The 57,010-nt window shown below is 64.5% G+C and carries 52 protein-coding genes and 3 pseudogenes (2 of these 55 running past the window's edge); 39 read left to right on the top strand and 16 right to left on the bottom strand.

Annotated features, from left to right (window positions below):
* Positions 1-276: the 5' end (the start) of a class I SAM-dependent methyltransferase gene (locus MSIMFI_RS06750; RefSeq protein ID WP_191496629.1), read on the bottom strand. 300 nt of this gene lie to the left of the window's left edge; the window shows 276 of its 576 coding nt (coding positions 1-276); its start codon is at positions 274-276; the stop codon falls past the left edge of the window.
* A 55-nt stretch (positions 277-331) separates the two neighbouring features.
* Here MSIMFI_RS06750 and MSIMFI_RS06745 point away from each other — a divergent pair, with 55 nt between their 5' ends.
* Positions 332-1,129, top strand: coding sequence for an AraC family transcriptional regulator (locus tag MSIMFI_RS06745; RefSeq protein WP_191496628.1), 798 nt, complete (start codon positions 332-334; stop codon positions 1,127-1,129).
* On the opposite strand, the gene serS is transcribed toward MSIMFI_RS06745, so the two are convergent.
* Positions 1,068-2,327 carry a serine--tRNA ligase gene (gene serS, locus MSIMFI_RS06740; RefSeq protein ID WP_191496627.1) on the bottom strand — a complete coding sequence of 420 codons (1,260 nt, stop codon included), beginning with the start codon at positions 2,325-2,327 and terminating at the stop codon, positions 1,068-1,070. The two genes, MSIMFI_RS06745 and serS, sit on opposite strands and share 62 nt — an antisense overlap.
* A 108-nt stretch (positions 2,328-2,435) precedes the next feature.
* On the opposite strand from serS, the gene MSIMFI_RS06735 reads away from it, so the two are divergent.
* The 3 genes and pseudogenes from MSIMFI_RS06735 to MSIMFI_RS27875 all read left to right on the top strand — a co-directional run bounded on the left by MSIMFI_RS06735 (position 2,436) and on the right by MSIMFI_RS27875 (position 4,425).
* Positions 2,436-3,788: a septum formation family protein gene (locus MSIMFI_RS06735; protein WP_191496626.1), complete on the top strand. Its 1,353-nt coding sequence runs from the start codon at positions 2,436-2,438 to the stop codon at positions 3,786-3,788.
* A 4-nt stretch (positions 3,789-3,792) separates the two neighbouring features.
* Positions 3,793-4,213: pseudogene (locus tag MSIMFI_RS06730) on the top strand (metallopeptidase family protein).
* On the top strand, positions 4,210-4,425 hold the full coding sequence (locus tag MSIMFI_RS27875) for a hypothetical protein (RefSeq protein ID WP_224770103.1): 216 nt from the start codon (positions 4,210-4,212) through the stop codon (positions 4,423-4,425). Before MSIMFI_RS06730 ends, MSIMFI_RS27875 begins: the two are co-directional and overlap by 4 nt.
* On the opposite strand, the gene MSIMFI_RS06725 is transcribed toward MSIMFI_RS27875, so the two are convergent.
* Both MSIMFI_RS06725 and pheA read right to left on the bottom strand, forming a co-directional pair.
* Complete coding sequence (locus MSIMFI_RS06725; RefSeq protein WP_191496624.1) at positions 4,402-5,091, bottom strand: histidine phosphatase family protein; 690 nt, start codon at positions 5,089-5,091, stop codon at positions 4,402-4,404. The two genes, MSIMFI_RS27875 and MSIMFI_RS06725, sit on opposite strands and share 24 nt — an antisense overlap.
* Positions 5,088-6,044: a prephenate dehydratase gene (gene pheA, locus MSIMFI_RS06720; RefSeq protein ID WP_191496623.1), complete on the bottom strand. Its 957-nt coding sequence runs from the start codon at positions 6,042-6,044 to the stop codon at positions 5,088-5,090. The genes MSIMFI_RS06725 and pheA overlap by 4 nt, the downstream gene beginning before the upstream one ends.
* Before the next feature lie 117 nt (positions 6,045-6,161).
* Between pheA and MSIMFI_RS06715 the strand changes: the two genes are divergently transcribed.
* From MSIMFI_RS06715 to bfrB, 3 genes are all read left to right on the top strand, one after another.
* Positions 6,162-6,938: a DUF2470 domain-containing protein gene (locus MSIMFI_RS06715; protein WP_191496622.1), complete on the top strand. Its 777-nt coding sequence runs from the start codon at positions 6,162-6,164 to the stop codon at positions 6,936-6,938.
* Between the two features lie 60 nt (positions 6,939-6,998).
* Complete coding sequence (locus MSIMFI_RS06710; protein ID WP_191496621.1) at positions 6,999-8,126, top strand: LCP family protein; 1,128 nt, start codon at positions 6,999-7,001, stop codon at positions 8,124-8,126.
* Positions 8,127-8,305: 179 nt separating this feature from the next.
* On the top strand, positions 8,306-8,851 hold the full coding sequence (bfrB, locus tag MSIMFI_RS06705; RefSeq protein WP_191496620.1) for a ferritin BfrB: 546 nt from the start codon (positions 8,306-8,308) through the stop codon (positions 8,849-8,851).
* Between the two features lie 16 nt (positions 8,852-8,867).
* Here bfrB and MSIMFI_RS06700 read toward each other — a convergent pair whose 3' ends face one another.
* Both MSIMFI_RS06700 and MSIMFI_RS06695 read right to left on the bottom strand, forming a co-directional pair.
* Positions 8,868-9,686, bottom strand: coding sequence for a glycerophosphodiester phosphodiesterase (locus MSIMFI_RS06700; protein WP_191496619.1), 819 nt, complete (start codon positions 9,684-9,686; stop codon positions 8,868-8,870).
* A gap of 5 nt (positions 9,687-9,691) precedes the next feature.
* Positions 9,692-10,729, bottom strand: a complete 1,038-nt coding sequence (locus MSIMFI_RS06695; RefSeq protein ID WP_191496618.1) for a DUF4328 domain-containing protein — start codon at positions 10,727-10,729, stop codon at positions 9,692-9,694.
* Between the two features lie 600 nt (positions 10,730-11,329).
* On the opposite strand from MSIMFI_RS06695, the gene MSIMFI_RS06690 reads away from it, so the two are divergent.
* From MSIMFI_RS06690 to rraA, 10 genes are all read left to right on the top strand, one after another.
* Positions 11,330-11,485: a hypothetical protein gene (locus MSIMFI_RS06690; protein ID WP_191496617.1), complete on the top strand. Its 156-nt coding sequence runs from the start codon at positions 11,330-11,332 to the stop codon at positions 11,483-11,485.
* 157 nt (positions 11,486-11,642) lie between these two features.
* Complete coding sequence (locus MSIMFI_RS06685; protein WP_191496616.1) at positions 11,643-12,266, top strand: superoxide dismutase; 624 nt, start codon at positions 11,643-11,645, stop codon at positions 12,264-12,266.
* Between the two features lie 209 nt (positions 12,267-12,475).
* Positions 12,476-13,009 carry a peptidase gene (locus tag MSIMFI_RS06680; protein WP_191496615.1) on the top strand — a complete coding sequence of 178 codons (534 nt, stop codon included), beginning with the start codon at positions 12,476-12,478 and terminating at the stop codon, positions 13,007-13,009.
* Positions 13,010-13,238: 229 nt separating this feature from the next.
* On the top strand, positions 13,239-13,946 hold the full coding sequence (locus tag MSIMFI_RS06675) for a TMEM165/GDT1 family protein (protein ID WP_191496614.1): 708 nt from the start codon (positions 13,239-13,241) through the stop codon (positions 13,944-13,946).
* A 460-nt stretch (positions 13,947-14,406) separates the two neighbouring features.
* Positions 14,407-14,805 (top strand): transcriptional regulator, encoded by a 399-nt coding sequence (locus tag MSIMFI_RS06670; protein WP_186245361.1) that lies wholly within the window; start codon positions 14,407-14,409, stop codon positions 14,803-14,805.
* Between the two features lie 122 nt (positions 14,806-14,927).
* Complete coding sequence (locus tag MSIMFI_RS06665) at positions 14,928-15,584, top strand: DUF6474 family protein (RefSeq protein WP_191496613.1); 657 nt, start codon at positions 14,928-14,930, stop codon at positions 15,582-15,584.
* 26 nt (positions 15,585-15,610) lie between these two features.
* Positions 15,611-16,270: a YcnI family copper-binding membrane protein gene (locus tag MSIMFI_RS06660; protein WP_191498060.1), complete on the top strand. Its 660-nt coding sequence runs from the start codon at positions 15,611-15,613 to the stop codon at positions 16,268-16,270.
* Complete coding sequence (locus tag MSIMFI_RS06655) at positions 16,267-16,779, top strand: copper resistance CopC family protein (protein ID WP_191496612.1); 513 nt, start codon at positions 16,267-16,269, stop codon at positions 16,777-16,779. The genes MSIMFI_RS06660 and MSIMFI_RS06655 overlap by 4 nt, the downstream gene beginning before the upstream one ends.
* A gap of 110 nt (positions 16,780-16,889) precedes the next feature.
* Positions 16,890-17,297 carry an Rv3852 family protein gene (locus tag MSIMFI_RS28890; RefSeq protein WP_191496611.1) on the top strand — a complete coding sequence of 136 codons (408 nt, stop codon included), beginning with the start codon at positions 16,890-16,892 and terminating at the stop codon, positions 17,295-17,297.
* 16 nt (positions 17,298-17,313) lie between these two features.
* Positions 17,314-17,793, top strand: coding sequence for a ribonuclease E activity regulator RraA (gene rraA, locus MSIMFI_RS06645; RefSeq protein ID WP_191496610.1), 480 nt, complete (start codon positions 17,314-17,316; stop codon positions 17,791-17,793).
* A 5-nt stretch (positions 17,794-17,798) separates the two neighbouring features.
* On the opposite strand, the gene MSIMFI_RS06640 is transcribed toward rraA, so the two are convergent.
* Positions 17,799-19,268, bottom strand: a complete 1,470-nt coding sequence (locus MSIMFI_RS06640) for a flavin-containing monooxygenase (protein ID WP_191496609.1) — start codon at positions 19,266-19,268, stop codon at positions 17,799-17,801.
* A 155-nt stretch (positions 19,269-19,423) separates the two neighbouring features.
* On the opposite strand from MSIMFI_RS06640, the gene MSIMFI_RS06635 reads away from it, so the two are divergent.
* Both MSIMFI_RS06635 and dinB read left to right on the top strand, forming a co-directional pair.
* Positions 19,424-20,071, top strand: coding sequence for a TetR/AcrR family transcriptional regulator (locus tag MSIMFI_RS06635; protein WP_191496608.1), 648 nt, complete (start codon positions 19,424-19,426; stop codon positions 20,069-20,071).
* A gap of 23 nt (positions 20,072-20,094) precedes the next feature.
* Positions 20,095-21,297 carry a DNA polymerase IV gene (dinB, locus tag MSIMFI_RS06630; protein ID WP_191496607.1) on the top strand — a complete coding sequence of 401 codons (1,203 nt, stop codon included), beginning with the start codon at positions 20,095-20,097 and terminating at the stop codon, positions 21,295-21,297.
* Here dinB and MSIMFI_RS06625 read toward each other — a convergent pair.
* Both MSIMFI_RS06625 and MSIMFI_RS06620 read right to left on the bottom strand, forming a co-directional pair.
* Positions 21,286-22,293, bottom strand: a complete 1,008-nt coding sequence (locus tag MSIMFI_RS06625) for a PHP domain-containing protein (protein WP_191496606.1) — start codon at positions 22,291-22,293, stop codon at positions 21,286-21,288. The two genes, dinB and MSIMFI_RS06625, sit on opposite strands and share 12 nt — an antisense overlap.
* Positions 22,281-22,730 carry a hypothetical protein gene (locus MSIMFI_RS06620; protein WP_191496605.1) on the bottom strand — a complete coding sequence of 150 codons (450 nt, stop codon included), beginning with the start codon at positions 22,728-22,730 and terminating at the stop codon, positions 22,281-22,283. The genes MSIMFI_RS06625 and MSIMFI_RS06620 overlap by 13 nt, the downstream gene beginning before the upstream one ends.
* Positions 22,731-22,829: 99 nt before the next feature.
* Between MSIMFI_RS06620 and MSIMFI_RS06615 the strand changes: the two are divergent.
* A pseudogene (locus MSIMFI_RS06615) lies at positions 22,830-22,914 on the top strand (LLM class F420-dependent oxidoreductase); the annotation flags it as partial.
* Positions 22,915-23,402: 488 nt separating this feature from the next.
* Here the strand turns inward: MSIMFI_RS06615 and MSIMFI_RS06610 are convergent.
* Together MSIMFI_RS06610 and gltB are read right to left on the bottom strand one after the other, a co-directional pair.
* Positions 23,403-24,869, bottom strand: a complete 1,467-nt coding sequence (locus tag MSIMFI_RS06610; protein ID WP_191496604.1) for a glutamate synthase subunit beta — start codon at positions 24,867-24,869, stop codon at positions 23,403-23,405.
* Positions 24,862-29,466, bottom strand: coding sequence for a glutamate synthase large subunit (gltB, locus tag MSIMFI_RS06605; RefSeq protein WP_191496603.1), 4,605 nt, complete (start codon positions 29,464-29,466; stop codon positions 24,862-24,864). Before gltB ends, MSIMFI_RS06610 begins: the two co-directional genes overlap by 8 nt.
* 694 nt (positions 29,467-30,160) lie before the next feature.
* On the opposite strand from gltB, the gene MSIMFI_RS06600 reads away from it, so the two are divergent.
* On the top strand, positions 30,161-31,462 hold the full coding sequence (locus MSIMFI_RS06600) for a MinD/ParA family ATP-binding protein (RefSeq protein ID WP_191496602.1): 1,302 nt from the start codon (positions 30,161-30,163) through the stop codon (positions 31,460-31,462).
* 92 nt (positions 31,463-31,554) lie between these two features.
* Here the strand turns inward: MSIMFI_RS06600 and sigI are convergent, their stop codons facing one another.
* A complete protein-coding gene (gene sigI / locus MSIMFI_RS06595) occupies positions 31,555-32,415 on the bottom strand; it encodes an RNA polymerase sigma factor SigI (RefSeq protein WP_191496601.1) in 861 nt (286 codons plus the stop codon).
* A 112-nt stretch (positions 32,416-32,527) separates the two neighbouring features.
* Here sigI and MSIMFI_RS06590 point away from each other — a divergent pair, with 112 nt between their 5' ends.
* Together MSIMFI_RS06590 and MSIMFI_RS06585 are read left to right on the top strand one after the other, a co-directional pair.
* On the top strand, positions 32,528-33,364 hold the full coding sequence (locus MSIMFI_RS06590; protein WP_191496600.1) for an NmrA family NAD(P)-binding protein: 837 nt from the start codon (positions 32,528-32,530) through the stop codon (positions 33,362-33,364).
* 10 nt (positions 33,365-33,374) lie between these two features.
* Positions 33,375-33,824, top strand: coding sequence for a nitroreductase family deazaflavin-dependent oxidoreductase (locus MSIMFI_RS06585; RefSeq protein ID WP_191496599.1), 450 nt, complete (start codon positions 33,375-33,377; stop codon positions 33,822-33,824).
* Positions 33,825-33,945: 121 nt separating this feature from the next.
* On the opposite strand, the gene MSIMFI_RS06580 is transcribed toward MSIMFI_RS06585, so the two are convergent.
* Positions 33,946-34,233 carry a WhiB family transcriptional regulator gene (locus MSIMFI_RS06580; RefSeq protein ID WP_186246051.1) on the bottom strand — a complete coding sequence of 96 codons (288 nt, stop codon included), beginning with the start codon at positions 34,231-34,233 and terminating at the stop codon, positions 33,946-33,948.
* A 449-nt stretch (positions 34,234-34,682) separates the two neighbouring features.
* Here MSIMFI_RS06580 and espM point away from each other — a divergent pair, with 449 nt between their 5' ends.
* The 16 genes and pseudogenes from espM (at position 34,683) to MSIMFI_RS06500 (ending at position 52,938) form a co-directional block, all read left to right on the top strand.
* On the top strand, positions 34,683-35,774 hold the full coding sequence (espM, locus tag MSIMFI_RS06575) for an ESX-1 type VII secretion system transcriptional regulator EspM (protein WP_191498059.1): 1,092 nt from the start codon (positions 34,683-34,685) through the stop codon (positions 35,772-35,774).
* 235 nt (positions 35,775-36,009) lie between these two features.
* Positions 36,010-37,269 (top strand): EspA/EspE family type VII secretion system effector, encoded by a 1,260-nt coding sequence (locus MSIMFI_RS06570; protein ID WP_191496598.1) that lies wholly within the window; start codon positions 36,010-36,012, stop codon positions 37,267-37,269.
* Between the two features lie 90 nt (positions 37,270-37,359).
* A complete protein-coding gene (locus MSIMFI_RS06565) occupies positions 37,360-37,671 on the top strand; it encodes an ESX-1 secretion-associated protein (protein WP_186245376.1) in 312 nt (103 codons plus the stop codon).
* Positions 37,672-37,673: 2 nt separating this feature from the next.
* Positions 37,674-38,525 (top strand): ESX secretion-associated protein EspG, encoded by an 852-nt coding sequence (locus tag MSIMFI_RS06560; RefSeq protein ID WP_191496597.1) that lies wholly within the window; start codon positions 37,674-37,676, stop codon positions 38,523-38,525.
* Between the two features lie 41 nt (positions 38,526-38,566).
* On the top strand, positions 38,567-39,115 hold the full coding sequence (locus MSIMFI_RS06555; RefSeq protein ID WP_191496596.1) for a DUF2694 domain-containing protein: 549 nt from the start codon (positions 38,567-38,569) through the stop codon (positions 39,113-39,115).
* The gene (gene eccA / locus MSIMFI_RS06550; protein WP_191496595.1) at positions 39,112-40,833 is read left to right on the top strand and encodes a type VII secretion AAA-ATPase EccA; all 1,722 of its coding nucleotides are present in this window, start codon (positions 39,112-39,114) and stop codon (positions 40,831-40,833) included. The genes MSIMFI_RS06555 and eccA overlap by 4 nt, the downstream gene beginning before the upstream one ends.
* Before the next feature lie 3 nt (positions 40,834-40,836).
* Entirely contained in the window at positions 40,837-42,282 is a 1,446-nt protein-coding gene (eccB, locus tag MSIMFI_RS06545; protein WP_191496594.1) for a type VII secretion protein EccB, read from the top strand.
* Positions 42,279-44,507, top strand: a pseudogene (gene eccCa / locus MSIMFI_RS06540) (type VII secretion protein EccCa); the annotation flags it as partial. The gene eccB and the pseudogene eccCa, both read left to right, overlap by 4 nt.
* Positions 44,508-44,661: 154 nt before the next feature.
* Positions 44,662-46,440, top strand: coding sequence for a type VII secretion protein EccCb (gene eccCb, locus MSIMFI_RS06535; protein WP_191496593.1), 1,779 nt, complete (start codon positions 44,662-44,664; stop codon positions 46,438-46,440).
* A gap of 135 nt (positions 46,441-46,575) precedes the next feature.
* The gene (locus MSIMFI_RS06530; protein WP_191496592.1) at positions 46,576-46,872 is read left to right on the top strand and encodes a PE family protein; all 297 of its coding nucleotides are present in this window, start codon (positions 46,576-46,578) and stop codon (positions 46,870-46,872) included.
* A gap of 39 nt (positions 46,873-46,911) precedes the next feature.
* Positions 46,912-48,018, top strand: a complete 1,107-nt coding sequence (locus MSIMFI_RS06525; RefSeq protein ID WP_191496591.1) for a PPE family protein — start codon at positions 46,912-46,914, stop codon at positions 48,016-48,018.
* A gap of 88 nt (positions 48,019-48,106) precedes the next feature.
* Complete coding sequence (locus MSIMFI_RS06520) at positions 48,107-48,409, top strand: WXG100 family type VII secretion target (protein WP_085252510.1); 303 nt, start codon at positions 48,107-48,109, stop codon at positions 48,407-48,409.
* A 33-nt stretch (positions 48,410-48,442) separates the two neighbouring features.
* Positions 48,443-48,730, top strand: a complete 288-nt coding sequence (gene esxA, locus MSIMFI_RS06515) for a type VII secretion system ESX-1 WXG100 family target ESAT-6 (RefSeq protein ID WP_186245384.1) — start codon at positions 48,443-48,445, stop codon at positions 48,728-48,730.
* 114 nt (positions 48,731-48,844) lie between these two features.
* Positions 48,845-50,521: a MinD/ParA family ATP-binding protein gene (locus MSIMFI_RS06510; protein ID WP_191496590.1), complete on the top strand. Its 1,677-nt coding sequence runs from the start codon at positions 48,845-48,847 to the stop codon at positions 50,519-50,521.
* Positions 50,518-52,053, top strand: a complete 1,536-nt coding sequence (eccD, locus tag MSIMFI_RS06505; protein ID WP_191496589.1) for a type VII secretion integral membrane protein EccD — start codon at positions 50,518-50,520, stop codon at positions 52,051-52,053. The genes MSIMFI_RS06510 and eccD overlap by 4 nt, the downstream gene beginning before the upstream one ends.
* A gap of 99 nt (positions 52,054-52,152) precedes the next feature.
* A complete protein-coding gene (locus MSIMFI_RS06500) occupies positions 52,153-52,938 on the top strand; it encodes a hypothetical protein (protein WP_191496588.1) in 786 nt (261 codons plus the stop codon).
* A gap of 162 nt (positions 52,939-53,100) precedes the next feature.
* Here MSIMFI_RS06500 and MSIMFI_RS06495 read toward each other — a convergent pair whose 3' ends face one another.
* The 3 genes from MSIMFI_RS06495 to MSIMFI_RS06485 form a co-directional block, all read right to left on the bottom strand.
* Entirely contained in the window at positions 53,101-55,377 is a 2,277-nt protein-coding gene (locus tag MSIMFI_RS06495) for a DUF1542 domain-containing protein (protein ID WP_191496587.1), read from the bottom strand.
* Positions 55,378-55,679: 302 nt separating this feature from the next.
* Positions 55,680-56,015, bottom strand: coding sequence for a YbaB/EbfC family nucleoid-associated protein (locus tag MSIMFI_RS06490; protein WP_396820155.1), 336 nt, complete (start codon positions 56,013-56,015; stop codon positions 55,680-55,682).
* 11 nt (positions 56,016-56,026) lie between these two features.
* On the bottom strand, positions 56,027-57,010 hold the 3' portion of the coding sequence (locus MSIMFI_RS06485; protein WP_191496585.1) for an EspB family ESX-1 secretion system-associated protein. It continues 402 nt past the right edge of the window; 984 of the gene's 1,386 nt are visible here — the last part of the coding sequence; its start codon lies beyond the right edge, outside the window — the gene reads right to left on this strand; its stop codon occupies positions 56,027-56,029.

Below are 57,010 nucleotides of genomic sequence, written 5' to 3'. Positions count from 1 at the left end.
CAGCCCGGTCTTGGTCCCGTCACCGTGGATGATGTGTGCTCGTTCGCCGTAGCGGCGATTCAAACTCTCGGCCATCGCGCCGTCGACCTCAACGGCGGTGAGCGACGCGGTCCGGTCCAGCAGCGCCCGCAGCGTCGCACCATAGCCAGGGCCGATTTCCAGTGTCCGCGAGCCCAATTCGACGTCCTGCAACACCCACGGCAGCAGCTGGTCGGCCACTGTCGTCGCCCAGCCTGCCGAGCTGCAACGGCGTCGGTGGAGAAGATTCATTGCCATACGCAGAACACTAAGCCGCCGCCACTACGGCAGGCTTCCGATATTCTGCCGAGATATGTCGGAAATCAGCCACCCCAGGCTCGCCACGACGTCGCTGACGCTGACGCCGGGCGCGCGGATCGAACGGCACCGCCACCCGCTGCACCAAATCGTCTACCCCTCTACGGGTGCGGTCTCGGTAACCACCCCCGCGGGAACCTGGATCACGCCGGCCAACCGCGCGATCTGGATACCGGCCGGCTATTGGCACGAACACAAGTTCCACGGTCACACTCAGTTTCATGGTGTGGCACTGGATCCGCAGCGTTACCGGGCAGGGCCTGCAGCGCCGGCCGTCCTTGCAGTCACTCCATTGATGCGCGAACTGATCATCGCGTGCTCGCAGTCGAACGGAACCGACACCGATGAGCACCATCGGATGCTGGCCGTGCTGCACGATCAACTGCGAACAACGAGTATCCGCGAGCCACTGTGGATTCCCACGCCGGCCGATAGCCGGTTACGGCAAGCCTGCGCGTTGATCGCCGACAACCTGCGCGAGCCGCTGACGTTGCGACAGATCAGCGACCGGATCGGTATCAGTCAGCGCACCCTCAGCCGCCTGTTCAGCGACGAGTTGGCTATGACGTTCCCGCAATGGCGTACCCAACTGCGCCTGCAACACGCGCTGATGCTGCTCGCCGAGCGCTGTGACGTCACCTCGGTGGCCGCCGAATGCGGCTGGGCCACCCCAAGCGCCTTCATTGACGCCTACCGGCGCGCCTTCGGACATACCCCGGGTCGCAGCGTGCTCAACCGCTCGGCTCAAGCACCTCGACGCCAACGAACGGAACCAGCGCCTTCGGGACCCTGACGCTGCCGTCCGGCTGCTGGTGGTTCTCCAGGATCGCAACCAGCCACCGGGTGGTGCCCAGCGTTCCGTTGAGCGTGGCCGCGATCTGTGGCTTGCCGCTGGCATCCCGGTAACGCGTCGCCAGCCGGCGCGCCTGAAAGGTCGTGCAGTTCGACGTCGACGTCAGCTCTCGGTAGGCGCCCTGCGTCGGAACCCACGCCTCGCAATCGAACTTGCGGGCGGCCGACGAGCCGAGGTCACCCGCGGCCACGTCGATGACCCGATACGGCACCTCGATACGCGCCAGCATCTCCCGTTGCCAGCCCAGCAGCCGTTCGTGTTCGGCCTCGGCCTGGGCGGGCTCGCAATAGACGAAGCCCTCCACCTTGTCGAACTGGTGCACCCGAATGATGCCGCGGGTGTCCTTGCCGTAGCTGCCGGCCTCGCGCCGAAAACACGAGGACCAACCCGCGTAGCGCAGCGGCCCGTCGGACAGGTCCAAGATCTCGTTCCAGTGATAGCCGGCCAACGGCACTTCGGAAGTGCCCACCAGGTACAGGTCATCGGCGTCCACTCGGTACACCTCGTCGGCGTGGGCGCCCAGAAATCCGGTGCCGGCCATCACCTCCGGGCGCACCAACACCGGCGGGATCATCGGGGTGAAGCCGTTGTCGGCGGCCGCCCGCAGCGCCAGCTGCAACAGTCCGAGCTGCAGCAGCGCGCCCCGTCCGGTCAGGAAATAGAAGCGGGAGCCCGACACCTTGGCGCCGCGCTGCATGTCGATGAGGCCCAACGACTCGCCAAGCTCCACGTGATCCTTGGGAGCTTCCATGGCCGCGGGTTCACCGACGACATCGAGCACGCGGTAGTCGTCCTCACCGCCGGCGGGGACTCCGTCGAGAATGACGTTGGAAATCGCCATATGTGCCGCGGTAAACGCCGTCTCGGCGTCGACCTGGCCCGCTTCGGCGGCTTTGACTTGTTCGGCGAGTTCCTTGGCACGCCGCAACAGCGCCGGGCGCTCCTCGGCTGACGCCGCACCCACACTCTTGCTGGCGGCTTTCTGTTCAGCGCGCAGCGAATCGGCTGACGATATCGACGCCCTACGGGCGGCGTCGGCCGCCAGCAGCGCGTCCACCAGTGCCGGGTCTTCGCCGCGGCTGAGTTGGGACCGGCGTACGGCGTCTGGGTCTTCCCGGAGCAGCTTCAGGTCGATCACGGCCGCAAGACTACTTTTGACGGCGCTGTCATAGCACAGCACCCGCACCGGGTCTCACATCTGCAACTTTGGTAACGCCGCTGTAGCGGGCCTGTCAGAATGGAGCCGATGTTAGATGCGCCCGAGCAGGAACTCCCGGCCGCCGACGCCGAAACCGGTGATGCAGAACAGTCGGCGGGCAAGTTCCGGTGGCCACGCGCCCTACAGGCGTCGGCCACCAGGCGGGGGCTGTTGCTCACCGCACTGGGCGGCCTGCTGATCGCGGGCCTGGTTACCGCGATTCCCACCGTCGGCACCGGGCCGGGGCGGCTGGCCGGCTACATCGACAGCAATCCGGTGCCCAGCACCGGAGCCAAGAGCAACGCCGCGTTCAACCGAGCCAGCAGTGGAAGCTGCCTGATGTGGCCGGATGGCACACCAGAGTCGGCGACCATCGTCAGCTGCGCCGACGACCACCGATTCGAAGTCGCCGAGTCCATCGATATGCGGACGTTTCCCGGGACGGAGTACGGGCCCGGTGCTGATCCGCCATCGCCCGCCCGCATTCAGCAGATGAGCCAGGAGCAGTGTGAGCCCGCAGTGCGCCGCTACCTCGGTGCCAAGTTCGATCCCAACAGCAAGTTCACCATCAGTATGTTGTGGTCCGGCGACCGCGCATGGCGCCAGGCGGGCGAGCGCCGCATGCTATGTGGTCTGCAGTTGCCCGGTCCGAACAACCAGCAGATCGCCTTCAAGGGCAAGGTCGCCGACATCGACCAATCCAAGGTCTGGCCCGCCGGCACCTGCTTGGGCATCGATTCGACCACCAACCAACCTGTCGACGTTCCCGTCGACTGCGTCGCACCACACGCCATGGAGGTCACCGGCACGGTCAACCTGGGTGAGAAATTCCCCGATGCCCTGCCGGCCGAACCCGAACAGGACGGTTTTATCAAGGACGCGTGCACCCGCATGACCGACGCCTACCTCGCGCCCACCAAATTGCGCACCACCACGCTGACGCTGATTTACCCCACGGTGTCGCTGCCCAGCTGGTCGGCGGGTAGCCGTGAGGTTGCCTGCAGCATCGGAGCAACGTTGGGCAACGGCGGCTGGGCCACCCTGGTGAACAGCGCCAAGGGTGCGCTGCTGATCAATGGTCAGCCGCCGGTACCGCCGCCCGACATTCCCGAGGAGCGGCTCACCTTGCCGCCGATTCCGCTACAACTGCCGACCTCTGTGCCTGCCCCGGCGCAGCAGGTCCCGACCACACCGCCAGGGAATCAGCATCTGCCGAACCAGCAGCCGGTGGTGACGCCCTCCCGGGCACCGACGTCCCCGACTACCCAAGCTCCGGCGCCGCCGGCTACCCAGGCACCACCGGAGAACCAGCCACCCGCTGGGGACGGCGGACCGCCACCGCCGGCCCCGCCGCCCGAAGCCCCGGCGCCCGCACCCGCCGAGCCAGCGCCTGCGGGCTGACCCGATGGCCGTGCGGATGGACCCGCGGCGCTTCGACGAGCTTGTCGCTGACGCCCTCGACCTGATTCCGCCCAAGCTGGCAGCCGCCATGGACAACGTCGTCGTGCTCGTCGCCGACCGACACCCCCAGGACAAGGATTTGCTCGGGCTGTATGAAGGGGTGGCTTTGACCGAGCGCGACTCCGACTACGCCGGGTCGTTGCCGGATGCCATCACGATCTTTCGGGATGCCTTGCTGGACGTCTGCGAATCCGACGACGAGGTCGTCGATCAGGTGGCGATCACGGTGGTCCATGAAATCGCCCATCACTTCGGCATCGACGACGACAGGCTGGATGAGCTGGGCTGGGCCTGATCATCTCGTGGCTCGCGCTGGGCGCGGCATCCCGGATTTGTCAGCCGCTGATGCTATGAACGGCCTATGAGCATAGGCTGCCGCGACTGCCGGGCAGGCCTGGATCACTGCCACGGCACCATCATTCGTCACTCCGTTGCTAGACCGGAATGCACCGAGGCGGAGTGCACCAGCCCCGAGTTAGTGGCGCACAGTTTCGTCATCGACTGCGACGTCGTTGGCTGCAGATGCGCTGACATCGTCCCAATGGTCGACGGATCAGCCCATCGGATCGGTGCTTGACGCGACGGTGTCCGTTACCGGACTAACGTCGGGTTCGGGGTAAAAGGGCGGCGTCTGGGTTCCCCAACGTAGACAACTCCAGCGCCCATCGGGGATCGGGGTGAGCACCACCGCCTCGGCGTTGTTCAAGTGGTTGTCGAGGACAAAGGTGCCATCCACTCCGGCCAGCACCGCGGACGCCAGCCGGATCGCGGCGCCATGGCTGACGACCACGATGTCGCCGGTCCAGCGATCGTCGTCGAGGTATCGCATCCGTAGATCGGTAAGAACTGGCACATAGCGATCCAAAACGTCGTTGGCGGTCTCACCGCCAGGCAGTGGCACGTTCAGCTCGCCGCGATGCCATCGCTCGTAGATGGCGTTGAATTCGGCGACCGCCTCGTCGTCGTTGCGGTTCTCCAGCTCGCCCACCTGCACCTCATGAATGCCGGCAACCTCGTGCGCCGGCAAAGCGAGTTCCGCGGAAATGACCGCGGCCGTTTCCGACGCCCGCAGCGCCACCGAATGCGCCAGCAGGGCCGGCCGGCTGCCACCGCCGTGCGCGAAAGCCCGGGCCTGATCGCGGCCCAACGGCGTCAATGACGTTCCCGGCGGCAGCGTGTCCAGCCGCCTCTCGACGTTGCCGTAGGACTGGCCGTGCCGCACCAGCACCAAACGACCGCTCATGTCCCTGACTCCTGCGCTTGCTCGGGTTTGCCTGCTCGCAGCCGCTCCAGCCAGCTGACTGCCTCGTCGGGTGGCGGCGGCACCGACGCCCTTGGGCCGTCAGCCAGCCCGGCTGGCCAGGAGCCCAGATATCGCACATCGACACAACGACGATGCAGCGCCTTGAGCGCCTCGGCGACGGCGTGATCATCGATGTGCCCGAGGCAGTCCACGAAGAACATGTACGTGCCCAATTCAGTACGGGTAGGCCGGGATTCGATGCGTGTGAGGTCGATGCCGCGCATACCGAATTCAGTGAGGGCTTGCAACAACGCGCCTGGCACGTTGTCGATCCGCAATATCGCCGACGTGCGGTCTACTCCGGTGCGTGCCGGAGGTGGCGCCGGTGGGCCGATCAGGACGAAGCGCGTGCGTGCATTCGCCTCGTCGACAACACCGTCGGCCAACGTAGCCAGCTTCCAATGTGCGGCGGCCAGCGGTGACGTCACCGCGGCATCGACCTGGCCGTCGGCCACCTGACGGGCGGCGTCAGCGTTGGAATAGGCCGGCTGTAGTTCGACGCCGGGCAAATGGTCCGTCAGCCATTGCCGCACCTGTGCCGCCGCCACCGGAAAGGCCGCCAGCGTATGTATGTCGGCAGCGCTGCGGCCCGGCTGGACAACGATGTTGAACGACACGTCCAACGTTGTCTCGGCGAATACCTGAAGAGGCGCACCCATGGCCAGGCTGTCCAGGGTGGGCGCCAACGACCCGTCGATCGAATTCTCGATCGGTACGCACGCGTAATCCGCGGCCGCGTCACGCACAGCATCGAGCGCCGCAGGCGTGCTCTCGACCGGCAAACGCTCAAGTGTGTACGGATCGTGGTCGGGGACCAGTCCCGCGGCCGTCATATCGAGCAGCGCTGCCTCTGTGAATGTTCCTTCCGGACCGAGGTAAGCGATGCGGGCCACGCCCTCAACCCTAACGGCGCGACACGGGCCAACGACCCTTGCGGCGTCCCGCCATCTAAGTTAACTTAGGCTTACCTAATCTTAGGAGCGGAGGAGGTACCCGTGCTACCGGTCACCATGCCTACGATGCCCACGCCGACGACTGCCGAACGGATCCGCAGCGCCTGCGTAAGGGCAGGCGGCGCCCTATTGGCGGTCGAGAGCGAAGATCCGGTGGCCACACCCATACACCACTTGCTTTTCGACGGATCCTTCGCCGTGGCGGTTCCGGTCGCCCGCGGCGCCGGCCCGGTTTGCGGATCCCAGGCGTTGCTGGAGTTGACCGATTACGCGCCGCTGCCAGTGCGTGAACCGGTCCGTTCCCTGGTTTGGGTCCGTGGCCGACTCCACCGAGTGCCACCCGGGGCCGTGGCAAAGATGCTCGACCTGATCGCGACCGAGAATCCGACTCCGGCGCTGCTGCAAGTCGAGACACCGAAATCCGGACCGTCCAACGGGGACGACACCCGGTACACGCTGCTGCGTCTAGAGATCGCATCCGTGGTGGTAACCGACGCGACCGGCGCGGAACCCGTCAGCGTCCAAGACCTGCTTGCGGCTCGTCCCGACCCGTTTTGCGAGATCGAATCAACGTTGCTATGGCACCTGGCCACCGCCCATAACGATGTAGTAGCCCGGCTGGTATCCCGGCTGCCGGCGCCGCTGCGACGCGGACAGGTCCGCCCGCTTGGTCTCGACCGATACGGCGTGCGGTTTCGGGTCGAACGCAACGACGGTGACCGCGACGTCCGGCTGCCGTTCCATAAGCCGGTCGACGACATGAACGGACTCAGCCAGGCCATCAGGGTGCTGATGGGTTGCCCCTTCGTCAACGGGCTGCGTGCCCGTCAGTAACTGACGGCCCGCCATCTTGGGTCGCTGCACTGAGACCCGTCGGCCACGTACGTTGTCCAGGTGAACGGCGATCGACCCGAACCCTCACAGGTGATTCGCCGCGCAACCGCACCGCCCCGGTCCCCTGGGCCGCAACCGTTGCCGCCACGTCCCGCGCCTGCACCTCCCCGACCCCCCGTACCGCCACGTCCGGTCGCGCCGAAAGCACGCCGCAGGCGTAGCAAGCGCCGCTGGGGCCGGGTGATGGCGCTGAGTCTGCTGATCGTTGTGCTATTGGCCACCGCCGGCATCCTCGGCGAGGCGCTGTGGCTCGACACCTCACTACAACGCCGGCCGATACTCGCCGACTATCCCGATCGGCCCGGCCCGGGCCGCGGCATCAATTGGCTGCTCGTCGGCTCGGACAGTCGCCAGGGTCTCACGGTTGAGCAACAGCAGGAGCTGGCCACCGGCGGCGACGTCGGCACCGGGCGCACCGACACCATCCTGCTGGTTCACCTGCCCGGTTTCGGGTCCAGCGCCCCGGCCACGTTGGTGTCGATACCTCGCGATTCGTACGTACCGATTCCCGGCCACGGCCGGGACAAAATCAACGCCGCGTTCGCGATGGGCGGTGCGCCACTGCTGGCACAGACCGTCGAGCAGGCCACGGGTCTGCGTCTGGACCATTACGCGGAGGTCGGATTCAGCGGATTCGCCGGGTTCGTCGATGCGCTCGGCGGGGTCACCGCGTGCCCGTCCGAGCCTATTAGCGATCCGCTGGCCGGCATTGATCTGCCCGCCGGCTGCCAGGAGTTGGACGGCCGGAGTGCACTCGGTTTCGTCAGGACTCGAGCCACACCGCGGGCCGACCTGGACCGGATGATCAATCAGCGCCAGTTCATGTCGGCGCTGCTGCGGCGCGCCACCAGCCCGGGGGTGTGGCTCAATCCGTGGCGCTGGTATGGGGTGCCACGCGCGGCGGCCGGCGCCCTCACCGTTGATCAGGGTGACCACGTGTGGGATCTGGCCCGCCTCGGCTGGGCCCTCCATGGACATACCGTCCCGATGACGGTTCCGATCGGAGAATTCACCGACGGCGACGCCGGCGCGGTGGTGGTCTGGAATCACGACGCCGCTCGCGAGTTGTTCGACGCCCTGAATTCCGACGCATCGGTACCAACGGCCGCGCTAGAGGGCCAGCAATAAATTCCAATAATTACGAGCCCACAAAGGGCTATGCATTACAAACGTAGCCTTACTTTACTAAGGCAATCCTGTCCTGACCGAGAATGTCATTATCGTCGTGTTGGTACTTAGGAAATCCTTTCCTGACTAAGTAATACCTTCGTTGCAACCCCTCTTCGACCTGCGCTAACCTAGTTTTCATGACTGAATACGACGGGCCTAAGACCAAATTCCATGCGTTAATGCAGGAACAGATTTTCAACGAATTCACCGCCGCCCAACAATACGTTGCAATCGCGGTCTATTTCGACAGCGAGGACTTGCCACAGTTGGCCAAGCACTTTTATAGCCAAGCGGTGGAGGAACGAAATCACGCGATGATGCTCGTGCAGCATCTGCTCGACCGCGATCTTCGCGTCGAGATCCCCCGAGTGGACACGGTGCACAACCAGTTCGACAGACCACGCGAGGCGCTCGCACTGGCCCTGGATCAGGAACGCGCAGTCACCGACCAGGTCAGCCGGCTGACGGCCGTGGCTCGCGACGAGGGCGACTTTCTCGGCGAGCAGTTCATGCAGTGGTTCCTGCAGGAGCAGGTCGAGGAGGTGGCGCTGATGTCCACCCTGGTGCGGGTGGCGGATCGTGCTGGGGCCAACCTGTTCGAGCTCGAGAACTTCGTCGCACGCGAGGTGGATAAGGCGCCGGCCGGATCAGGCGCCCCGCACGCGGCCGGCGGTCGCCTCTAAGCTCCCTGGCGGGAGACTAACCGCCGTTCTCGCGCCCGTTTTCCAACCAGGCCTTCGTGCGGCCAGGGTGGTGAGTGGCAATCCATGCCACGCCGACGTCGCGACAAAAATCGATGTCTTCGTACTCGTCGACGTTCCAGCAATACACTGCCCGGCCTTGGGCGGCGGAGCGGTCGACGAGTTGCGGATATTCCTTCAACGCCGGCAGCCACGGCCCCACCGCGGTGGCCCCGACGGCGGTGGCCGCGGTGCTGGCCAGGTAGCGGGCGGTCTTGCCGAGCAACACGGTCGGTAGCAGCGGGGCCGCTCGCCGGATTCGCCAGACCGCGGCCGCCGAAAAGGACATCACCACCGCACGGGATAGATCGGCGGAGGCAGGCGCGGCGATGCCGAAGCGGTGCAGCAGTGCCAGCAGTTTGCTTTCCACCAGCGAGCCGTACCGGACGGGGTGCTTGGTCTCGATGAAGATCTTTACCGGCCGGTGCCAGTCCAGGACCAGGGCAACCAGCGCGTCCAGGGTGAGCAGGCTGGTGTCACCGTGCGTCCCGTCTGGACGCCAGCTGTCGTGCCACGCGCCGTATTCCAATTCGCGCAGCTCGGCCAGCGTCATCGTGCTGACCAAACCGGCTCCCGTCGAGGTCCGGTCAAGCCGGCGATCATGAACACACACCAGGTGGCCGTCACGGGTCAGCCGCACGTCACATTCCACCCCGTCGGCGCCCTCTTTGAGGGCTAGGTCATACGCGGCCAGGGTGTGTTCCGGCCGCGCGGCGGACGCGCCGCGATGGGCAACCACGAAGGGGTGCCCGGCGAGCACCTCGTCGGCCCACGGCATGCTCACTATGCTGCCGGTTCCTGCCCGTCCAACTCAACCGGTGCGGTGGATCGGGACGCTGGACGCTGGTCGTCAGGTACCACGAGCCAGCGATGCGCAGGCCGTTCGATCGGTTTGAGCTCGAAGCCCTCGAAGACCCGGGCGATCGCGGCCACTGCGGCTGCCGCGCATAGATACGCAACCACCATCATGACGGTGTTGTTGGCAATGCCCTGGGCGTCGGAGACCCAGCTAGTCGCGATGGCGAAGATAGAAATCGCATCGCTGACAACCCACACGATCCACCAGATGACGATCGGTCTTTGCAGTCGTGCGTAGTGATCCTCAATGCGCGCCAGCTCGATCACGTATACCGGTGCCCAGAACAGATTGACCAGCGGGATCAGGCAGCCGAGCCACAGCGCACGGGGGGACCGCTGCTCCGGCACGCCCGCGTGCGCGAACGCCGCGGCCCGCCGCGCGATCAGCCACAAGATCAGGAGCACCGCGGTGGTGCCCACCGCCGCGATCGCCGCCAGACTCACCAGATACCCCAGCCAGACCGACGCACCGGCCACCAGGGAGTTCAGCAATGTGTTGCGGTTGATGATCAGCAGTACGTAGCGCACCACAAACACCAGCGCCGCGATGCAGAGCACCAGGAGGGTCAGGAACAGCGCGGTCCGCACCGTTGTTGCCGTTGGCCCCGCTTTCGGTGCCTGCACCGATGCGGGGCCAACCTGGTCGACACGGTCGGCCAGCCCCCACCGCGGTATCACGGCATAACGGGGTGTGGGGCCGCGGAACCGTCGCCCGGGCCGCCGCGGCGGTGCGGCGCCGGGACGCACCGCTATCCAGCGAAAACCCGGCGGCAGCCGCGGCGCCGTCGGCCGCATGGCCGGAGCCATCGGCATCTGCGGGGCGCCCGGTGTACGCCAGCGCGGGTCGGCCGGTGGTTCATCCGCCAACGGCGCCATCAAGGCTCCACGACAACGCGGACACCACTGCCGTTGCCGTTCGCGGACGTTCCACCGAGTGCCGCACTGGGAGCACACCTGGATCACCGCACCAGCCTAATGGGAATCGATAGCCCCGCGACGATGCGCGCCACGGCACGTGGCGCGATGAGAAGCGGGGCCATCCAACCGAGCCCCGCGACGATGCGCGCCACGGCACGTGGCGCGATGAGAAGCGGGGCCATCCAACCGAGCCCCGCGACGATGCGCGCCACAGCATGTGGCGCGGCGAGAAGCGTCTGCCGGTTAAATCCGAATCGGCAAACCCACCCGGCGGGCACCACCACGCGCGCGGGGACGGAGATACAGCGAATAATCGACTATCCACAGTTTCCACAGCTTTATCCACAAGCAACGGGGTCGAGTACACATCGTCGACACCCCCTCTATCGGCCCGGTTGGTGGGCAACTGTGGATAAAGCGGTGCCGCGGAGAAGGTCCAATCGACAGGCCTTGCGGGCGCTCGAGCGAAATGGATTGCCTCGCTAAGCAACTACCCAGGCGCGCCCGTTCGTGGTCGCGGCGAGCCCCGTGTGGACCCCGCTCGGTCCAGTTTCCCTAGCAATGCACCAGGCGTTATGATCGCGACGCGAGGGCTCGTTGTGACTCACCTCACTACGAGGTGAATGTGCAGGTGAAAGGCGTGTGATGGCCACACATTCGTTTGGTCCGGGTACGGCGACGTCGTCGGGTTCGTATTCCGGCTCGCCAGCCTGGAACCACGCCTACGTCGTTGCCGCGTTGCGCGCCGGCCTGGTTGCTTTGGCGTTGCTTGCAATTCTCGCCGTTATCGCTTTGTCTTGAACCCCCCAAACGGGGTATTCGCAGCCTGTAAGCCATGGCGGCCGTCCTTGCGGCGCGCGCGGTCATGGAGCAGGGTTGAAGACGCCAGCCCGTCGCGTGGGGGAACCCACGCGAAACACGCGTCAGACGATCACTCTTCATCGAAGAAAGGAATGCCGTGGCCGAATACACATTGCCGGACTTGGACTGGGACTACGGAGCCCTGGAACCGCACATTTCGGGTCAGATCAACGAGCTGCACCACAGCAAGCACCACGCCACCTATGTCAAGGGCGCCAATGACGCTGTCGCCAAACTCGAAGAAGCACGAGCCAAGGAGGACCACTCCGCGATCTTGCTGAACGAAAAGAACCTGGCTTTCAACCTCAGCGGCCATGTCAACCACACCATCTGGTGGAAGAACCTGTCGCCTAGTGGTGGTGACAAGCCGACGGGTGAGCTCGCCGCGGCCATTGACGACGCATTCGGATCGTTCGACAAGTTTCGTGCGCAGTTCCACGCGGCCGCCACTACCGTGCAGGGGTCGGGTTGGGCGGCACTCGGATGGGACACGCTCAGCAACAAGCTGCTGATCTTCCAGGTGTACGACCATCAGTCCAACTTCCCGCTCGGCATCGTTCCGCTACTGCTACTCGACATGTGGGAACACGCCTTCTACCTGCAGTACAAGAACGTCAAGGTCGATTTCGCAAAAGCGTTCTGGAATGTTGTCAACTGGGCGGACGTGCAATCCCGCTACAGCTCCGCGACCTCGAAAACCCAGGGGCTGATTTTCGGCTGAGTCCATTACCTGAGGGCATGGGCGTCGCGCGGATCGCGCGGCGCCTATGTCTTTCGTCAGGCCTTAATATTTCGTCTTTGTGAACGCCGCGATGCGATAGCCACGCCAACTTGCAAGGCGCCAAAACACCGCGCATGCTTGATTATTCGAGCTACCATTTATTAGAGCTACCAGCGTGGTTATTCGGACGTGGCGTCGCGGAGGGCGAGATGGATGCTGGGTCAAATCGACATATTGGGGTTGCGCCTTTTCATGCTCGTGGTGCCCTTAAAGGGTTTGTGATTTCGGGGCGTTGGCCGGATTCGACGAAAGAGTGGGCTCAGCTATTGATGGTCGCGGTTCGGGTCGCATCGTTGCCTGGACTGCTTTCCACCACAACCGTGTTCGGTGCGCGCGAAGAGTTACCCGACGAACCCGAGCCGGGCACCGTCGGCCTGGTACTGGCCGAGGGCACAGTTTTCGGCGAATCAGCCATCCAGCCAGGGTATTTCGCTGATCACCAGCCTCCCGCGTTGCTTATGCTGCATCCGCCTTCGGAGACGACGCCGTCCTTGCCGGAGTGCACGGGGGCAGCCTCAGGCTGTGTGCTGCTGCCGGGACTGCCGTACCTGGGATTGGAGCACCGGGCAGCCTGGGTGGAAGCGGAAGCGGACGGCACCATCACATCGATGGTGAGCCGTGTCGGCGTCGACCCGATCAGTCATCCCGACACCGCAATTCTGGCGATGCTGCTTGCGGCATAAGGAAATTCAAACCAATTAATACGGGTACCCGAACTTCACCGGGATCCTGGCGCAGACCAAACTCGCCCGCTAGCCTTGGGGCGTTAGCGAAGGGGAGTAGCCCCAAATCGTCGCGTCGACATACTGGCGAAAGCCCGGCCGGCGGACCGTTCCGAAAGGACGGTGGGTGAGACCTTCGACCGATGTTCAGTGACCAGTCACTGTCCACGCGTCGAAAGGTCGCCCGCAAATGCTCACCGCCACACTGTTAAGCCTCGGAGTGGTTTTCCTTGCCGAACTCGGCGACCGGTCTCAACTCATCACCATGACCTATGCGCTGCGCTACCGCTGGTGGGTGGTGCTGACCGGGGTGGCGATCGCGTCGATCACTGTCCACGGGGTCTCGGTGGCGATCGGCCACTTTCTCGGCACCGCACTGCCTGCGCGCCCGATGGCCTTTGCATCGGCGTTCGCCTTCCTGATTTTTGCCGTGTGGACCTGGCGGGAAGGTGCGGCCGGCGACCACAACGGAACGGCTCCTCGCGCACCGCGATTCGCGCTGCTTACGGTGGTGTCGTCCTTCGTGCTGGCCGAGCTGAGCGACAAGACGACGCTCGCGACCGTGACATTGGCCAGCGATCACAACTGGGCCGGCGTGTGGATCGGCACCACACTGGGAATGATCTTGGCCGACGGGCTGGCCATCGGGGCAGGATTACTGCTGCATCAGCGGCTTCCCGATCAGCTGTTGCACGTCCTGGCCAGCCTGCTGTTCCTGTTATTTGGTTTGTGGATGCTGTTCGACAACGCGCTGGGGTGGCGTTCGGTAGCCGTCGCTGTGACCGCCGCAGTGGCGCTGGCCGCGGCTGCGGGCGCCGTGTCAGTGAGGGTGGCGCAAACTCGTCGGTGGCGGCGGCAGGCGGCGGCGGTCAGCGGAACCTCACCGGACATCGCCTGAGTGGCTGCCCGACTACACCCAACTATTGCCGGCCCTGCCGACGGCCGTTCCGCGGGTTGTCTCGGCAAGCTTGTGACTCCACTGCAGGTCACCCATAACGGGCTGAGCAGAGACGACAGCAAAGGAGTCTGTTGTCGAGTTTCCGTTGTCTGCTGGTTGCCCGAAGCCGCGCATACACGCTTCGCACAGCCCCTTCGATCGCTTCGCCGACCGCGACGGCGGCGTAGCCGCGCACACGTTCTCACGATGTATTCTGCGGATAACCTGTGAAATACGTTCATTTTATGGGCACCCGACGGAATCATTTGGATGCTCATCGGGGGGTTGTCGCCGACCGCTCGGCGCGGTCGTGCCTAATCCGCTCAGGTTTGCACTTGGTTGTGGACACAACTGTCGCTACCATGATCAGCAAATACACATAGATAAGGGTTTGTGCTACAGCCCAGTGGAGGACAAATCGATGAGCACGACGTTCGCCGCCCGCCTGAACCGCCTGTTTGACACGGTGTATCCACCCGGACGGGGGCCGCACACCTCCGCGGAGGTCATCGCGGCGCTCAAGGCGGAGGGCATCACGATGTCGGCTCCCTACCTTTCGCAGCTACGTTCCGGCAACCGCACGAACCCATCGACGGCGACCATGGCCGCGCTTGCCAACTTCTTCCGAATCAAGCCGGCCTACTTCACCGACGACGAGTACTACGAGAAGCTCGACAAGGAATTGCAATGGTTGGCCACCAGCCGAGAGGACGGCGTGCGCCGCATCGCGCTGCGGGCCCACGGCCTGTCTTCCCAGGCGCAGCAGGAGATCTTGGACCGGATCGACGAGTTGCGCCGCGCCGAGCGGCTCGACGCCTGACCGCGCACTCCAGCTAGTCCGTCCACCCGCCCTGACGGAACGCCGACGGCCTGCTCCGATTAGGGTTGGCCCAGCGCTCGCGCATACGCGATAGTCCACGAGATACCGGGAGGCGGCCGGGAATGGGCCTGTTCCGCAAGCGAAAGAGCCGCGCGACTCGCCGCGCCGAAGCCCGAGCGATCAAGAGCCGCGCCAAGCTAGAGGCCAAGCTGTCCGCCAAGAACGAGGCGCGCCACTTCAAGGCCACTCAGCGGGCCGCCGAGAAGGCGCTCAGGGCGCAGCTAAAGGCCCAGCGCGACAGCGACCGAGCTGCGCTGAAGGTCGCCGAGACCGAACTCAAGGCGGCGCGCGAGGGAAAGTTGCTGTCGCCCACGCGGATCCGTCGGGTGCTCACAGTTTCCAGGCTGCTCGCGCCCATCCTGACGCCAGTGATATATCGGGCGGCCATCGCCGCGCGCGGGCTGATCGACCAACGTCGCGCTGATCAGCTCGGGATTCCACTGGCCCAAGTCGGCCAGTTCTCCGGGCACGGCGCTCGGCTGTCGGCTCGCATCGCCGGGTCTGAACAATCGCTGCGGACGGTCCAGGAAAACAAGCCCAAGGACACCGAGACCAAGCAATTCGTGTCAGCGGTCAGCGAACGGCTCTCAGATCTGTCGGCGGCTATCACGGCCGCGGAACACATGCCGGCACCGCGGCGCCGAGCCGCCCACGCCGCGATCTCGTCGCAACTAGACGGTATTGAGGCCGACCTGATGGCGCGCCTCGGGCTGACCTGATTGGTGGAAAGGTGACCGAGCCTGACATCTCATTCCACTGGATTTCGCGCGGCGTGATCGCGATCGCCCTGGCCGCAGCGCTGTATCTTGGCTCGGTTGCGGGCATCCCAACCGCCAGCGCGCATGTTCATGCCAGCTGCGACAATCCGGTGCGCGGTGGCATCTCGATCGTCACCTTCCAGGTGCCCAACGAATCCAACACCGGCGCTGCCACCACGGCGCTCGCCGTCACACTCCCGGATGTGGCGTCGGCGCGTACCGAAACGATGCCCGGGTGGACGGCGAAGCTCGGCCGCGATGCCGTCTCCGGTAGCGTCCGATCGGTGACCTGGACCGCCGCGCCCAACGCCGGGATTCAGCCAGATCAGTTCGGGCTGTTCCGGATATCGGTCCAGCTGCCAGACACCGACTCCGTGAGGTTTCCGACCACCCAGACCTATTCCGACGGTTCGAGCGTCAAGTGGGACCAGCCGCCAGGCTCAACGGGGCCGGGCGGCGCCGAGCCGGAACACCCCGCGCCCACGCTGACACTGGTGGCCGGACCGGTGGCACCACGCGAGCACCACCCGCAGTCGACCACGCTTGCGAACAGACCGCCGGACAACACCGCCCGTTGGTTGGGCGGAGTGGCCCTGCTGATCAGCGCGCTGGGCATCTGTCTGGCATTGGTACGCCGACGGTCATGAGGCGCCTGTTACCGATCGCCTGGGCAGCCGTGCTGCTGGCCGCCCTGACGGTTACCGCGACCCTAATGGCGCAAGTGGCCTCCGCGCACGCTGCCCGAATCGCCGAGGACCCAGCGGACAACGCGGTTCTGACGTCCGGCCCGTCGCAGGTAAGCGCGACCTTCAACGAGCGCCTCCAAACCACGTTCGCGGCCATGACGGTCGTCGGGCCAGATGCCAACATTTGGTCTGCCGACGCACCGACCGTGCGGGGCGCGGTCGTCGCTGTCGGTGTGCGACCGCTTGGACCAGCCGGGCGCTATACCGTGAACTATCGCGTGACCTCTGCGGACGGGCACGTGGTCTCCGGGTCATGGTCGTTTGGACTGACCGTGCCCGGCACCGGGACGCCCGGCCCCGCGGCCGCTGCCAGCGACGAGGGCGGCGACATCCCGACCTGGCCGTTCGCGGTGGGGGCGATAATCGCGGTCGGCGTGGGCGCGTTATGGGCCATCCGGCGGAGACCCTAGCCGACCAGACGTAAGCCGACCCCAAATGTCGAAGCAGCGTGTCCTGGCATGATGGGACCGAGTGCATAGCGACTTAGTGAGCGACGACAAAGCTGCAAAGGAGCGGCCGCATGGCAGACCCCCAGGATCGACCCGACAGCGAACCCGACAGCGCACCGAAGCCCCCGGCCAAGAAGGCAACTCCCCCGGCCGCCAAGAAGGCCGCAAAGGCGCCAGCAAAGAAAGCACCGGCGAAAAAAGCGGCGGCGAAAAAAGCGGCGGCGAAAAAAGCACCCGCCAAAAAGGCACCCGCCAAAAAGCCACCCGGTGTGCAGCCTAGGGCCGAAACCAATGGCCAACTGACCGCTGCCGCCAAAGACGCGGCGGCCCAAGCGAAGTCGACCGTGGATCGTGCCAACAACCCACTTCCCCCGGAAACATCGGCTTCATCGCCACTTCAGTCCCCGTTGCCGTTGGTGGTTGCTATCACCCTTAGCCTGTTGGCCTTGCTGCTGGTCCGGCAGCTGCGGCGCCACTGACCGCGGTGGCACAACCATGACCTTGTCATTCCGGCCGACGGCCGATCTGGTCGACGACATCGGGCCCGACGTGCGCAGCTGTGACGTCCAGTTCCGCCAGTTCGGTGGCCGATCGGAATTCGCCGGGCCGATCAGCACCGTCCGGTGCTTCCAGGACAATGCACTGTTGAAATCGGTGCTGTCGCAGCCGGGCGGCGGCGGAGTCCTGGTGATAGACGGTGCCGGCTCGCTACACACCGCCTTGGTGGGCGATGTGATCGCCGAATTGGCCCGCTCAAACGGTTGGGCCGGCCTGGTCGTTAACGGCGCAGTGCGTGACGCTGCTGCACTAGGTGGCATAGACATCGGCATCAAGGCGTTGGGCACCAATCCCCGCAAGAGCACGAAGACCGGTGCCGGCGAACGCGGCGTCGAAATCACCTTGGGCGGTGTAACGTTCGTGCCCGGTGATATCGCCTACAGCGACGATGACGGCATTGTCATCGTCAAGCCGTAGGGATCCTAAACTGCTACTGCAGCAGGCTTTTTCGCGAACCTCAAACCCTCGTCGTCGATCTTGCCGCGCCGGATCAGGTGGATATCGCGTAGGTAGTTTTGATTCAAACGCCAGGGGGTGCGGGAGCCCTGCTTCGGCAGCTCGTCGAGAGAGCGCAAGACGTAACCCGGGGTGAACTCCATGAACGGCCGCTCCTCGACATTGGTGCCCGGGTGTTCTACCACCACGGTGTCAAACCCGTTGGCGTCCATGTAATTCAGCAGACGACAGGCGAACTCCGACACCAGGTCGGCCTTCAGGGTCCACGACGCATTCGTATAACCAACCGTGTAGACCATATTGGGGATGCCGGACAGCATCATGCCCTTGTAGGCCATCGTCTTGGTCAAATCCACCGGTTGTCCGTCGACGGTGGCGGTCGCACCACCAAAGAGCTGTAGGTTCAAACCGGTTGCGGTGATGATGATGTCGGCCGCCAGTTCGCGGCCCGAGTTGAGCCGAATACCCGTGGGGGTGAACCGGTCGATGGTGTCGGTGACCACGTCAACCTTCCCGTGGCGGATGGCGCGGAACAGGTCGCCGTTGGGCACCAGGCATAACCGCTGCTCCCACGGGTTGTAATGTGGCCCAAAGTGCTTCCGCACGTCGTAACCCTCGGGCAACTGGCGTTGGACCAAGCCCATGAACACTTTCCGCATGCGGCGCGGCCATTTCTGACAGGCCCCGTACACGGCCTGCTGGCGCAACACGTTCTTCCACCGAACGGCGGTGTAGGCCATCCTTTCAGGCAGCCACCGGTTGAGCCGCTTGGCCATGTTGTCCTGTTCCGGTTGAGAGACGATGTAGGTGGGTGAGCGTTGCAGCATCGTGACGTGCTTAGCACCCGAATTTGCCAGCGCCGGAACGAGAGTGACCGAGGTAGCGCCACTGCCGATCACGATGATCTTCTTGTCCGCGTAGTCCAGGTTCTCGGGCCAGTGTTGCGGATGGATGATCGGGCCGGCGAAGTGCTCGGAGCCTGCGAACTTCGGTGAGTAACCTTCGTCGTAGTTGTAATAGCCGCTGCATAAGAAGAGGAACGAGCAGGTCAGCGCGCTTTGCGTGCCGTGGCTTTCGATCTGAACCGTCCAGCAATTTTCGGTGCTCGACCAGTCAGCGCAGATGACCTTCTGGTTGAGCCGGATGTGCTTATCGATGCCATACATCGCGGCTGTGGTCTTGACGTACTCGAGGATCGGCTTGCCATCGGCAATGGCTTGTCGATCTGTCCACGGGCGGAAGCGGAAACCGAGCGTGTACATGTCAGAGTCGGACCGAATTCCTGGGTAGCGGAACAAGTCCCAGGTGCCACCCATGGACTCACGCTTTTCCAGGATCGCGTAGCTCTTGGTCGGACAGCGGTCTTGCAGGTGCCAGGCCGCACTCACACCCGAAATGCCGGCGCCCACGATGACGACGTCAAGGTGCTCAGTCATGATCCCCACGTTATCAACGGTGTGTCGAATTCGTCAACAGTGTGTCGAGCAAAGGAGCGGCGGCCCGGCCGACGTGTGCCGGCGGGTTGGGCGGTCGTAGACGGGGCGGTTGTCAACAACATGTCGAAATTCTCGACACGGAGTAAACTGCCCGCGTGGCCAACTCCTCTGTGAGCCGGGTTTCGCTCAACCGGGGTCGCCGCAATTCGCGGCCATCCGGCGATGAACGCGAATTGGCGATTCTTGCCACCGCTGAACACCTGTTGGAAAACCGGCCGCTAAGCGACATCTCCGTCGACGACCTAGCCAAGGGCGCCGGTATCTCACGGCCCACGTTTTACTTCTATTTCCCATCAAAGGACGCGGTTCTGCTGGCGCTGCTGGATCAGGTGGTCAACGAGGCCGACTCCGCGCTGCAGGCCCTGGTAGAGAACGGCGATGGGGACCGCGACCACATGTGGCGCACCGGTATCAACGTGTTTTTCGAAACATTCGGAGCTCACAAGGCGGTAACCCGAGCCGCCATGGCCGCCAGGGAAGGCGCTCGTGAGTTGCGGGAGCTGTGGTCGACATTCATGCAGAAGTGGATTTCCTTTTCCGCTGCCGGGATCGATGCCGAACGTGACCGCGGTGCCGCGCCCCACACCCTGCCCAGCCAAGAGCTGGCCACGGTCCTCAACCTGATGAACGAACGGGCGTTGTTCGCCTCGTTCGCCAACGAACAGCCCGCGGTCCCCGAGGCGCACGTGCTGGATGCGCTGGTGCACGTCTGGGTGAATAGCATCTACGGCGAAGTTCACTAGCTGTCATACCCCGATGCGAACATGTGTTCGTGCGGTGCGAGGCCTCCATCCTGCACGCAGACCTGGACTCGTTCTACGCCTCCGTCGAACAGCGCGACGACCCGGCGTTGCGGGGCTGCCCGGTGATCGTCGGCGGCGGAGTCGTGCTGGCCGCCAGCTACGAAGCCAAGGCCTACGGCGTGCGTACCGCGATGGGCGGGGCCCAGGCGCGGCGGCTGTGCCCACACGCCGTGGTCGTGCCGCCCCGCATGGCGGCCTACATGCAAGCCAGCGACGCGGTCTTCGAGGTGTTTCGTAACTGCACGCCGCTCGTGGAGCCGCTCTCGGTGGACGAAGCGTTTCTCGATGTGAGCGGTTTGTGGCGGATCGCAGGCACGCCAGTCGAAATCGGAGCACGGCTGCGTGCAGACGTTCGCGATCGTGTAGGCCTTCCGATCACCGTAGGAATTGCCCGGACGAAATTCCTGGCGAAGGTCGCCAGCCAGGAAGCCAAGCCCGACGGACTGCTGCTAGTGCCGCCCGATCAGGAGCTGGCATTTCTGCATCCGCTGCCAGTGCGCCGGCTGTGGGGCGTGGGTGCGGTGACCGCCGAGAAGTTGCATGCGCACGGCATAAAGACGGTCGGCGAGGTCGCCGAGCTCAGCGAGTCGACGCTGGCCTCGATGCTGGGTAGCGCCATGGGCCGCCAACTGTATGCGCTGTCGCGCAATATCGATCGCCGGCGAGTGACCACGGGCGTCCGACGCCGCTCGGTCGGCGCCCAGCGTGCACTCGGCCGGGCCGGCAGCAGCATGTCGCCTGTCGAGATCGACGCGGTGGTGGTCACCCTGATCGATCGCATCACCGGCCGCATGCGAGCGGCCGGGCGCACCGGACGCACGGTGGTGCTGCGCCTGCGGTTCGACGATTTTGGCCGCGCAACCCGGTCACATACGCTGCCCTGGGCCACGTCGTCGAGGCAGCCCATCCTCGCCGCCGCCCGCCGGCTGGTCGCATCGGCCGCGCCAACCATCGCAGAACGTGGTTTGACGCTGATCGGTTTCGCGGTGTCGGGCATCGACCGCAGTGGTGCCCAACAACTGACGCTGCCGTTTGGCGGCGAGGTGCCCGATTCCATTGACGAGGCGGTAGACCAGATTCGCCAGCGCTACGGCAAGTCCGCGGTGACGCGGGCGGTGCTGGTCGGCCGTGACCCGGGCATCGAGATGCCGCACCTACCCGACTGAAGCCCACTCCAATAGTTCATCGGCAGGCCAGGTGTTGACGATGCGGTCGACCGGAATGCCCGCATCCAGCGCGCGTTGCGCCCCGTAGCCCAAGAAATCCAACTGACCGGGCGCGTGCGCGTCGGTGTCGATGCTGAATACGCAGCCGATGTCTCGAGCGAGGTTCATCAGGCGGGTCGGCGGGTCGCGGCGCTCGGGACGGGAGTTGATCTCCACCGCGGTGCCATGGTCACGGCAAGCGGTGAACACCGCCTCGGCGTCGAACTTCGATTCGGGCCGGATGCCGCGGTTTCCGGAAACCAATCGGCCGGTGCAGTGTCCCAGCACGTCGGCCTGGCCGTTGGAAACGGCGCGCACCATCCGGCGAGTCATCGCGGCGGAGTCCATCGACAACTTCGAGTGCACGCTTGCCACCACGATGTCGAGACGATCCAGCAACTCGGGCTCCTGATCCAGGCTGCCGTCCTCGAGAATGTCGACCTCGATGCCGGTGAGAATGCGCATGGGCGCGAATTTTTCGCGCAGCCCCTCGATCTCGTCGAGCTGTTTGCGCAACCGGTCCGCAGCCAGTCCGTTGGCGATCGTCAGCCGCGGCGAGTGGTCGGTCAACGCGCAGTATTCATGACCCAGCGCCGCGGCGGTGGCCATCATCTCCTCGATTGGCGCTGACCCGTCCGACCAGTTCGAGTGCAGGTGCAGGTCCCCGCGCAGCGCCGCCCGGACGTCGCCGCCACCGAGATCCTGAGCAGCAGAACGCAATTCGATCAGGACGTCGGGTTCGCGGCCGGACCAGGCCTGATCGATGACCTTTGCGGTCTTGGGCCCGATGCCCGGTAGCGACTGCCAGCTGGTTGCCTGACCGTGCCCCTCCCGCGCGGCGTCGTCGAGTCTTTCGATGATGTCAGCGGCATTGCGATACGCCATCACGCGCCTGGGATCGTCGCGTTTCCGATCCTTGTAGTAGGCGATCTGCCGCAGCGCGATTACCGGGTCCACATCAGCTGCCCAACAATGAATCCAGCGAAAACCACTGCGAATCCGCCTATCTCGCCGAGGATAAGCAAGCTCATCACCATCCCGGTGCCGCGCACGGGAGGGTCGAATTGGTTTTCGGTGTCCCGCCGGGCGCCGTGGAAGATGTAGCTCGCGATGGCGCCCACAAAGAAGAACACTGCCACCATCGCCGCAGACAGGTTGACCCAGGCCGGCCAGGCGCTGAGTTCGACGAACACCGCGATCAGGAGCGTCGCAAACGCGTAGAGCAGCGCCGCGCGGTGTGCAATGTCGACATAGGGGTGCGCGCGGTGGTCGTCGGTGACCATGATTTGGCGGTACTTCCACACTCCAAGACCAAGCGCGAGAAGAAAGATTAACCCGGTCGCCAGAAGGGTGATGTTGGTATCGATGCGGTCGATTCCAGGCGCGCAGCTCATGGTTCGCTCCAGCTTAGTTGTGCCTTAGAGAGCAGGACTACGGTCGGGCCAACGCGATTCGCGTTCAAAACCTGACCACAACACACCACTTGGGCCGACATGCCGGCCGTCTGGAAGGTGGCCGACGACATCGAGGTCTTCGAGTCCGGGGTGGACATTCGACCACTTCTATCCGATCTTCAGCACACTCTCCGCCCAACTGGGCCTCGGGGAAGGGCGGCTGGGCATCGCGTACATCACCCCGCCACACGCCCCCGCCGTCCTGGAACCACTGCGGAGACCATCAAGGAATCGGGGTTGTGCTAGATAACAACTCGATAAAGCTGAGCAAATTCTTTGCGGAACCGTGCGCACGCAATCCACGCGATTACACGGCGAAGCGCAGCAGTTCCTCAGCGGTTACCAGGCGCTCGTGCTTAGCAGGAAACTCGTGGCTCTTCACCGGGTGACGGAACCATGACCAGGCGATTCGCCCCATTCGTGACCGGGGTACTGGGTTGCTACGCACAGTGGCACTCCTGCGATCGGACAACTCAACCGGGCTCTCACATACGATTCTATGCGACTCCTATGTGATCCAGCCCACAAGTGCTTATTAGACACCCCGCGTCTGGCAAACTCTCGACGACGCGCCGAGCAATTTATCAAATGTTTCTGCTGTGACAGTTGTGACTATCGAAGCGGTGCGGCGGTCGGCTTGATCGGGGCCGGCAGCGCGCTGGAGCCCATCAGATATCGATCCACCCCCGCCGCGGCGGCCCGGCCTTCGGCGATCGCCCAGACGATCAATGACTGGCCGCGGCCCATGTCGCCGGCGACGAATACACCCGGAACCGAGGTGGCGAAGTCGTCATCACGGGCAACATTGCCGCGGTCGGTGAGCTTCACTTCGAGGTCGGTGAGCAGCCCGGGCCTTTCCGGACCGACGAATCCCATCGCCAACAAAACGAGATCGGCTTCGAGCTCGAAGTCAGAACCCTCAACCTTGACGAACTTGCCGTCCTCCATGGTCACTTCATGCACCTTGAGCGCACTCACGTGCCCGTCTTTGCCGACGAACTCCTCGGTGTTGACCGAGAAGACCCGCTCGCCGCCTTCTTCATGCGCCGCCGACACCCGATACATCAACGGGTAGGTCGGCCATGGGGTCGATTCCGCGCGACTGTCGGGTGGACGCGGCATGATCTCGAACTGGTGGATGTTCGCCGCACCTTGGCGGTGCGCGGTTCCCAGGCAGTCGGCCCCGGTGTCACCGCCGCCGATGATGACGACCCGCTTGTCCTTGGCGGTGATCGGCGGCTCGCCGTCCTCGCCCAGGACGTCGTCACCCTCCTGTGCCCGGTTAGCCCACGGCAGGTACTCCATCGCCTGGTGGATGCCGTTCAGCTCGCGGCCCGGGATCGGCAGCTCACGCCAGGCGGTGGCGCCGCCAGCCAGCACCACCGCATCGAAGCCGGCTAGCAGCTGGTCGGCGGTGATGTCGACGCCAACGTTGACGCCGGCCCGGAATTCGGTGCCCTCGGCCCGCATCTGTTCCAGGCGTCGGTCGAGGATGCGTTTTTCCATCTTAAACTCGGGGATGCCGTAGCGCAGCAGCCCGCCGATACGGTCGTCACGCTCAAAGACGGTGACTTTGTGCCCCGCACGCGTGAGCTGCTGGGCGGCGGCCAGGCCGGCCGGACCCGAACCCACAACGGCGACCGTCTTGCCGGTCTCGCAATGCGGCCGCACCGGCTCCACCCAGCCTTCGTCGAAGGCCTTGTCGATGATCTCCAGCTCGATCTGTTTGATCGTCACCGGATCCTGGTTGATGCCGAGCACGCACGCAGGCTCGCACGGGGCCGGACACAGCCGACCCGTGAAGTCGGGGAAGTTGTTGGTGGCGTGCAGCCGTTCGATCGCGTCCCGCCAACGGCCCCTGCGCACCAGGTCATTCCACTCCGGGATCAGGTTGCCCAGCGGACAACCGTGGTGGCAGAACGGAATACCGCAGTCCATGCAGCGAGTCGCCTGCTGGCGCAAGGTCCCCTCGTTGAACTCTTCGTAGACCTCGTTCCAGTCGCGCAGCCGCAGGGGCACCGGCCGCCGCTTCGGCAACTCGCGGCGGGTGTACTTCAGGAAGCCGGTTGGATCAGCCATGAGCCGCCGCCATGATCGCCTTGTCAATGTCAACGCCGTCACGTTCGGCTTCCGCGATCGCCTGCAGCACCCGCTTGTAGTCGCGCGGCATCACCTTGACGAAGTGCCGTTGCTGCCCGGGCCAGTCAGCCAGGATCCGCTGCGCAACAGCGGAATCGGTGGCATCGATGTGCGCCTGGATGAAGCCGTGCAAGAAGTCCACATCGTCAACATCGAGTGCCTCGACCTCGACCATCTCGGTATTGAGGTTGGCCGGAAGTTCACCGTGCGGGTCGTAAACGTAGGCCACACCACCCGACATGCCAGCGGCGAAGTTGCGTCCGGTGCGGCCAAGGATGACCACCCGACCCCCGGTCATGTATTCGCAACCGTGATCGCCCACGCCCTCGACCACCGCGTGTGCGCCGGAGTTGCGGACCGCGAACCGCTCCCCCACCACACCGCGCAGGAAGACCTCTCCACTGGTGGCGCCGAACAGAATCACGTTGCCGCCGATGATGTTTTCCTCAGCAACATAGTCCTGCGGCGCATTGTCCGACGGCCGCACCACAATCCGACCACCGGACAGGCCCTTGCCGACATAGTCGTTCGCATCGCCGTAGACACGCAACGTAATCCCCCGCGGCACAAAGGCGCCAAAGCTGTTCCCCGCCGATCCTTCGAACGTGATATCGATGGTGCCGTCCGGCAGGCCTTGGCCGCCATAGGCTTTGGTCACCTCGTGGCCCAGCATGGTGCCCACCGTACGGTTGACATTGCCAATTGTCGTCGAAAACCGGACGGGTGAACCGGCGTCTAGCGCCTCTCTGCTCATCACGATCAGCTGCTGGTCGAGCGCCTTGTCCAGGCCGTGGTCCTGGCGCGAGCTGCAGTACAGATCCTGGTTCATGAAGGCCGACTCCGGCTCATGCAACACTGGCGTCAGGTCCAGCTTGTGCGCCTTCCAGTGCGCCCGCGCCAGCGTGGTGTCCAGCGCTCCGGCCTGACCGACGGCCTCATTCAGTGTCCGGAAGCCCAACTGCGCCATATACTCCCGCACTTCTTCGGCGATGAACATGAAGAAGTTCTCGACGAACTCGGGCTTGCCGGTGAATCGTTCACGCAGCACGGGGTTCTGGGTGGCCACGCCGACGGGGCAGGTGTCTAGGTGACATACCCGCATCATGATGCAGCCGGCGACCACCAGCGGGGCGGTGGCGAAGCCGAACTCCTCGGCGCCGAGCAGCGTTGCGATCATCACGTCGCGGCCGGTCTTGAGCTGACCGTCCACCTGGACCACGATCCGGTCGCGTAACCCGTTGAGCAGCAACGTTTGCTGCGTTTCCGCCAGGCCTAACTCCCACGGCGCGCCGGCATGCTTCATCGATGTCAACGGGGTTGCGCCGGTGCCACCGTCATGGCCCGAAATCAGGACTACGTCGGCGTGTGCCTTGGAAACACCCGCGGCAACGGTCCCCACGCCGTTCTCGGAGACCAGCTTGACGTGAACCCGAGCGGACGGGTTGGCGTTCTTGAGGTCGTGGATGAGCTGCGCCAAGTCTTCAATCGAGTAGATGTCGTGGTGCGGCGGCGGCGAGATCAGGCCGACGCCGGGTGTGGAGTGGCGGACTTTGGCGACCCATGGATACACCTTGTGTCCCGGAAGTTGTCCTCCCTCACCGGGTTTCGCGCCCTGGGCCATCTTGATCTGGATGTCGGTGCAGTTGGTCAGGTAGTGCGAGGTGACCCCGAACCGGGCTGAGGCCACCTGCTTGATCGCGCTGCGGCGCCAATCACCATTGGGGTCGTGCTCAAATCGCTTGACGTCCTCCCCGCCTTCACCGCAGTTTGACCGGCCCCCCAGCCGGTTCATCGCAATGGCGAGTGTCTCGTGCGCTTCGGCGGAGATCGAGCCGTAGCTCATCGCGCCCGTCGAGAAACGCTTGACGATTTCGCTGGCGGGCTCGACCTCGTCCAGCGGAACCGGCGGACGCACACCCGCGCGGAACTTGAGGAGTCCACGCAACGACGCCATCCGCTCGCTTTGGTCGTCGACGAGACGGGTGTACTCCTTGAAGATCTTGTACTGACCGGTCCGCGTGGCGTGCTGCAGCTTGAACACGGTTTCTGGGTTGAACAGGTGGTACTCGCCCTCCCGACGCCACTGGTATTCCCCACCGACTTCGAGCTCGCGGTGCGCCCGTTCGTCCGGACGGTCCAGGTAAGCCAGCGCGTGGCGGGCAGCGACGTCTGCGGCGATGTCGTCCAGCGTGATTCCGCCGGTTGCACAAACCAATCCGGTGAAGTACTCGTCCAGAACTTCCTCGGAGACACCGACCGCCTGGAACAGCTGCGCGCCGGTGTAGGACGCCAGCGTCGAAATGCCCATCTTGGACATGACTTTCAGAACGCCCTTGCCGGCGGCCTTGACGTAGTTCTGCAACGCCGTGTTGCGGTCAATCCCATCCCCGAGGCCATCCAAGAGACCCCGGTCGAGCATGTCCTCGATCGACTCGAACACCAGGTAGGGGTTGACTGCGGCCGCCCCGCAACCGACCAGCATCGCCATGTGGTGGACCTCGCGGGCATCGCCGGATTCGACCACCAGGCCCACATGGGTGCGGGTCCGATCGCGCACCAAATGGTGGTGCACACCGGCAACGGCGAGCAGTGACGGAATCGGAGCCAGCTGTTCGTCGGAATTGCGGTCGGACAAAATGATCATCCGGGCGCCGTCGGCGATCGCCGCCGACGCCTGCGCACGCACCTCGTCCATCGCGGCGGCCAGCCCGGCGCCGCCCTCGGCGACCGGGTACAGGCAGTGAATCACCTTGGACCGCATGCCATGCGGACGTCCGTTGACCTCGTCGTCGGGGTTGAGGTTGATCAACTTGGCCAACTCGTAATTACGCAGGACGGGCTGGGGCAACAGGATCTGATGGCAGGAGTTTTCGTCCGGGTTGAGCAGGTCGCGCTCGCCGCCGGTGGTTCCCTGAAGGCTGGTCACCACTTCCTCGCGAATGGCATCCAGCGGCGGGTTGGTCACCTGAGCGAACAACTGGTGGAAGTAGTCGTACAACATCCGAGGACGCCGTGACAGCACCGCGATCGGGGTATCGGTGCCCATCGATCCGATCGGCTCGACGCCGGTGCGCACCATCGGTGCCACCAGCAGATTAAGTTCCTCATAGGTGTACCCGAAGGCCTGCTGTCGCATGACGAGTCGGTGGTGGGGCATGCGGACGTATTTGTTCGCCGGCAGCTTGTCGATGGGCACCAGGCCCTTGTCGAGCCATTCCTGGTAGGGGTGCTCGGCGGCCAGCTCGGCCTTGATCTCCTCGTCGGAGACGATGCGGCCCTGGGTCGTGTCCACCAGGAACATGCGGCCGGGCTGCAGCCGCATCCGCTGAACCACCGTGGACGGATCCAGGTCCAGCACGCCGGCCTCGGAGGCCATGACGACCAGGCCGTCGGCGGTGACCCAGATGCGCGACGGGCGCAGGCCGTTGCGGTCGAGCACCGCGCCCACGATGGTGCCGTCGGTAAACGTCATCGACGCCGGGCCGTCCCAAGGCTCCATCAAGGATGCGTGGTACTGGTAAAACGCCCGTCGCGCGGGGTCCATCGACTCATGGCGTTCCCAGGCCTCCGGGATCATCATCAGCACCGCGTGGGCCAGGCTGCGTCCGCCCAGGTGCAGCAATTCGAGCACCTCGTCGAAGCGCGCGGTGTCGGAGGCGCCCGGTGTGCAGATCGGGAACAGCTTCTCGACATCGGCTTCGGACCCGAAGATGTCGGTCTTGATCAACGCCTCACGAGCCCGCATCCAGTTCTCGTTGCCGGTGACGGTGTTGATCTCACCGTTGTGGGCAATGCGCCGGAAAGGATGTGCCAGCGGCCACGACGGGAAGGTGTTCGTGGAGAACCGGGAATGCACAATGCCCAGGGCGCTCGTCAGCCGCTCATCCTGCAGGTCGAGGTAGAACGCCTTGAGCTGCGGGGTGGTCAGCATGCCCTTATAGACGAACGTCTGGCCGGACAGGCTCGGGAAGTACACGGTTTCGCGGCCGGGTCCGTCCTGTCCGGGCCCCTTGGTGCCAAGCTCATGCTCGGCGCGCTTGCGAACCACGTAGGCACGCCGTTCCAGCGTCATATCAGACGCTCCCGCCAGAAACACCTGGCGGAACGTTGGCATCGCGTCGCGAGACAGCGCTCCCAGCGACGAGTCATCGATGGGCACGTTCCGCCAGCCCAGCACCTCCAGGCCCTCGGCTTCGGCGATCTTCTCCACCGCGGCGCAGGCCGCCGCGGCATCCTTGGACGACTGCGGCAAGAAGGCGATACCGGTGGCGTAGCTGCCCGGGGCGGGCAGCTCGAAGTCCACGACCTCCCGGAGGAACGTATCCGGGACTTGAATCAGGATGCCCGCGCCGTCACCGCTGCGCGGTTCGGCACCCTGAGCGCCGCGATGTTCAAGGTTGAGCAGCGCGGTGATCGCCTTATCCACAATGTCGCGGCTACGCCGACCGTGCATGTCGACGACCATGGCGACCCCGCACGAATCGTGTTCGAATGCGGGGTTGTACAGCCCTTGGGAGCCCGAGCGCTTGGGCGCCATTCCCACCTAACCCTTCACCAGACTTCTGCACGGCCTCATCATCGGCTCCGCCAGGCCCCTCCCAGAGGTTGCGGGCTGGACCTCTTCGGCTTGTCGATAGGCTGTTCGACAGGCGGAGATGGTCCGGTTATTGATTCGTCCGTGCAGCGTTGAACGGTGGCCGTTTAACCGGTCTCGACAAGTCGTAAAACGATATGACAAAACCCGCCTGACATGCCAACTTCCCCAATAGTAACCTGCCGCCTGGCGGCAACGTAAATTCGCTGTAACTGCTGATCGACAGCATCGCGGTGTGCCGTTCAGCTCCCGGCAAGCTGCCCACGGTGGTGGTGACCGCGACGTGCCATCGGCCACACCAACCGCTTAACCAAGTTTGCTACGAACTCGGTTTGCCGGCCTGTCATCACGATCGCCCGAATCGCAAGCGCACGTCACACTGGCAACACGCCGCACGATAAGGCATGGCAGCACCCGCGGCCGGAGGCGCCGTCTGGAACGCTCGCGGCATCGCGACGGCGTCGCGCCGCACCAGGCCCGAGTTTGCACAATACTAATAGGACTCTAAAACCGGCTGGGCAAGGTCGGTACAGGTTTTCCGTCAGGATACTGGTTCGTGGACCGTGGGGTTTCAGGCGGGAGCTACCCGCGGTCGGCCACAGGCGCGACGATCAGTTGCCCGTCACCTGAGGAGCCCATGAACGTGCGCGATGAATTCCTGCGGGACCGGGTGCGGCCCGTCCAACCCGACACCCCTGCCGCGCGCCCGCCCGCTGCGCGGTCCGGAGATTCCGGCACGGTGCCCCCACCTGTTCCAGCGGCCCCGCGACGTGCACCTGTCGCTCCGCCTCCTCCAGCGCGAGGTCCGCTACCGCCGCCCAGACCAACCGCGAGAGCACCGCACCCACCGGAACCCCGACCGCGTCCGTCCGCGCCCCCACCGCCTCTCCGTGTTTTTTCTTCAATGTCCCGCGCCCCCCCGACCTCTCCCCAGGGGGCTTCGCCGGCAGCGTCAGATGTTTATAAGACCCACCCCCCGCCTCCGCCGCCCCAACCGGGCGCCGCGGCGGCCCCGCCCGCTCCGTGGGCCGATCGGGCTGTCTCCCCGCAACGCCCGCGGACACAACCCGCCGACCGCGGCTGGCGGCGCATCGTCCGGGCGGCGACCTTCGGCCTAATTAGCCCTGGCCCATCGCCCGCGCAACGCGAGGCCGCGCAATTCGAAAAGGCAATCCGAAGCGTCCTGCACGGCAACCACAAGGTCGGCGTGCTGGGCAAGGGCGGTGTCGGGAAAACGTCTGTCGCAGCCAGCGTCGGATCGATCCTCGCCGAACTGCGCCAGCAGGACCGCATCGTCGCGATCGACGCCGACACCGCCTTCGGCCGGCTGAGCAGTCGAATCGATCCGCGGGCAACCGGTTCGTTCTGGGAACTGACCGCAGACAAGAACCTGCAGTCGTTCACCGACATGACCGCCCGTGTTGGCCGAAATTCCGTCGGGCTGCATGTCCTTGGTGGTGAGCCGGCGTCCGGACCGCGCCGAGTGCTCGACCCGGCGATCTACCGGGAAGCCGTCCTGCGGCTGGATCGCCATTTCGCGATCTCGGTCATCGACTGCGGTTCGACGATGGATGCCGGGGTAACCCAAGAAGTCCTGCGCGACCTGGACGCACTGATCGTGGTGTCCTCACCGTGGGCGGATGGGGCCTCGGCAGCGGCGAAGACCATGGAGTGGCTGTCAGATCGGGGCCTCACCAGTTTGTTGCAACGCAGCATCGTCGTACTCAACGATTCCGACGGACATGCCGACAAGCGCACCCGGGCGTTACTGGCTCGCGAATTCGTTGATCACGGCCAGCCTGTGGTCGAGGTGCCCTTCGATCCCCACCTACGGCCTGGCGGTGTCATCGATGTGGTCCACGAAATGGCCCCCGCCACACGACTCAAGTTCTTACAGATCGCGGCGACGATCACGGGCTACTTCGCGTCAGGTGCCTGAGACGTCGTCACGTCCGCCACACCGGCCGCGGTCGTTGGCGCTGCCGGAAATGGGTGTTCGTGTGCCCGGCTCCAAGCGACACCCTGGCATCATCACACTCGCGCCGATGGATCGGCCGTCGCTTCAATCTTGGTGACGAAGCCGCCGCGGATCGTCAACACGATGACAGCAAAGAGCCGCCGTTCGGCGAATGCCAGTACCACCGGCAGTCCGGCGGGACCACTGACCAGCGTCACGCCCGGCCCCAGATAGCGAAGCAGGTTTGTGCCGACCTGGTGTGGCCCATGGTTGACCTGTGGTGGCGGCGGCGGCTCGGCGAGAACCGTACCCACCCCCCAGACGGTCGGATCCAGGACTGCGGTCAACGCGGCAATGTCGCCGTTGGCGCATGCGGTGATGAATTTCTCGGTGACGAGCTGGTGCTCTGCGGGGTCGACCTTCCCCAACTTCGGTTGTGCCGCAGTGAACTTGGCCCGCGCGCGGCGCGCCAGCTGACGGCAGGTACCAACCGGGCGGCCGACGGTTTCGGCAATTGTGTCAAACGGGACTGCGAACACGTCGTGCAGCACGAACGCCACTCGTTCCCCGGGACTCAGCCTGCGCAGGACTTCGAGGAGCGCAGCGTGGATCTCGTCGTCGAGAGTGATGCGGTCTGCGGGGTCCAGGTGCTGGCCCTCTTGTTCGATGTCACTCGGGTCACCCGGGTTCTCATATCGGGCTCGCGCCGAACGCACCTGATCGAGACAGAGCCGACTGGTCACCACGGTGAGCCAGCCGCGGACGTCGTCGATCTGGCCCGGGTTAGCACGTGACAGCCGCAGAAATGCTTCTTGCGCAACATCTTCGGCGTCGCCGACGTCTCCGAGTATTTGGTATCCGAGGTTGACCAGATACGGGCGGTGACGGCGCCAGGCCTCGACCACCTGATCACTCGGCGACGGCGATTGGTTCATGACTCATCGACGATTTGGTGGCGGAAAAAGTTACTCGTGCCGACTGTAACTTTCCCACCTCGAGTCCCGTCCTGAGAAGAGAGCACATTCTCAGCTGCAAAGGAGCCATCCCATGACCATTGTCGTTACCGGCGCGACCGGCAATGTTGGTCGCCCACTCGTTGCCGAACTTGTCGCCGCGGGCGCACGCGTGCGCGCGATCACCCGCACAGCCGACACCGCCGACTTCCCCGACGGGGTCGAAGTGGTCCGATCGGTCGCCGATGCGATCCGGGGAGCATCGGCGGTGTTTCTCAACTCCCGCGCCTTGGGGCCGGGCATGGCCGACGTGGTGGCCCTATCCGCGGCGGCCGGGGTTACCAAGCTGGTTGCGCTGTCGGCAATCAACGCCGACGACGATTTCGCCAGGCAGCCATCACGCTATCGCGGGGACCGCAACAAGGAGGTCGAACAGCTCGCCGTCGACTCCGGGTTGGCGTGGGTGAGCCTGCGGCCCAGCGTCTTTGCGACGAACTTCGCCGGCATGTGGTCGGCGCAGGTCCGCGCCGGTGACGTGGTGGCCGGACCGTATGCCGCGGCGTCCACGGCGCCGATCGTGGAAAGCGACATTTCCGCGGTCGCAGCCCGGGCGTTGCTCACCGACGACCTTGTCGGGCAGAAGATCCCGCTGACCGGTCCGCAGACATTGACCAACGCAGAGCTGGTCGAGATCATCGGCGGCGTCTTGAAACGCCCGCTGCATTATCGGGAAGTACCACCGGACGCGGTGCGGCAACGGTTTGTTGGCTTGGGTTTTTCCGCCGAATTCGCTGACGCATATCTCGCCATGCTCGCTGCTTCGCTCGACAAACCCGCGTTGGTCACCCACGACGTGGAGAAGATCCTCGACCGTCCGGCGCTGACGTTCGCACATTGGGTGTCCCTCCACAGCGCAATGTTCACGAACTAGGAGGCAGTAGATGTCCGATACCCGACCGCCGCGTTACCTCAAGCCGATGAACAAGGTGATGATGGCAGTGCAGAAGCTTGGCATCCCGACGGGCCCCGCCATGGTATTGACCGTGCCCGGCCGCAAATCGGGCCGCCCACGCAGCACCCCGATGACACCCTTCGAATTTCGGGGCGGCCTCTACGTGGTGGCCGGATATCCCGGCGCGGACTGGGCGGCAAACGCTCGAGCCGCCGGCACCGGAACACTGGCGCGCGGACGCCGTTCCCGGCGGGTCAGGATCATCGAGTTGAGCGCCGACGAAGCCCGCCCGGGACTACGCGCATTTCCGTCCCAGGTCCCGGTCGGAGTCGGATTCGCGAAGCGTTCGGGCATGGTGCGGGATGGAACCGCCGACGAATTCGAGGCGCTGGCGGGACGGCTCACCGTTTTCCGATTCGAACCGATTGCCGTGTCATAGGACACCTCGCAACGCAAAACAGCGCGAGAAATCTTTCGATTTCTCGCGCTGCGTGCATGCTTGGCACTTCAGTACCACCCCACCGCAGACCCCTCGAAGCAGCGGTCCAGGCGGCAGCGAGTCACGCCGATTGGGCAACCACCCGCTCACGCACCGGGTAACCGTTGCGCTCCGCCAGGGATCGCAGCTGACCCAACGCGAATGCCCGCGCCCGGCCTGAGTCGGGAATGACCACGCCGGCCCACAGGCCTTCTGCACCCGGCGACTCGACGGCCTCCTTGGCACACGCCCAACGGCGGGGGCAGGCCCGGCACAACGTCTTGGCCTCGTCGTCAGGAGTCTCCGTCCAACGGTCAGGGTCTTGCGTGCAAACGCCCAGCGGGACCTCGTACAGACTCGTTGCGGTCATCATCTTTAGTTCCTCCTGAAAGCGTTGCAGGGTTTCCCAATCCCTGCTGCAGAACTCTACAATACTAACCGTTGCAGTGCAACAGTTCGTAGATGGTAGATATATAAGCAGTGCTACGGCTTCGATCCGAGGGGGCCTAGCGTACTGCGTCATCCTGCGATTACCAGGGCTTATATCCTGTAAATCGGCTGTGTATCCGACGCGACCATGAGCGGCTCAGCGGAGCGCCGTCGCACAAACTGTTTCGAGGCGCGATAGTTCGGTGTAAGCTCAACCGTAGCGAAAGTCCGGTTTCACCTGAGGCTCGCCGATCCACGACTCGCCACGGCTCTGGATCAGAAAACGTAGCGAAGGTATGGCATTGGAAGGGTGCAACGGTTAGCATGATCGGAAGCGGAACGACCGCCCTGGTGCCCGCCCTAGTGCCTGCGAGCGAGGAATCTACGCAGATGGCCCACGCCAAATCCGAAGCCGAGCCCACAGCCGAGCCCAGGGTGACCATTGGCCGCGAGCCGCAGGCCGGCATCCAGATCGATGATCCTCAAATCTCCCAGGAATATCTGCGAGCGGTGTCCGAAGATGGACAGTGGCGGATCGTCGACAACAGTCGTAACGGTATGTTCGTCGACGGACGACGCAAGAGCTCTGTGACCGTCAGCGACAAGACAATCGTCCGGTTCGGCGATCCCACTGGAGGCAAGGCGTTGACCTTCGAAGTCGTCAGGCCGTCGAAGTCCCGGCAAGAGCGGCCGCAGGAGCACCGGATCGAACAACCATCGGCGGACGGTTCGCAAGACGACACGATCGGCGCCGCCAGCAGCGAGGCGGACCCGGGCCTGGTCCGCGCTGGTGCCGCAGCCGCGGCGCGCCGTCGCGAACTCGACATTAGTCAGCGCAGCCTGGCAGCCGACGGGATCATCAACGCGGGCGCCCTCATCGCCTTCGAAAAGGGCCGTAGTTGGCCTCGGGAACGAACCCGGGCGAAGCTCGAGGAAGTGCTGCAGTGGCCCGCGGGGACTATCGCGCGCATCCGCCAGGGAGATTCCGTCGCCCATCAATCGAGCGCAACACCAAACCCCGCGGCGCCCCCAGAGGCGGCAACTTCCGAGGGTCCGGCGTCGCTGATCGCACAGGCCGTCGCCGCCGCGGTGGATACCTGCAGCCTGGCCATCGCCGCCTTGCCGTCTCCCCAGGATCCTGATTTCACCGAGCGCGCGGCGCCGATCCTCGCCGATTTGCGCCAGCTGGAGGCAATTGCCGTCCAAGCAACCCGCATCAGTCGGATTACTCCGGAATTGATCAAGGCGCTCGGCGCAGTTCGCCGCCACCACGACAAATTGATGACGCTTTCGGCAACTGCCCCCGGTGCCACGTTGGCGCAGCGCTTGTATGCCGCCCGCCGACGGGCGAACCTTTCCACTGCCGAGACCGCTCAAGCGGCCGGAGTGGCAGAAGAAATGATCGTCCGCGCTGAAGCCGAGGAAGCTTTGCCAGCCGATGCAACCGAAGCGATCGAAGCGCTCATAAGTCAGATCAATTGAGGTTGATTCCGGGTGTCATCACACGCTGCAGCGCTCGGACCCGATGGTATGGGGAACATTAACGTTGCCCCGAAATTCCGCCTTGCGTTCCGTCATGCCTTGCGCGCGAAAATGCCAGCCTCACCGAAAAATTCGTGCATCTACCCCCGTCGGAGCGCTGCTAAGCTCAACGTGCGGTGCAAGGGTGCATATGAAGAAACAGTGCACAGAACAGCGAACGTAAGGAACCACTCAAATGTCCGGTAGTCGGATGTGCAAGACCACAGGTAACTTTATTTACACTCAGTTGCTATTGCTGGGTGAAGGTCTCCCCGACCCGGGCGACATATTCAACACCGGTTCGTCACTGTTCAAGCAAGTCGCCGACAAGATGGGCCTGGCAATTCCGGGCACAAGCTGGATCGGCCAGGCGGCGGATGCTTATTTGAACCAGAACATCGCACAACAGCTGCGCGCCAAGGTAATGGGTGATCTCGACGATTTGACCGGCAACGTGATATCAGATCAAGCCGGACACGTCTCAGATACGCGTGGCGTCCTGCGCGCAATGAAGAAGATGATCGACGGCGTGTACAAAGCCTGCAAATGGCTTGAAGATCACCTTTGGATAGTCGGCGACGCCGCGTCGGTGGCGCTGGCAATCCCGTCGTGCGCGCTCGCTATGGCGGTCGTCGGTGGCGCACTGCTTTACCTAACGATCATGACGGCGATGAACGCGGCAAGCTTGCTGGGAATCGGCGGCAGGCTGCTCTCGATGCTGACGAGCCTGCCCAATCTTGCGGGGCTACTGCCCGACATCGACATCCCCGGCATCATCGACGATCTGTGGCCGCCGAAGATCCCCGACATTCCGATCCCCGGCTTGCCCGACATCCCGGGTCTGCCCGACTTCAAGTGGCCACCGGAAGTTGGCATCCCGGACTTCAACCTGCCCATCCCGGGCTTGCCGGAGTTCCAATGGCCGTCCATTCCGGGCTTCCCCGACCTCAACTTGCCCATCCCCGGCTTACCGATCCCTGGATTCCCAGGCCTCCCAGGGCTGCCCAGCATTCCCGATGTATTCCCCGGCCTGCCCGGCTTGGGCGACCTGATTCCCGGATTCGGCGGCAGCCTGGGCAAGCTGCCCACTTGGACCGAATTGGCCGCTCTGCCAGACTTTTTGGGCGGCTTCGCCGGTCTTCCCACCCTCAGCTTCGCCAACCTGCTCAACTTTGCCCAGTTGCCCGGCGTGAGTTCAGTGGCTGCGACCATGACTCAGCTGCAACAGCTGGCAGCGGCGGGCGGTGGCCCGGGCCAGCTGGGCGGCATGGCCGGTCAACAGGCGCAGATGATCTCCTCGCAGGCGCAACAGGGAAGCCAGCAGGCCACACTCGTCAGCGACAAGAAGGAAGAAGACGACGAGGGTGCGGCCGCGGGTTTGAGCGGCGCCGAGCGCGCACCCATCGATGCGGGAACCGGTGGCGATCAGCAGACCCGTGGGGGCACCGTCCTTTAGCGCGGTAAACCCACAACCCTAGCCGGTCAAACCAATAGCAACCCACAGCCATAGCGAGTAAAAAGTTAAGCGTAGAGGAGGGTCCATCCCATGACAGGTGTTCTCAATGTCGTGCCGTCGTTCCTGAAGGTACTGGCGGGCATGCAAAACGAGATCGTCGGCCAACTCAAGACAGCGACCTCATCGGTCTCAGGAATCAGCCAGCGGGTAGCGCTCACCCACGGTTCGTTCACGTCGAAGTTCAACAACGCGTTGCAGGAAGTCGAGACCAACCGCAGCAACACCGGCGCAGGCCTACAAGGGGTCACCGGCGGGCTGGCCACGAATCTTCTGGCGGCCGCGGGCGCTTACCTCAATGCCGACGAAGGCCTTGCCGGCATTATCGACAAGATCTTCGGTTGATCATGTCCGGTCCGCTCGCTACCGGTCGCGCGGGCCTCGTCGACGACGTCGTCGGCGTCGAGGTCACCGTCGATGGCACGTTGGTGATCGCCGACCGGTTGCACCTGGTCGATTTCCCAGTCACGCTTGGGATCCGGCAAAACATTCCGCAAGAGGACCTAAGAGACCTCGTCTGGGACCAGGTGCAGCGTGACCTCACCGACCAAGGAGTGCTGGACCACTACGGCCAGCCCCACCCCGCGGTCGCGGCGATGGTCGACACGCTCAGCAGGCCGGACCGGACACTAGAGGCTCGATGGTGGCGGCGCGATGTTGGCGGCGTCATGGTGCGATTTGTGGTGTGCCGCAAGGGCGATACCCATGTCGTGGCGGCGCGCGACGGCGACATGCTGGTGTTGCAGCTGGTGGCCCCACAGGTCGGACTGGCGGGCATGGTGACAACCGTGCTGGGGAATGCCGAACCCGCCAAAGTTGAACCATTAACCGGCGTCGCAAGCGAATTGGCCGAGTGCACGACCGCGGCCCAGCTGACCCGGCACGGTGTCGCACCTGCCAGTGCCCGCCTGTACAGCGAGATCGTCAGCAATCCGACCAGCTGGGTAGAGATCGTCGCCAGCCAACGTCACCCCGGCGGCACGACGACACACACCCAAGCGGCGGCCGGCGTTCTCGACTCGGCGCACGGCAGGCTGGTATCGCTTCCCCGCCGTGTCGCCGGTGAACTATACGGAAGCTTTCTCCCGGGCACCCAGCAGAATCTGCAGCGTGCACTGGACAGCCTGTTGGAGCTGCTGCCTGCTGGCTCCTGGCTAGATCACGCCTCAGATCACGCCCCAGCCTCCGCCCGGGGCTGACTCCTCAATCTTCGGTTACCAGTTCAGAAAGGGACGCCACAGTGGACCTGCCCGGAAACGACTACGACGGCGACGATCTCGGTGCGCTGGATTTCTCCGGCGGCGGTGCCCCCGAAGAGTCGGCTCTCGATGCATTCGACGATTACGCGCCGACCCAGACCGAGGACACCGGAACCGACCTGGACGCGCTGCACGGGCTGACCGAGAAAGAAGAAGAGCCCGACGTGGCGTTGTTCACCGTGACCAACCCGCAAGGGTCGGTGTCGGTAACGGCGATGATGGACGGCCGGGTCCACCAGGTCACGGTGACGGACAAAGCGTCCAGCATGACCGAATCGGGCCTCGCGGACGAAATATTCGTCATCGCCGACTTGGCCCGGCAAAAGGCGCGGGGAGCCCAGCACACCTTCATGGTCGAGAACATGAAGGAGATGACTGGCGAGGGCGAGGAGCAAAGCGCCTCCCTCCTCGAGTTCGTGCAGATGACCCTGAATTTGCCGACGCCGGAACAGGCGGCGGCGGCCGAAGCAGAAGTCTTCGCCACCCGTTACGACGTTGACTACACCTCCCGCTACAACGGTGATAAATGACTGATCGCCTGGCCGGTCTGTTCGAAAGTGCCGTCGGCATGTTGCCGTTGTCGGAGGCGCGTGCCATGGACCTGTTCACTGAGATCACGAATTACGACGAGTCGGCGTGCGACGCCTGGGTTGGCCGGATTCGCTGCGGCGATACCGACCGGGTGACGCTGTTCCGCGCCTGGTACTCGCGCCGCAACTTCGGGCAGTTGGCGGGTTCGGTGCAGATCTCGATGAGCACCTTGGGGGCCAGGGTTCCCATCGGCGGGCTCTACGGCGACATCACCTACCCGGTCACTTCACCCCTGGCGATCACCATGGGGTTCGCAGCATGTGAAGCGGAGCAAGGCAATTACGCGGACGCGCTGGAGGCCATTGAGGCCAGCTCCGTTGCTGGCTCAGAACATCTGGTGGCCTGGCTCAAGGCGGTGATTTACGGCGCGGCCGAACGCTGGACCGATGTCACCGATGAAGTCAAGGGTGCCGGGAAGTGGCCGGACAAGTTCCTGGCCGGCGCCGCCGGCGTCGCGCACGGGGTGGCCGCGGCCAACCTTGGCCTGTTCACAGAGGCCGAACGCCGCCTCACCGAAGCCAATGACTCCCCCGCCGGCGAAGCATGCGCCCGCGCCATCGCGTGGTTCTTGGCGATGGCCCGGCGCAGCCAGGGTAACGAGGACGCCGCCGTGGCGCTGCTGGAGTGGTTGCAGACCACCCACCCGGATCCCAAAGTGGCTGCGGCGCTGAAGGATTCGTCCTATCGGTTGAAGACGACCACCGCCGAGCAGATCGCCTCCAGATCGGATCCCTGGGATCCGGGCAGCGTAGTCACCGACAATTCCGGTCGCGAGAAGCTGCTGACCGAAGCCCAGGCCGAACTGGACCGCCAAATCGGACTGACCCGGGTCAAGATACAAATCGAGCGCTACCGCGCCGCCACCCTGCTGGCCAGGGTCCGGGCGGCCAAAGGGATGAAGGTCGCCCAGCCCAGCAAGCACATGATCTTCACCGGTCCACCCGGTACCGGCAAGACCACGATCGCCCGCGTGGTGGCCAACATCCTGGCCGGGTTAGGGGTCATCGCCGAACCGAAGCTCGTCGAGACATCGCGAAAAGACTTCGTCGCCGAGTATGAGGGGCAGTCGGCGGTCAAGACCACCAAGACCATCGATCAGGCCCTCGACGGCGTGCTGTTCATCGACGAAGCCTACGCGCTCGTGCAGGAACGAGACGGACGCACCGACCCGTTCGGGCAGGAGGCGATGGACACCCTGCTGGCCCGGATGGAGAACGACCGCGACCGGCTGGTCGTGATCATCGCCGGCTACCCCAACGACATCGATCGGCTGCTGGAAACCAATGAGGGCCTGCGGTCTCGATTCGCCACTCGCATCGAGTTCGATACCTACACCCCCGAGGAGCTTCTCGAGATCGCGAAAGTCATTGCTTCCGCTAATGATTCGATGTTGAGCGCCGACGCGGCGGACGCGTTTCTGGAGGCCGCGAAGGTGTTGCATGACCGCACCTTGCGTGGCCGAGCGGCCCTCGATATCGCCGGAAATGGCCGCTACGCACGACAATTGGTCGAAGCCGCCGAGCAATGCCGGGACATGCGACTGGCGCAGGGCCTCGACATCGAGGCTCTAGACGTGGATCGTCTACAAGAGATCAACGGCGCGGACATGGCCGAGGCGATCGCCGCGGTGCATGCACACCTCAACATGAGAGAGTGAAACATGGGGCTTCGCCTGACCACCAAGGTTCAGGTTAGCGGCTGGCGCTTCCTGCTTCGCCGGCTCGAGCACGCCATCGTGCGGCGCGACACCCGCATGTTCGACGACCCCCTGCAGTTCTACAGCCGCTCGGTCGGGCTTGGCATTGTGATTGCGGTACTGATCCTGGTGGGCGCGGGGCTGCTGGCGTACTTCAAACCACAAGGAAAGCTGGGCGGCGCCAGCCTTCTCACCGATCGCGCCACCAACCAGCTCTATGTGATCCTGTCCGGGCAATTGCATCCCGTCTATAACCTGACGTCGGCGCGGCTGGTGCTGGGCAACCCGGGCAATCCGGCGACCGTGAAATCTTCTGAACTCGGCAAGCTGCCCCTGGGCCAGACCATCGGAATCCCCGGAGCCCCTTACGCCACACCGGTTTCGGGGGACTCGAAATCGACCTGGACCCTGTGCGACACCGTCTCCAGGGCCGACACGGCTTCACCCGCGGTGCAGACGGCGGTGCTGGCGATGCCGCTGCAAATCGACCCGTCGATAGATCCACTTCACGCAAACGAGGCCGTGCTCGCGTCGTACCAGGGCCAAACATGGATCGTCACGTCAAAGGGGCGGCACTCGATCGATCTGAGCGACCGCGCGATCGGCTCGGCCATGGGAATTCCGGTCACAGCCAAGCCGGTTCCCATTTCGGAAGGCATGTTCAACGCATTGCCCAACATTGGGTCCTGGCAACTGCCCCCGATACCCGGCTCGGGCACACCCAATACTCTTGGTCTCCCTGACGATTTGGTGATCGGGTCGGTTTTCCAGATCCATACGGACAAAGGGCCGCAATACTATGTGGTGCTGCCCGACGGGATCGCGCAGGTGAACACCACCACCGCGCAAGCGCTGCGCGCCACCCAATCACACGGATTGGTCGCGCCTCCCGCGGTAGTGCCGAGTTTGGTCGTCAGAATCCCCGAACGGGTTTACGCATCACCGCTTCCGAACGACCCACTCGAAATCCTGTCCCGGCCCGACGAACCCACGCTGTGCTGGAGCTGGGAACGCGCCACCGGCGACCAGTCACCAAAGACCACAGTGCTGTCCGGCCGACACCTGCCGATCCCGGCCTCGACGATGAGCGCCGGGATCAAGCAGATCCAAGGGACCGCAACGGTTTACATCGACGGCGGCAAGTTCGTGCAGCTGCAATCGCCAGATCCTCGCTACGGCGAATCGATGTATTACGTCGACCCGGAGGGTGTGCGTTACGGGGTGCCGAACGCGGATGCAGCCAAGGCGCTGGGCTTGAGCTCGCCCAAGACCGCGCCCTGGGAAGTGATCCGTCTCCTGGTTGATGGTCCGGTGCTATCCAAGGAAGCTGCCCTGCTCGAGCACGAAACGCTGCCCGCTGACCCAAGCCCCCGAAAAATTCCAGCCGGAACCCCCGGAGCCTCCTCATGACTACCAAGAAGTTCACCCCGACCATCACTCGCGGCCCGCGGCTGACCCCTGGCGAGATCAGCCTCACCCCACCGGATGACCTCGGCATCGACATCCCGCCGTCGGGCGTCCAGAAGGCCCTTCCCTATGTCATGGGCGGATGCATGCTCGGCATGATCGCCATCATGTTCGCCGGCGGCAAGCAGTTGTCGCCCTACATGCTGATGATGCCGCTAATGATGGTCATGATGATGGTCGGCGGCATGGCCGGCGGCACCGGCGGCGGCGGCAAGAAGGTGCCCGAAATCAACGCCGACCGAAAGGAATACCTGCGCTATCTGGCCGGACTACGCTCGCGAGTGACGTCCTCGGCCAGCTCTCAGGTGGCGTTCTTCTCCTACCACGCGCCCCATCCAGATGATCTGTTGTCGATCGTCGGCACCCAACAGCAGTGGTCTCGACCGGCCAACAGCGATTTCTACGCTGCCACCCGTATCGGTATCGGCGACCAGCCCGCGGTGGATCGGTTACTGAAACCGGCCGTCGGCGGGGAATTGGCGGCGGCGACCGCGGCGCCTCAGCCCTATCTGGAGCCGGTCAGCCACATGTGGGTGGTCAAGTTCCTGCGTACCCACGGGCTGATCCACGACTGCCCGAAGCTGTTGCAGCTGCGCACATTTCCAACGATCGCCATCGGCGGCGCCCGTCCGGGGGCGGACCGGTTGCTCGCCGCGATGATCTGCCATCTGGCGGTTTTCCATCCGCCGGATCTGCTGCAGATCCGAGTGCTCACCGAAGACCCCGAGGATCCCGACTGGTCCTGGCTGAAATGGCTTCCGCACGTTCAGCATCAGACCGACACGGATGCCGCCGGGGCGGTCCGGATGATCTACACCCGCCCGGACGGTTTGGCCGATTTGGCAGCGCGCGGACCGCACGCACCCGACACGTTGCCCACCGGTCCTTATGTCGTCGTCGTAGACCTCACCGGCGGCAAGGCAGGATTTCCGCCGGACGGCAGGGCCGGGGTCACGGTGATCACCCTTGGCAACCACCGCGGCTCGGCGTATCGCATCAGGGTCGACGAGGACGGTACCGCCGATGACCGGCTGCCCGGCCAGCAGTTCCGCCTGGTGACATCGACCACCGATAGCATGACGCCGCAAGCCGCGACTCGACTTGCCCGAAAGCTGGCGGGATGGTCTATCACGGGCACCATCCTGGACAAGACGCAACGCGTCCAGAAGAAGGTGGCCAGCGAATGGCACCAACTGGTCGGAGCCAAGACGGTGGAGGAGATAACTCCCTCGCGTTGGCGGATGTACACCGACACCGACCGGGACCGGCTCAAGATTCCGTTCGGCCACGAGCTCAAGACCGGCAATGTCATGTACCTGGATATCAAGGAAGGCGCGGAATTCGGCGCCGGACCGCACGGCATGCTCATCGGTACCACCGGGTCCGGGAAGTCCGAATTTCTGCGCACCTTGATCCTATCGTTGGTGGCCATGACCCACCCCGACCAAGTGAACCTGCTGCTGACCGACTTCAAGGGTGGCTCGACATTCCTTGGGATGGAAAAGCTTCCGCACACGGCGGCCGTCGTGACCAATATGGCCGAGGAAGCCGAGTTGGTCAGCCGCATGGGTGAGGTGCTGACCGGCGAACTCGACCGCCGTCAGACGATCCTGCGCCAGGCCGGGATGAAGGTCGGCGCCGCCGGCGCGCTTTCCGGCGTGGCCGAGTACGAGAAGTATCGAGAGCGTGGCGCCGATTTACCGCCACTGCCTACGCTTTTCGTGGTCGTCGATGAGTTCGCGGAACTGCTGCAAAGTCACCCGGACTTCATCGGGCTATTCGACCGGATCTGCCGTGTCGGACGATCACTGCGCGTGCATCTGCTGCTGGCGACCCAGTCGCTGCAAACCGGCGGGGTTCGCATCGACAAGCTCGAGCCTAACCTCACGTACCGTATTGCCTTGCGTACCACCAGCTCTCACGAGTCCAAGGCAGTCATCGGAACGCCGGAAGCGCAGTACATCACGAACAAGGAAAGTGGTGTTGGGTTTCTCCGGGTCGGCATGGAAGACCCGGTTAAGTTCAGCACCTTCTATATCAGTGGCCCATACGTTCCGCCGGCAGGGGTCGAAACCAACGGCGACGGAACCGGGCCCAGCCGGCAGGCCGCCAAGCAGGCCGTGCGGATCCGCAAGTTCACCGCGGCGCCCGTCATGGATGCTCCGACCGCGATCGAGGAGGCTCCGGTGATGGAGGAGGCGACGGCCACCGAGGAGGCTCCGGCGATGGAGGTGGGAGCGTCTCCCGCTCGCGGGGGAGCGTTCACACGATGACCCGCGCCGGCGACGATGCAGACCGAAGCGATAAGGAGGAGCGGCGCCAATGACTTCTGCGCAGGAGACACGCGCACTGCGCGAGGTGGTACTGGACCAGCTCAGCACGGCTGAATCGCGTGCATACAAGATGTGGCTGCCGCCGCTGACCAATCCGACGCCACTCGATCAGCTGGTCGCGCGCGACACGCTGCGAAAACCATTGCGATTTGCGCTGGGGATCATGGATGAGCCGCGTCGGCATCTCCAGGAGACATGGGGCGTCGACGTTTCCGGGGCGGGCGGCAACATCGGAATCGGCGGAGCACCGCAGACCGGTAAGTCGACACTGCTGCAAACAATGGTCATGTCGGCCGCCGCCACGCACTCACCGCGCAATGTGCAGTTCTACTGCATCGACCTCGGTGGCGGCGGTCTGATCTATCTGGAACACCTGCCGCACGTCGGCGGGGTGGCCAACCGGTCGGAGCCCGACAAGGTCAACCGCGTGATCGCCGAGATGCAAGCCGTTATGCGGCAAAGAGAAACGATATTCAAGGAACACCGGGTGGGGTCGATGGCGATGTATCGGCAGCTGCGCGAGGATCCCAACCAACCCGTAGCGGCCGATCCATACGGCGACGTGTTTCTGATCATCGACGGGTGGCCAGGCTTTGTCGGTGAGTTCCCCGACCTCGAAGCACAAGTCCAGGATCTGGCGACTCAGGGGCTCGCGTTCGGCGTTCACGTCATCATCGCCACGCCGCGTTGGACGGAACTGAAGTCGCGGGTGCGCGACTATCTCGGCACCAAGATCGAGTTCCGGCTCGGCGACGTCAACGAAACCCAGATCGACCGCATTACTCGCGAGATTCCGGCGAATCGTCCGGGTCGCGCGGTGTCAATGGAGAAGCACCACTTGATGATTGGTGTGCCCAGGTTTGACAGCGTGCACAGCACCGAGAACCTGGTGGAGGCGATCACTGCGGGAGTGACCCAGATCGCGGCTCAGCACACCGAGAAGGCGCCGCCGGTCCGGGTGCTGCCGGATCGCATCCACTTGTACGAACTCGACCCGAGCCCTCCGGGCCCCGAATCCGACTACCGCACCCGGTGGGAGATCCCGATCGGACTGCGCGAGACGGACATGACCCCGGCCTACAGCCACATGCATTCCAATCCGCACCTGTTGATATTCGGTGCGGCCAAGTCGGGGAAAACGACCATCGCCCACGCAATCGCGCGTGCGATCTGTGCCCGCAATAGTCCCGACCAGGTGCGGTTCATGCTCGCCGACTACCGCTCGGGCTTGCTCGATGCGGTGCCCGACACCCACCTGCTCGCCGCCGGCGCGATCAACCGCAACAGTGCCAGTCTGGACGAGGCCATCCAAGCGCTGGCTGTCAACTTGAAGAAGCGGTTGCCGCCGACCGACCTCACGACGGCACAACTGCGCTCGCGTTCTTGGTGGAGCGGATTCGACATTGTGCTCCTGGTCGACGATTGGCACATGATTGTCGGCGCGGCCGGTGGGATGCCACCAATGGCGGCGCTGGCGCCGCTATTACCGGCCGCGCCAGATATCGGGTTGCACATCATTGTGACCTGTCAGATGAGCCAGGCGTACAAGGCGACGATGGACAAGTTCGTCGGCGCAGCATTCGGGTCCGGCGCTCCGACAATGTTCCTTTCCGGCGAGAAGCAGGAATTCCCATCCAGCGAGTTCAAGGTCAAGCGGCGGCCTCCTGGCCAGGCGTTTTTGGTCTCACCGGACGGCAAGGAGGTCATCCAAGCCCCTTACATAGAGCCTCCAGAAGAAGTGTTCGCAGCACCCCCAACCCCCGGTTAGGATTATTTCATCGCACCGGCGCAGAGCCCGGAAGCTCAGCGAATTGAGCCCCGGAAGCACTGTCCGGCAGTTGTTTCCGGCTATGACCGAGCGGTTTGTGTCCGGGACATAAATAAAAGGAGAACAAGTAAGCAAATGGACGAAATGTCATACGATGCGGCCGCTGCCGACATCGGCACCCAACTGAGCGAAAACGCGCTCGGTGGTGCCGAGGCCGGCGCCGCGGCGTTGACGTCGGTGACGGGACTGGTCCCCGCAGGGGCCGACGAGGTCTCGGCGCAGGCGGCGACGGCGTTCGCATCCGACGGCGTCCAGGCGCTGGCTTCGAACTCCTCGGCTCAACACGAGCTGTACCGGGCCGGCGAAGTGGTCCACCAGATTGCCCGCACCTATTCCGAAGTCGACGACTGCGCTGCCGCAGTCATCGTCTAGCAGTCCACCCATCCGACACACCGCAGGGGAGCGATCACCATGCTGTGGCACGCAATGCCGCCGGAGCTCAACACCGCACGGCTAATGGCCGGCGCGGGTCCGGCCCCGATGCTGGCCGCAGCCACCGGTTGGGCGGCACTGGCGGCGGCCCTCGACGCTCAAGCCGTCGAGCTGACAGCCCGCCTGAACTCTCTGGGCGAGGCGTGGACCGGAGGAAGCAGCGATAAGGCGATTGCCGCCGCACTACCGATGGTGACCTGGTTGCAGACCGCGTCGACGCAGGCCAAGACACGCGGAATGCAGGCAACGGCGCAGGCCGCCGCTTACACACAAGCGATGGAGACGACTCCGTCTCTGGCCGAGATCGCAGCCAATCACATCACCACCGCGGTCCTGGTGGCGACCAACTTCTTCGGTATCAACACCGTCCCGATCGCGTTCAACGAGATGGACTATTTCATCCGCATGTGGACCCAGGCCGCAGTAGCGATGGACGTGTACCAGGCCGAGACCCTGGCCAACACGCTGTTCGAAAAGCTTGAACCGATGGCGTCCATCCTGGATCCAGGGACAAGCCAGAGCATGTCGTCGAACCCGATCCTGGGGATGACGTCCCGGGTCACCGGCGTTCCCACAGACCAACTCCAGGCGACGGCTGGGCAAGTCGCGGAGATGAGCGGCCCAATGCAGCAGCTGACTCAGCCGATGCAGCAGGCGACCTCGATGTTCAGCCAAATGGGCAGCAGCGCAAGCGGTCCCGGCAGCGGGGTGGGCGAGGACGAGGGCGCCCAGATGGGTCTGCTCGGCACGAGTCCGCTGTCCAACCATCCGTTGGCGGGCGGCTCGGGCCCCAGCACCGGCGCGGGACTACTGCGCGGGGAAGCCCTGCCGGGCGCCGGCGGGACGCTGGCCCGAACGCCGCTGATGACCGGGCTCATCGACAAGCCTGCCACTGCTGCGGTAATGCCGGCGGCAGCTGCCGGGTCGTCGGCAACGGGCGGCGCCGCCCCAGTGGGTGCCGGCGCAATGGGCCAGGGCGCGGGCTCTGGCGGTTCATCCAGACCAGGGCTGGCGGCGCCGACGCCGCTCGTCCAGGAGCGCGACGAACACGAGGAAGAAGAGTGGGACGACGACGACGACTGGTGAGCGCCCACAACAACAGACTTCCCGGCCACCGGGGCCGGAAGACTTGCCAGAATTTGGCGAGGAATAGAAAGAGAGAAAGTAGTCCAGCATGGCAGAGATGAAGACCGATGCCGCTACCCTCGCGCAGGAGGCAGGTAACTTCGAGCGGATCTCGGGCGACCTGAAGACCCAGATCGACCAGGTCGAGTCGACCGCGGCGACGCTGCAAAGTCAGTGGCAGGGCGCGGCAGGTCAGGCGGCCCAGGCCGCGGTGGTGCGCTTCCAAGAGGCGGCCAACAAGCAAAAGGCGGAACTCGACGAGATCTCGACGAATATCCGTCAGGCCGGCGTCCAGTACTCGAAGGCCGACGAGGAGCAGCAGCAGGCGCTGTCCTCGCAAATGGGCTTCTAATTCCCCACATACCAAAAGAAACGGAGCAAAAACATGACAGAGCAGCAGTGGAATTTCGCGGGCATTGAAGCCGCATCGAGCTCAATTCAGGGAAATGTCACGAGCATTCATTCTCTTCTCGACGAGGGGAAGCAGTCCCTGACCAAGCTCGCGGCGGCCTGGGGCGGTAGCGGTTCGGAGGCCTACCAGGGCGTTCAGCAGAAGTGGGATGCCACCGCTCAGGAGCTGAACAACGCGCTGCAGAACCTGGCTCGCACCATCAGCGAGGCTGGTCAGGCAATGCAATCGACCGAAGGCAACGTCACCGGGCTGTTCGCATAAGCCGATCCGGCGTTCGCGTAGAATACCGAAGCACGAGATCGGGCGAGTTCGACCCCTCGGGGATCTCGCCCCTTCTCGTGCTTTGTTCTATTGACGCACGTCGGAGAGGTTCTGATGCCGGCCGATTACGACAAACTCTTTCGGCCAACCGAGGGTGCGGAGCTTCCGGAGGATGCGGAGCAGGATTTCGACGCGGGTTATTCGTATCCGCCACCCGCTAAGCCCAATGGCGAGATTCCGCCGCCGATCGACTGGTCGCAACCCGTTCCGCCGACCGCGGCTAATCCACCGACGTCCCCCGTAGAGCCTCCGCCGGCGCCACCCGAACCGCCGCCGGCGCCACCCGAACCGCCGCCGGCGCCACCCGAATGGCCGTCCGCCGCAACGGCAACCGCCGGGCCCGCCGCAGCAGGACCCAAACCGCCCAACCCACCACCGCCACCGGCGCCATCGAACGGATCGCCGCAAACGCCGCCGGCGCCGCCTGGACCGTTACCGCGCCGCGTCCGGATCGGCGGGCCCTCGCAACCCTCAGCGCACCCACCTGAACCCGTACCCGAGCCTCCGCAAGAACAGCGACGCCCGCGCCGTCATCGTTATCGCGACGAAACCGACGACGATGCAGCCGCTTCGGCGCCCAGCGCACCGGCTCCCTCGTTCGCCTGGTTGCAACAAAGTGACCCCAACCTCGCCCCGCCCGGCGAGCCCATGCGTGCTGCGCCGATACCTCCCGGCGACTCGGCACCCGATCTCATAGTCGGTCGCCGTGCCAGACGGCGCGCCGAGGAAGCCGCCGCGGCTCGCGCTCCGATCATGCCGCCAACCCAGCCACCGCCCGCCAGCATTTCGGCGCAAGCCCCGGTCGCGCCCGCCCCGGTAGGCCCGCCGCCGGCGACCAAGCGGCCCGCCAAGTTGGTGTCGAAGCGGGGTTGGCGGCGTTGGGTCCACACGTTGACTCGAATCAACTTCGGCCTGTCGCGCGACGAGAAGTACGAACTGGACCTGCATACGCGGATCGCCAGAAGGCCTCGTGGTTCCTATCAGATCGGAATTTTGGGTCTCAAAGGCGGCGCTGGAAAGACCACTACGACAGTCACTTTGGGCACTACACTCGCGCAGGTGCGGGGCGACCGGATCCTGGTGCTCGACGCGGATCCGGGTGCCGGAAACCTCGCCGAACGCACCGGCCGCTCTTCGCCTTCGTCTATCGCGGATCTGTTGGCGGACAAGGAGTTATCGCACTACAACGACATCCGCGCACACACCAGTGTAAATTCGGCCAATCTCGAGATATTGCCCGCAGCCGAGTACACCGCCGCGAAGCGCGGGCTCAGCGGCGAGGACATGCGTCGCACAGTAAATACCGTGTCGAAGTTCTACAACCTCGTCTTAGCCGACTGCGGGGCTGGCCTGTTCGACCCGGTGACACTCGGCGTGCTCGAAACGGCGTCCGCGATAGTGATCGTGACCAACGTGTCGGTCGACAGCGCCCGGCAAGCCGAGATCGCGCTGGACTGGTTGCGTAACAACGGCTATCAGGATCTGCTGAACCGCGCCTGTGTGGTGATCAACCATGTCGCACTCGGAGAAACCAACATTGCGGAGAAACAGTTGGTGCGACAGTTCCAACGTCAGGTTCAACCAGGCCGGGTGGTCCTGTTGCCATGGGACAAGCACATTGCGGCCGGAACCGAAATTCAGCTTGACCTGCTCGACCCCTTGTACAAACGACGGGTGCTCGAGCTGGCCGCGGCTCTATCCGACGATTTTGAAAGGGCTGGACGTCGTTGAGCGCACCTGCTGTTGCTACCGGCTCGACCGCCGCGGGGACAACTCCCGCGAGACCTGCAACCACTCGGGTCACGATCCTCACCGGTAAGCGGATGACCGACTTGGTGCTGCCAGCGGCGGCGCCGATGGAGACTTACATCGACGAGACCGTCGCGGTGCTCGCCGACCTACTGGAAGACACCCCGGTGGATATCCTCGCCGGCTTCGACTTCGCCACCCAGGGCGTGTGGACATTCGCGCGGCCCGGATCGCCACCCCTGAAGCTCGATCAATCACTCGACGACGCCGGAGTTGTCGACGGTTCGTTGCTGACCCTGGTATCGACAAGCCGGACTGAGCGATATCGACCGCTGGTCGAGGACGTCATCGACGCGATCGCGGTGCTCGACGAATCGCCGGAGTTCGATCGCGCGGCGCTGAATCGCTTTATCGCCGTGGCGATCCCCTTCTTCACCGTGCCGATCACCGCTGTTGCGATGTGGGCGTGGTGGACGACCGGGCGCAGTCTGTTCTGGCCACTGGCGGTAGGCCTCGCGGGAATCGCGGGACTGGTTGGCAGCTTCGTGGCTAAACGGTTCTACCAGAATTCGCATCTTTCCGAATGTCTGTTACTGGCGGGATATCCACTCATCGCCGCCGCGGCGGCAATGGCAACCCCGCTACCGCGCGACGTCAGTTCGTTGGGAGCGCCGCAGCTTGCCGCCGCCGCCACCGCTGTATTGCTGTTAACTCTGGTAATACGCGGCGGCCCTCGCAAGCGTCATGAGCTGGCATCGTTTGTCGTGATCGCGATCATCGCGGCCATAATTTCCGCGATTGCCTATGGCTACGGATACCAACACTGGGTACCGGCCGGGGCGATCGCATTCGGTCTGTTCATCGTGACGAATGCAGCCAAGCTGACCGTCGCCGTAGCGCGGATCGCCTTGCCACCGATTCCTGTTCCGGGGGAAACCGTGGACAACGAGGAATTGCTGGATCCCGTCGCGGCCGACCAGGCCACTAGCGACGAGACGCCGACTTGGCAGGCCATTATCGCGTCGGTCCCGGCGTCCGCGGCGCGCCTCACCGAACGTAGCAAGCTGGCTAAGCAGCTGCTGATCGGGTACGTGACGGCCGGCACGCTAATTCTGGCTGCCGGTGCGATCGCCGTGGTGGTACGCGGCCACTTCTTCATCCACAGCTTGGTGGTGGCATGCCTGATCGCAGTGATCTGCGGGTTCCGCTCCCGGCTCTACGCCGAACGTTGGTGCGCATGGGCCTTGCTGGCAGCGGCGGTCGTCATTCCGACGGGTCTGACAGCCAAGCTCACCTTCTGGTACCCGCAGTACGCATGGATGATGCTGTCCATCTACCTTGGGGTGGCCGTGGTTGCACTGGTGATCATCGGAGCGATGGCGCAGGTGCGCCGCGTTTCGCCGGTGATGAAGCGGCTTCTGGAATTGGTCGACGGCGCTATGGTCGCTTCGATTATTCCGCTGCTGTTATGGATCACCGGTGTCTACGACATGGTCCGGAATATCCGATTCTGACCTGCCGACGCCCCTCACCGCGAGAAAATTGCCGCAATTGGGGTTCCGTCACCTCGGGTAAAATTTGCTCGATGGGTAACGTACAGAAGGGATCTTGCGATGGCTGAACCACTGGCCGTCGATCCCGCTCGCCTAATTGCGGCAGGGAGCAAGCTCGCCGATCTTGCCTTTCCGACGGCTCCAGCCCCGATCACAGCGACTGGAACGGATTCGGTGTCCGCAGCTATCAACGAGACGATGCCGGGCATTGAATCGCTGGTGTCCGACGGGTTGCCCGGCGTCACAGCTGCGCTAAAGCGGACGGCGACCAGCATGTCCACGGCGGCTGACATCTATACGAAAGCCGACCAATCGCTGGGCGAGGCATTGAAGCAGTACGGCTTCGAGTCGGCCGGCCAAACGCTCGGAGCCAGCGCCGCGGGAGGCCTCGCAGCCAACGCCGCCCAAGCGTTGGGTGCGCCAGCCGCACAACTGCTGGGCACCCCGGGAGGCGTGGCATCGCAAGTCGGCCAGGCGGTGAGCCAGCAGGTCGCTGAGCTGTCGCCGCGCGTTGCTGCGACGGTGCCGCAGGTGGTTCAGCTGGCCCCACAAGCCGCCCAGATGGGCCAGCAGATGTCGCCCATGGTGCAGACCATCAGTCAGAGCGCGCAGCAGGCCGGCCAGCAAGGCTCGCAGGGCGGTGCAGCGCCGGCGGAGCTCGTCAGCGACACCAAGCCGGCCGATGAAGAGCAGCAGGACGACGAGGACGAGGCGCTGGCCGAGGGCGAGGCGCGTGTCGAGGCCGCGGCGGCCAGCGGCGAAATGTTGGGAAGTGTTCCCCTTGCGGGTCCCGCCGGCGCAGGCAGTGGTTCTGGGTCGGCAAGTTCGGTCGCAGCACCGATCTAAGAGCCGTGAGCGACATGCTCACGGCTCAGTAGTATGGACCCCAGTCCTCGAGATCGACTGTGAATTCAGGGCTTTCAATGTGCGTGCCGGACGGGATCGGGCCGCCTTTCGCACCCAGAATTCCCGCTCACGGCCCAGGATTCACAGTCAAGCCGCCCGCACTCAGGGCGCCTCGGTCAGAGCGCTGTTGAGCAGTCCCGCGACGTATCGCCAGTACATCCAGTCGGCGATCGCGGGACGCTGAGCCTCCGGGTCAGCTGCGCCGTGCGCCTGGTGCAGGGCGAGTTCTTGCGAGTGCGCGGCATAGGCGTGGAAGGCCCGCAGGTGTGCGACCTCGCGACCGGTAGCGGTGCTGGTCATGGGTTTCATCAGGTCGAACCACAACATGTGTCGCTCGTCGTCCGGCGGATTCTCAGCAGCCGGCGCCGGCGGCAACAGGTCGAGCAACCGCAGATCATCGGTGTCTGCCAGCTGCGCCGCTGCCGAGGGATCGACAACCTCCAGCCTTGACCGGCCGGTCATCTTCCCGCTCTCCGGGATGTCGTCGGCCTCGAGCACGATCTTGGCTGCGCCCGGATCGGAATTCGCCAGCTGCTCCGCCGTCCCGATCACCGCCCTCAACTTGAGGTCGTGGTAGGCCGCCCAGCCCTGCACGGCCAATATCGGATAGGTGGCCGTCCGCGCCTTTTCGTCGGCCGGCATCGTGCGATCCCCGCTGGCCATGTATACCTTGTTCGGCAACTCCACGTCGTCGGGTAGGTAGGCCAGCCCATAGCTGTTGGCAACCACGATCTCGCCATCGGTGGTCACCGCGGTGATCCAGAAGAACCCGTAGTCGTCGTCATGGCAAATGTCTGGCGCATTCAGCGCGGCAGCGATACGTCGCGCCAACCGCAGCGGATCATCCTTGCCGCTTCGCCGAGAGGCTGCGGCAACGGCATCACGCGCCGCTCGCGCCGCCGACACCGGGACCGACGGCGACGGCGTCACGGAATCGATCGACTCGGCTCGTTCCTTCTCCTTATCGTCGCCGCGCTCGGGCGGCGGCGCCGGACGCGCCGGGGGAGGCGAGGTACGTGCCGACGCCGCCCGGGGAGTCACTGTTGCCGGTGCCTTGCCCGAGGGACCCACCGGCGCCCGCCCACCTGCGGCGCGCGACCCGGCGCCGGAGGCCGCAGCCGTCCCCGCGCTCGGGCTCGCCGACCCGGTCGCCCCGACCGATCCGACCGACATCCGCGGCGCGCCTGCCGGCATGCCTCCGGCTGCGGCTGGAGCCACCGCCGCGGATGAGTCGTCCCGCGTGGGCCCCGAGCCCGGGGCCCCGTGATGACTGGGCGCCGCCGGTGCCTCCGTTGCCGCCGCCGGCTTCACATGCGCCGGCTCGGTCCCCGGGGAACTCGGCGTCGACGGCGTTGACGGCTGATCTGGCGACGGCCCCACCGGAGCTGGCGCCGGGGCAGGTTCGGGTGCCGGTGTGACCGGAGCCGGCGCCGGGTTGACCGGCGCGGGAGCTGGCGCCGGCGCCGGGTTGACCGGTGTCACCGGTGGGACCGGGGTTGGCGTGACCGGCTCTGCCGGCGTCGGAGTTGGCTTTATCGGCGTGATCGGGGTAACCGGGCCGCCCGGGGTAACCGGTTTCACCGGCGTCACCGGGTTGACCGGCGTCACCGGGTTGACCGGCGTGACCGGCGTAACCGGACGACCGGGGGTAATCGGTGTCACCGGGTTGGGGTTCACCGGTGTGACCGGCCTCGGGTTCACCGGTGTGACCGGCGTCGGGTTGATCGGCGTGATCGGGTTGGCCGGCGTTGGTTCGAAAGGCCTCGGGGTCGGAAAGGCTGGGGACGGCGTGTCCGGTGTGGGTACCACCAGCGTCGGAATTTCCGGGGTAGGTGGTGTTACCTGGTGCAGCAGATCCGCAAGCGCGTTGTGTGGCGGTTTCCAGTCTTTGGACGCCAGAACTTGTTCAGCGGTTTCGGCGACCAGGCTCGTATTGGCCTGATGGGTCGCGCGGACCAAGGAATTAATAGCGGCTTGCCGCTCCTCGGCGTCCAGGTCGGGGTCATTTTCCAAAACGTTTATTTCCCGCTGCGCGCCGTCGACATTGTTGCCGATTTCCGATTTGGCTTGCACGATCAATCCGGCGATATGCCGGTGCCAGGTAATAACGGTGGCCAGATAATCCTGCAGCGTGCTCATTTCATTGAGATTTGCACCGAGTGCACCATTGGCGGCAGTAGCGGCACCGCCCGACCAGACCCCACCCTCGAAGACTTCCACCTGTTGGTGACGGGTGGCGTCCATCACGTCGGTGACCTTGCGCAGAACCTGGTTGTATTCCCGCGCCCGGTCGTAGAACGTGTCCTCGTCGGTTTCCGGCCATCCGCCTGGCTCGAGCATCTGACCGGCATACTCACCCGTCGGCCTTGGAATGCCCATTGCTACTTTCCTTCCAACAACAGCCAGGCCGCATCGACGGGACCTGTCGGGTAGCTACCCGCTCTGCAGCGCCCGATCGGGGTCGTGTGTGGCGTCGACCGCTCAGTGGTACCGGACGTCATGGTTAACAAGCCTAACCGAGGTTAAGACCTGCTAGCTGCGGCAATTTGGCGATCAGAACCGGCCACATGACAGGGCGCGCCGAGGCCGCGGACGTCCTCTCGATGCGCCCGCATGCGCGCTCGGCACGCAGCTATCGCCGCTTGTGAAAACGGTCCAAAACGACGGCCGCGCGAGCCCGCTCAGATCAGCCGGTTGTTTGCCGCCGCCTGAGACATGGCCTCAAGCGCCGCGGTCAGTTGCTGCCCTGCGGCATCGTTGTACGCACTCGCGGTGGACTGTGCGTTCATCAGCGCCTCATTGACTCGCGCACCGACCGCCTCTGCCCCTATCTCCTTCAGCAGGCCGTCTTTGATGCGAATACCGGTGAGCCACTGGTGGCCGTTGATCGTCCCTTCGACGGTCTCAGCGGCGTCAGCGCCACGGAAAGATCCGGTGTTCATTTGGTTCAGGGTCCCGTCGAGAGCCGACTGAAACCGTGCCGCCAGTGCTAGCGCCTGGGCGACGTGCGGGTCCATTTCAAAGCTGGTCACTTCGACTCCTTGCTGTCTTGACGGCGGCGGTTACCGATGACGGCCTCGGTCCACGCCCGGTCCTCGGTGTAGAGCGCCTCGTCGTCCTGCTGGGCGCCTTTGGATTTGGAGCCTCCCTGGCCCTGGCCATGAGCGCCCATCGGCATTCCCATGCCACCGCCGGCCATGCCGCTGCCGGAGGCTGTCCTGCCCGCGGCTGCGCCGCCGAGGTCACCAGCGGCAGCGGGCCGTACGGATTCGCCATCAATGCCGGTAGCCGGCGCCAGCGGCATCGACGGCATACCGCCGCCACCACCACCGCCGCCGAGCGATGCCGCTTTGACCGACACGTCGCTCGGCAGGCTCGCCGCCGCCTCGCGCCCAGCTGCCGTCAGTTCGGCCGCGGTGCTGGGCGGCATGCCGCCGCCCGCGCCTGCGGTCGGAGCCATCGGTGCCATGGGCGGCATGCCGCCGGTACCGCCGCCGGAACCGTCACCTGGCGGCATCAGGAAGCTCGGGATCAAACCCTGCGGCTGGGCAGGCGGTGGCGGGTCGATCTTGATGGCGGCGGGAGGCTTCTTCGGATTGATCGCTTCCAGGTTCGCCTTGTCGTTGTACTCCTTGAGCACCTGTTCCGACTTCGACTGATATTCCGCATAGACCTTCATTGCGGCCGACTTCTTATTCGGGTCTTTCATGTCCTGTTCGAGGGATTCGATGTCGGCCAGCGTGGGATGGTTCGTCCGCGCCCAGTATTGTAGCTGCGCAATGTAATTGGCCTGCTTCGCCAATGCAGCAGCCAATTGTGCCATGTAGACAATCCACTCACGTTGTTGATCGAGGGAAGCCTCACAAGCCGTCGCCGCATCGCCTTGCCAGTTGTCGAACGGTCGGAAACGTTTGACATCGCGCTGCAACGCAAAATTGAGCTTGGTCCAGGCATCCGCAAAGTTGGACAGCGATACGCCTTGGTCGCCGGAGCCGATTTTCGTTGCCGCGGT

Source organism: Mycobacterium simulans (genome assembly GCF_900232995.1).
GTDB classification, from domain to species: Bacteria; Actinomycetota; Actinomycetes; order Mycobacteriales; family Mycobacteriaceae; genus Mycobacterium; species Mycobacterium simulans.
Note: the sequence above shows the minus strand (reverse complement) of the source record. Positions and strands in the feature narration are given on the sequence as shown.

Excerpts from the sequence above, each read along its gene's own strand:
- MSIMFI_RS06525 (WP_191496591.1), top strand. The coding sequence starts at position 46,912 with ATGCTGTGGCACGCAATGCCGCCGGAGCTCAACACCGCACGGCTAATG.
- MSIMFI_RS28890 (WP_191496611.1), top strand. The coding sequence starts at position 16,890 with ATGGCAGACCCCCAGGATCGACCCGACAGCGAACCCGACAGCGCACCG.
- MSIMFI_RS06655 (WP_191496612.1), top strand. The coding sequence starts at position 16,267 with ATGAGGCGCCTGTTACCGATCGCCTGGGCAGCCGTGCTGCTGGCCGCC.
- gltB (WP_191496603.1), bottom strand. The coding sequence starts at position 29,466 with ATGGCGCCCAAGCGCTCGGGCTCCCAAGGGCTGTACAACCCCGCATTC.
- MSIMFI_RS06590 (WP_191496600.1), top strand. The coding sequence starts at position 32,528 with ATGACCATTGTCGTTACCGGCGCGACCGGCAATGTTGGTCGCCCACTC.
- MSIMFI_RS06665 (WP_191496613.1), top strand. The coding sequence starts at position 14,928 with ATGGGCCTGTTCCGCAAGCGAAAGAGCCGCGCGACTCGCCGCGCCGAA.
- MSIMFI_RS06700 (WP_191496619.1), bottom strand. The coding sequence starts at position 9,686 with ATGCCGTGGGCCGACGAGGTGCTCGCCGGGCACCCCTTCGTGGTTGCC.
- MSIMFI_RS06580 (WP_186246051.1), bottom strand. The coding sequence starts at position 34,233 with ATGACCGCAACGAGTCTGTACGAGGTCCCGCTGGGCGTTTGCACGCAA.
- MSIMFI_RS06680 (WP_191496615.1), top strand. The coding sequence starts at position 12,476 with ATGGATGCTGGGTCAAATCGACATATTGGGGTTGCGCCTTTTCATGCT.
- MSIMFI_RS06520 (WP_085252510.1), top strand. The coding sequence starts at position 48,107 with ATGGCAGAGATGAAGACCGATGCCGCTACCCTCGCGCAGGAGGCAGGT.
- MSIMFI_RS06585 (WP_191496599.1), top strand. The coding sequence starts at position 33,375 with ATGTCCGATACCCGACCGCCGCGTTACCTCAAGCCGATGAACAAGGTG.
- MSIMFI_RS06640 (WP_191496609.1), bottom strand. The coding sequence starts at position 19,268 with ATGACTGAGCACCTTGACGTCGTCATCGTGGGCGCCGGCATTTCGGGT.
- eccA (WP_191496595.1), top strand. The coding sequence starts at position 39,112 with ATGACTGATCGCCTGGCCGGTCTGTTCGAAAGTGCCGTCGGCATGTTG.
- MSIMFI_RS06530 (WP_191496592.1), top strand. The coding sequence starts at position 46,576 with ATGGACGAAATGTCATACGATGCGGCCGCTGCCGACATCGGCACCCAA.
- MSIMFI_RS06725 (WP_191496624.1), bottom strand. The coding sequence starts at position 5,091 with ATGAGCGGTCGTTTGGTGCTGGTGCGGCACGGCCAGTCCTACGGCAAC.
- MSIMFI_RS06600 (WP_191496602.1), top strand. The coding sequence starts at position 30,161 with ATGAACGTGCGCGATGAATTCCTGCGGGACCGGGTGCGGCCCGTCCAA.
- MSIMFI_RS06510 (WP_191496590.1), top strand. The coding sequence starts at position 48,845 with ATGCCGGCCGATTACGACAAACTCTTTCGGCCAACCGAGGGTGCGGAG.
- MSIMFI_RS06745 (WP_191496628.1), top strand. The coding sequence starts at position 332 with ATGTCGGAAATCAGCCACCCCAGGCTCGCCACGACGTCGCTGACGCTG.
- espM (WP_191498059.1), top strand. The coding sequence starts at position 34,683 with ATGGCCCACGCCAAATCCGAAGCCGAGCCCACAGCCGAGCCCAGGGTG.
- MSIMFI_RS06495 (WP_191496587.1), bottom strand. The coding sequence starts at position 55,377 with ATGGGCATTCCAAGGCCGACGGGTGAGTATGCCGGTCAGATGCTCGAG.
- MSIMFI_RS06500 (WP_191496588.1), top strand. The coding sequence starts at position 52,153 with ATGGCTGAACCACTGGCCGTCGATCCCGCTCGCCTAATTGCGGCAGGG.
- MSIMFI_RS06560 (WP_191496597.1), top strand. The coding sequence starts at position 37,674 with ATGTCCGGTCCGCTCGCTACCGGTCGCGCGGGCCTCGTCGACGACGTC.
- MSIMFI_RS06670 (WP_186245361.1), top strand. The coding sequence starts at position 14,407 with ATGAGCACGACGTTCGCCGCCCGCCTGAACCGCCTGTTTGACACGGTG.
- eccB (WP_191496594.1), top strand. The coding sequence starts at position 40,837 with ATGGGGCTTCGCCTGACCACCAAGGTTCAGGTTAGCGGCTGGCGCTTC.
- MSIMFI_RS06490 (WP_396820155.1), bottom strand. The coding sequence starts at position 56,015 with ATGGACCCGCACGTCGCCCAGGCGCTAGCACTGGCGGCACGGTTTCAG.
- bfrB (WP_191496620.1), top strand. The coding sequence starts at position 8,306 with ATGACTGAATACGACGGGCCTAAGACCAAATTCCATGCGTTAATGCAG.
- MSIMFI_RS27875 (WP_224770103.1), top strand. The coding sequence starts at position 4,210 with ATGAGCATAGGCTGCCGCGACTGCCGGGCAGGCCTGGATCACTGCCAC.
- MSIMFI_RS06675 (WP_191496614.1), top strand. The coding sequence starts at position 13,239 with ATGCTCACCGCCACACTGTTAAGCCTCGGAGTGGTTTTCCTTGCCGAA.
- MSIMFI_RS06715 (WP_191496622.1), top strand. The coding sequence starts at position 6,162 with ATGCCTACGATGCCCACGCCGACGACTGCCGAACGGATCCGCAGCGCC.
- MSIMFI_RS06620 (WP_191496605.1), bottom strand. The coding sequence starts at position 22,730 with ATGAGCTGCGCGCCTGGAATCGACCGCATCGATACCAACATCACCCTT.
- MSIMFI_RS06735 (WP_191496626.1), top strand. The coding sequence starts at position 2,436 with ATGTTAGATGCGCCCGAGCAGGAACTCCCGGCCGCCGACGCCGAAACC.
- sigI (WP_191496601.1), bottom strand. The coding sequence starts at position 32,415 with ATGAACCAATCGCCGTCGCCGAGTGATCAGGTGGTCGAGGCCTGGCGC.
- MSIMFI_RS06565 (WP_186245376.1), top strand. The coding sequence starts at position 37,360 with ATGACAGGTGTTCTCAATGTCGTGCCGTCGTTCCTGAAGGTACTGGCG.
- esxA (WP_186245384.1), top strand. The coding sequence starts at position 48,443 with ATGACAGAGCAGCAGTGGAATTTCGCGGGCATTGAAGCCGCATCGAGC.
- MSIMFI_RS06690 (WP_191496617.1), top strand. The coding sequence starts at position 11,330 with ATGGCCACACATTCGTTTGGTCCGGGTACGGCGACGTCGTCGGGTTCG.
- MSIMFI_RS06570 (WP_191496598.1), top strand. The coding sequence starts at position 36,010 with ATGTCCGGTAGTCGGATGTGCAAGACCACAGGTAACTTTATTTACACT.
- rraA (WP_191496610.1), top strand. The coding sequence starts at position 17,314 with ATGACCTTGTCATTCCGGCCGACGGCCGATCTGGTCGACGACATCGGG.
- eccCb (WP_191496593.1), top strand. The coding sequence starts at position 44,662 with ATGACTTCTGCGCAGGAGACACGCGCACTGCGCGAGGTGGTACTGGAC.
- MSIMFI_RS06610 (WP_191496604.1), bottom strand. The coding sequence starts at position 24,869 with ATGGCTGATCCAACCGGCTTCCTGAAGTACACCCGCCGCGAGTTGCCG.